The sequence below is a fragment of the Micromonospora sp. DT41 genome, from assembly GCF_049841715.1.
GTDB classification, from domain to species: Bacteria; Actinomycetota; Actinomycetes; order Mycobacteriales; family Micromonosporaceae; genus Micromonospora; species Micromonospora profundi.
Genome location: NZ_JBNCKU010000005.1, coordinates 392,450 through 441,938, shown reverse-complemented (window position 1 = coordinate 441,938; position 49,489 = coordinate 392,450). Strand labels below are relative to the sequence as shown.

General features: G+C 71.1%; 48 protein-coding genes. 23 read left to right on the top strand and 25 right to left on the bottom strand.

The features are described from left to right. Nucleotides 1-145: 145 nt before the first annotated feature. On the bottom strand, nucleotides 146-1,027 hold the full coding sequence (locus tag ACLQ23_RS12890) for a hypothetical protein (RefSeq protein WP_425734938.1): 882 nt from the start codon (nucleotides 1,025-1,027) through the stop codon (nucleotides 146-148). Between the two features lie 162 nt (nucleotides 1,028-1,189). On the opposite strand from ACLQ23_RS12890, the gene ACLQ23_RS12885 reads away from it, so the two are divergent. After that, nucleotides 1,190-1,717, top strand: coding sequence for an SRPBCC family protein (locus ACLQ23_RS12885; protein WP_355587830.1), 528 nt, complete (start codon nucleotides 1,190-1,192; stop codon nucleotides 1,715-1,717). A gap of 64 nt (nucleotides 1,718-1,781) precedes the next feature. Here the strand turns inward: ACLQ23_RS12885 and ACLQ23_RS12880 are convergent, their stop codons facing one another. Beyond that, nucleotides 1,782-2,492 (bottom strand): DUF2786 domain-containing protein, encoded by a 711-nt coding sequence (locus tag ACLQ23_RS12880; protein WP_425734939.1) that lies wholly within the window; start codon nucleotides 2,490-2,492, stop codon nucleotides 1,782-1,784. Nucleotides 2,493-2,619: 127 nt separating this feature from the next. Here ACLQ23_RS12880 and ACLQ23_RS12875 point away from each other — a divergent pair, with 127 nt between their 5' ends. Next, nucleotides 2,620-3,096, top strand: coding sequence for a hypothetical protein (locus tag ACLQ23_RS12875; protein ID WP_355587827.1), 477 nt, complete (start codon nucleotides 2,620-2,622; stop codon nucleotides 3,094-3,096). 51 nt (nucleotides 3,097-3,147) lie between these two features. Here ACLQ23_RS12875 and ACLQ23_RS12870 read toward each other — a convergent pair whose 3' ends face one another. Then, nucleotides 3,148-3,537: a hypothetical protein gene (locus tag ACLQ23_RS12870; protein ID WP_355587825.1), complete on the bottom strand. Its 390-nt coding sequence runs from the start codon at nucleotides 3,535-3,537 to the stop codon at nucleotides 3,148-3,150. Between the two features lie 155 nt (nucleotides 3,538-3,692). Between ACLQ23_RS12870 and ACLQ23_RS12865 the strand changes: the two genes are divergently transcribed. Continuing rightward, nucleotides 3,693-5,036, top strand: coding sequence for an ABC transporter substrate-binding protein (locus ACLQ23_RS12865; protein WP_355587823.1), 1,344 nt, complete (start codon nucleotides 3,693-3,695; stop codon nucleotides 5,034-5,036). A gap of 197 nt (nucleotides 5,037-5,233) precedes the next feature. Here the strand turns inward: ACLQ23_RS12865 and ACLQ23_RS12860 are convergent, their stop codons facing one another. Both ACLQ23_RS12860 and ACLQ23_RS12855 read right to left on the bottom strand, forming a co-directional pair. Further along, nucleotides 5,234-5,977 (bottom strand): enoyl-CoA hydratase/isomerase family protein, encoded by a 744-nt coding sequence (locus tag ACLQ23_RS12860; protein WP_355587822.1) that lies wholly within the window; start codon nucleotides 5,975-5,977, stop codon nucleotides 5,234-5,236. Beyond that, the gene (locus tag ACLQ23_RS12855) at nucleotides 5,974-6,831 is read right to left on the bottom strand and encodes a 3-hydroxyacyl-CoA dehydrogenase family protein (RefSeq protein ID WP_425880680.1); all 858 of its coding nucleotides are present in this window, start codon (nucleotides 6,829-6,831) and stop codon (nucleotides 5,974-5,976) included. Before ACLQ23_RS12855 ends, ACLQ23_RS12860 begins: the two co-directional genes overlap by 4 nt. 177 nt (nucleotides 6,832-7,008) lie before the next feature. Between ACLQ23_RS12855 and ACLQ23_RS12850 the strand changes: the two genes are divergently transcribed. Next, complete coding sequence (locus ACLQ23_RS12850; protein WP_355587818.1) at nucleotides 7,009-7,311, top strand: hypothetical protein; 303 nt, start codon at nucleotides 7,009-7,011, stop codon at nucleotides 7,309-7,311. A gap of 66 nt (nucleotides 7,312-7,377) precedes the next feature. Here the strand turns inward: ACLQ23_RS12850 and ACLQ23_RS12845 are convergent, their stop codons facing one another. Further along, on the bottom strand, nucleotides 7,378-8,157 hold the full coding sequence (locus tag ACLQ23_RS12845) for a class I SAM-dependent methyltransferase (RefSeq protein WP_355587816.1): 780 nt from the start codon (nucleotides 8,155-8,157) through the stop codon (nucleotides 7,378-7,380). A gap of 53 nt (nucleotides 8,158-8,210) precedes the next feature. On the opposite strand from ACLQ23_RS12845, the gene ACLQ23_RS12840 reads away from it, so the two are divergent. Beyond that, nucleotides 8,211-8,597, top strand: coding sequence for a PPOX class F420-dependent oxidoreductase (locus ACLQ23_RS12840; RefSeq protein WP_355587814.1), 387 nt, complete (start codon nucleotides 8,211-8,213; stop codon nucleotides 8,595-8,597). An 86-nt stretch (nucleotides 8,598-8,683) separates the two neighbouring features. On the opposite strand, the gene ACLQ23_RS12835 is transcribed toward ACLQ23_RS12840, so the two are convergent. Further along, complete coding sequence (locus tag ACLQ23_RS12835; RefSeq protein WP_007073996.1) at nucleotides 8,684-8,893, bottom strand: BldC family transcriptional regulator; 210 nt, start codon at nucleotides 8,891-8,893, stop codon at nucleotides 8,684-8,686. A 250-nt stretch (nucleotides 8,894-9,143) separates the two neighbouring features. Continuing rightward, nucleotides 9,144-9,983, bottom strand: coding sequence for a hypothetical protein (locus ACLQ23_RS12830; protein WP_355587812.1), 840 nt, complete (start codon nucleotides 9,981-9,983; stop codon nucleotides 9,144-9,146). 195 nt (nucleotides 9,984-10,178) lie between these two features. On the opposite strand from ACLQ23_RS12830, the gene ACLQ23_RS12825 reads away from it, so the two are divergent. Further along, nucleotides 10,179-11,261: a Leu/Phe/Val dehydrogenase gene (locus tag ACLQ23_RS12825; protein WP_355587810.1), complete on the top strand. Its 1,083-nt coding sequence runs from the start codon at nucleotides 10,179-10,181 to the stop codon at nucleotides 11,259-11,261. A gap of 303 nt (nucleotides 11,262-11,564) precedes the next feature. Beyond that, a complete protein-coding gene (locus tag ACLQ23_RS12820) occupies nucleotides 11,565-11,780 on the top strand; it encodes a DUF3073 domain-containing protein (RefSeq protein ID WP_007454329.1) in 216 nt (71 codons plus the stop codon). Nucleotides 11,781-11,920: 140 nt separating this feature from the next. Here the strand turns inward: ACLQ23_RS12820 and amcA are convergent, their stop codons facing one another. From amcA to ACLQ23_RS12795, 5 genes are all read right to left on the bottom strand, one after another. Further along, nucleotides 11,921-12,157 carry a multiple cyclophane-containing RiPP AmcA gene (gene amcA, locus ACLQ23_RS12815; protein WP_355587808.1) on the bottom strand — a complete coding sequence of 79 codons (237 nt, stop codon included), beginning with the start codon at nucleotides 12,155-12,157 and terminating at the stop codon, nucleotides 11,921-11,923. Then, complete coding sequence (amcB, locus tag ACLQ23_RS12810) at nucleotides 12,126-13,229, bottom strand: cyclophane-forming radical SAM peptide maturase AmcB (protein ID WP_355588476.1); 1,104 nt, start codon at nucleotides 13,227-13,229, stop codon at nucleotides 12,126-12,128. The genes amcA and amcB overlap by 32 nt, the downstream gene beginning before the upstream one ends. Before the next feature lie 126 nt (nucleotides 13,230-13,355). Continuing rightward, nucleotides 13,356-14,507, bottom strand: coding sequence for a phosphoribosylformylglycinamidine cyclo-ligase (purM, locus tag ACLQ23_RS12805; protein ID WP_355587806.1), 1,152 nt, complete (start codon nucleotides 14,505-14,507; stop codon nucleotides 13,356-13,358). Between the two features lie 59 nt (nucleotides 14,508-14,566). Continuing rightward, complete coding sequence (gene purF, locus ACLQ23_RS12800; protein ID WP_053651995.1) at nucleotides 14,567-16,105, bottom strand: amidophosphoribosyltransferase; 1,539 nt, start codon at nucleotides 16,103-16,105, stop codon at nucleotides 14,567-14,569. Between the two features lie 168 nt (nucleotides 16,106-16,273). Then, a complete protein-coding gene (locus tag ACLQ23_RS12795; protein WP_355588474.1) occupies nucleotides 16,274-16,597 on the bottom strand; it encodes a sterol carrier family protein in 324 nt (107 codons plus the stop codon). 191 nt (nucleotides 16,598-16,788) lie between these two features. Between ACLQ23_RS12795 and ACLQ23_RS12790 the strand changes: the two genes are divergently transcribed. Next, nucleotides 16,789-18,879, top strand: a complete 2,091-nt coding sequence (locus ACLQ23_RS12790) for a hypothetical protein (RefSeq protein ID WP_355587803.1) — start codon at nucleotides 16,789-16,791, stop codon at nucleotides 18,877-18,879. Between the two features lie 248 nt (nucleotides 18,880-19,127). Here the strand turns inward: ACLQ23_RS12790 and ACLQ23_RS12785 are convergent, their stop codons facing one another. Genes ACLQ23_RS12785 through purS form a run of 4 tightly spaced genes read right to left on the bottom strand, consistent with a single transcriptional unit; the run spans nucleotide 19,128 to nucleotide 23,676 of the window. Beyond that, nucleotides 19,128-19,883, bottom strand: coding sequence for a 2-phosphosulfolactate phosphatase (locus ACLQ23_RS12785; protein ID WP_355588471.1), 756 nt, complete (start codon nucleotides 19,881-19,883; stop codon nucleotides 19,128-19,130). 4 nt (nucleotides 19,884-19,887) lie between these two features. Further along, entirely contained in the window at nucleotides 19,888-22,686 is a 2,799-nt protein-coding gene (purL, locus tag ACLQ23_RS12780) for a phosphoribosylformylglycinamidine synthase subunit PurL (protein ID WP_425880679.1), read from the bottom strand. Between the two features lie 46 nt (nucleotides 22,687-22,732). Then, nucleotides 22,733-23,416, bottom strand: a complete 684-nt coding sequence (gene purQ / locus ACLQ23_RS12775) for a phosphoribosylformylglycinamidine synthase subunit PurQ (protein WP_355587799.1) — start codon at nucleotides 23,414-23,416, stop codon at nucleotides 22,733-22,735. Continuing rightward, nucleotides 23,413-23,676, bottom strand: a complete 264-nt coding sequence (gene purS / locus ACLQ23_RS12770) for a phosphoribosylformylglycinamidine synthase subunit PurS (RefSeq protein ID WP_053651986.1) — start codon at nucleotides 23,674-23,676, stop codon at nucleotides 23,413-23,415. The genes purQ and purS overlap by 4 nt, the downstream gene beginning before the upstream one ends. 354 nt (nucleotides 23,677-24,030) lie before the next feature. Here purS and ACLQ23_RS12765 point away from each other — a divergent pair, with 354 nt between their 5' ends. After that, nucleotides 24,031-24,714, top strand: a complete 684-nt coding sequence (locus ACLQ23_RS12765; protein WP_355587796.1) for a S1 family peptidase — start codon at nucleotides 24,031-24,033, stop codon at nucleotides 24,712-24,714. 24 nt (nucleotides 24,715-24,738) lie between these two features. Continuing rightward, complete coding sequence (locus ACLQ23_RS12760; protein WP_355587794.1) at nucleotides 24,739-25,302, top strand: YbjQ family protein; 564 nt, start codon at nucleotides 24,739-24,741, stop codon at nucleotides 25,300-25,302. 150 nt (nucleotides 25,303-25,452) lie between these two features. On the opposite strand, the gene purB is transcribed toward ACLQ23_RS12760, so the two are convergent. Both purB and ACLQ23_RS12750 read right to left on the bottom strand, forming a co-directional pair. Continuing rightward, nucleotides 25,453-26,877, bottom strand: coding sequence for an adenylosuccinate lyase (gene purB / locus ACLQ23_RS12755; RefSeq protein WP_355587792.1), 1,425 nt, complete (start codon nucleotides 26,875-26,877; stop codon nucleotides 25,453-25,455). 99 nt (nucleotides 26,878-26,976) lie between these two features. Then, nucleotides 26,977-28,269, bottom strand: a complete 1,293-nt coding sequence (locus ACLQ23_RS12750; RefSeq protein WP_355630593.1) for an acetyl-CoA C-acetyltransferase — start codon at nucleotides 28,267-28,269, stop codon at nucleotides 26,977-26,979. 56 nt (nucleotides 28,270-28,325) lie between these two features. On the opposite strand from ACLQ23_RS12750, the gene ACLQ23_RS12745 reads away from it, so the two are divergent. The 7 genes from ACLQ23_RS12745 to ACLQ23_RS12715 all read left to right on the top strand — a co-directional run bounded on the left by ACLQ23_RS12745 (nucleotide 28,326) and on the right by ACLQ23_RS12715 (nucleotide 35,520). Further along, entirely contained in the window at nucleotides 28,326-29,693 is a 1,368-nt protein-coding gene (locus ACLQ23_RS12745; protein WP_425880678.1) for a 3-oxoacyl-ACP reductase, read from the top strand. Continuing rightward, on the top strand, nucleotides 29,693-30,760 hold the full coding sequence (locus ACLQ23_RS12740; RefSeq protein ID WP_425734944.1) for a MaoC/PaaZ C-terminal domain-containing protein: 1,068 nt from the start codon (nucleotides 29,693-29,695) through the stop codon (nucleotides 30,758-30,760). The genes ACLQ23_RS12745 and ACLQ23_RS12740 overlap by 1 nt, the downstream gene beginning before the upstream one ends. Before the next feature lie 96 nt (nucleotides 30,761-30,856). Then, nucleotides 30,857-31,609, top strand: a complete 753-nt coding sequence (locus tag ACLQ23_RS12735) for an NUDIX hydrolase (protein WP_425734945.1) — start codon at nucleotides 30,857-30,859, stop codon at nucleotides 31,607-31,609. Beyond that, nucleotides 31,606-32,577: a serine/threonine protein kinase gene (locus ACLQ23_RS12730; protein WP_355630600.1), complete on the top strand. Its 972-nt coding sequence runs from the start codon at nucleotides 31,606-31,608 to the stop codon at nucleotides 32,575-32,577. Before ACLQ23_RS12735 ends, ACLQ23_RS12730 begins: the two co-directional genes overlap by 4 nt. Nucleotides 32,578-32,586: 9 nt before the next feature. Then, nucleotides 32,587-33,546, top strand: a complete 960-nt coding sequence (locus ACLQ23_RS12725) for a hypothetical protein (protein ID WP_355630603.1) — start codon at nucleotides 32,587-32,589, stop codon at nucleotides 33,544-33,546. Continuing rightward, entirely contained in the window at nucleotides 33,543-34,805 is a 1,263-nt protein-coding gene (locus ACLQ23_RS12720) for an adenylosuccinate synthetase (RefSeq protein WP_355630606.1), read from the top strand. Before ACLQ23_RS12725 ends, ACLQ23_RS12720 begins: the two co-directional genes overlap by 4 nt. A 94-nt stretch (nucleotides 34,806-34,899) precedes the next feature. Further along, the gene (locus ACLQ23_RS12715; protein WP_355630609.1) at nucleotides 34,900-35,520 is read left to right on the top strand and encodes a DedA family protein; all 621 of its coding nucleotides are present in this window, start codon (nucleotides 34,900-34,902) and stop codon (nucleotides 35,518-35,520) included. 43 nt (nucleotides 35,521-35,563) lie between these two features. Here the strand turns inward: ACLQ23_RS12715 and ACLQ23_RS12710 are convergent, their stop codons facing one another. Beyond that, a complete protein-coding gene (locus tag ACLQ23_RS12710) occupies nucleotides 35,564-36,199 on the bottom strand; it encodes a TetR/AcrR family transcriptional regulator (RefSeq protein WP_355630612.1) in 636 nt (211 codons plus the stop codon). Between the two features lie 68 nt (nucleotides 36,200-36,267). Between ACLQ23_RS12710 and ACLQ23_RS12705 the strand changes: the two genes are divergently transcribed. The 3 genes from ACLQ23_RS12705 (at nucleotide 36,268) to ACLQ23_RS12695 (ending at nucleotide 39,763) form a co-directional block, all read left to right on the top strand. Then, nucleotides 36,268-36,720 carry an SCP2 sterol-binding domain-containing protein gene (locus ACLQ23_RS12705; RefSeq protein ID WP_355630615.1) on the top strand — a complete coding sequence of 151 codons (453 nt, stop codon included), beginning with the start codon at nucleotides 36,268-36,270 and terminating at the stop codon, nucleotides 36,718-36,720. A 1-nt stretch (nucleotide 36,721) separates the two neighbouring features. Next, nucleotides 36,722-37,936, top strand: a complete 1,215-nt coding sequence (locus ACLQ23_RS12700) for an acyl-CoA dehydrogenase family protein (RefSeq protein WP_167946302.1) — start codon at nucleotides 36,722-36,724, stop codon at nucleotides 37,934-37,936. Nucleotides 37,937-38,200: 264 nt separating this feature from the next. Beyond that, nucleotides 38,201-39,763: an AMP-binding protein gene (locus ACLQ23_RS12695; protein WP_425734946.1), complete on the top strand. Its 1,563-nt coding sequence runs from the start codon at nucleotides 38,201-38,203 to the stop codon at nucleotides 39,761-39,763. Between the two features lie 64 nt (nucleotides 39,764-39,827). Here ACLQ23_RS12695 and purD read toward each other — a convergent pair whose 3' ends face one another. Together purD and ACLQ23_RS12685 are read right to left on the bottom strand one after the other, a co-directional pair. After that, complete coding sequence (gene purD, locus ACLQ23_RS12690) at nucleotides 39,828-41,078, bottom strand: phosphoribosylamine--glycine ligase (protein ID WP_425734947.1); 1,251 nt, start codon at nucleotides 41,076-41,078, stop codon at nucleotides 39,828-39,830. Nucleotides 41,079-41,193: 115 nt separating this feature from the next. Next, nucleotides 41,194-42,483: an adenylosuccinate synthase gene (locus ACLQ23_RS12685; RefSeq protein WP_425734948.1), complete on the bottom strand. Its 1,290-nt coding sequence runs from the start codon at nucleotides 42,481-42,483 to the stop codon at nucleotides 41,194-41,196. 122 nt (nucleotides 42,484-42,605) lie between these two features. Here ACLQ23_RS12685 and ACLQ23_RS12680 point away from each other — a divergent pair, with 122 nt between their 5' ends. Further along, nucleotides 42,606-43,709, top strand: a complete 1,104-nt coding sequence (locus tag ACLQ23_RS12680; RefSeq protein WP_425734949.1) for a hypothetical protein — start codon at nucleotides 42,606-42,608, stop codon at nucleotides 43,707-43,709. Nucleotides 43,710-43,780: 71 nt separating this feature from the next. After that, nucleotides 43,781-45,961 (top strand): chromosome partitioning protein, encoded by a 2,181-nt coding sequence (locus ACLQ23_RS12675; RefSeq protein WP_425734950.1) that lies wholly within the window; start codon nucleotides 43,781-43,783, stop codon nucleotides 45,959-45,961. A gap of 42 nt (nucleotides 45,962-46,003) precedes the next feature. Here ACLQ23_RS12675 and ACLQ23_RS12670 read toward each other — a convergent pair whose 3' ends face one another. Next, nucleotides 46,004-46,432, bottom strand: a complete 429-nt coding sequence (locus tag ACLQ23_RS12670) for a DUF3151 domain-containing protein (protein ID WP_425734951.1) — start codon at nucleotides 46,430-46,432, stop codon at nucleotides 46,004-46,006. Nucleotides 46,433-46,679: 247 nt separating this feature from the next. On the opposite strand from ACLQ23_RS12670, the gene ACLQ23_RS12665 reads away from it, so the two are divergent. Continuing rightward, nucleotides 46,680-47,882, top strand: coding sequence for an LOG family protein (locus ACLQ23_RS12665; RefSeq protein ID WP_425734952.1), 1,203 nt, complete (start codon nucleotides 46,680-46,682; stop codon nucleotides 47,880-47,882). Nucleotides 47,883-47,932: 50 nt separating this feature from the next. Here the strand turns inward: ACLQ23_RS12665 and fbaA are convergent, their stop codons facing one another. Together fbaA and ACLQ23_RS12655 are read right to left on the bottom strand one after the other, a co-directional pair. Further along, complete coding sequence (fbaA, locus tag ACLQ23_RS12660; RefSeq protein WP_425734953.1) at nucleotides 47,933-48,958, bottom strand: class II fructose-bisphosphate aldolase; 1,026 nt, start codon at nucleotides 48,956-48,958, stop codon at nucleotides 47,933-47,935. 135 nt (nucleotides 48,959-49,093) lie between these two features. After that, the gene (locus ACLQ23_RS12655) at nucleotides 49,094-49,477 is read right to left on the bottom strand and encodes a phage holin family protein (RefSeq protein ID WP_425734954.1); all 384 of its coding nucleotides are present in this window, start codon (nucleotides 49,475-49,477) and stop codon (nucleotides 49,094-49,096) included. Between the last annotated feature and the right edge of the window lie 12 nt (nucleotides 49,478-49,489).

The following is a 49,489-nucleotide window of genomic DNA, read 5'->3' as shown; positions in this document are numbered from 1 at the left end:
GGAAGGTCGGCGGTTCGACCCCGCCCCTGGCCACATAGCCTTTCGCCGGGCTACAGAGATCCCCACCAGCGGAAACGTAGGTGGGGATCTTGCTTTTGTGCCCGCCGCTGCGGCCTCATTGTCGACTGCGCACCAGGCACCGTCGCTAATCCCGGCGGTCCGGCGGGCGGTGCTGCGCCAGGCCGCCCTGGATCGCCTCCCACACGCTGCGCCCCGCCTGCCGCAGAGTCTCACCCGCCTGCTCGGCGAACTGCGTAGCGCTCTGAGCGGCAGCCTGAGCCCCGCCCGGCCCGCCACCCTGACCGCTGTCACCAGGACCGCCACTGCCACCGGGACCGCCGCTGCCCTGGCCACTGCCACCCTGACCGCTGCCGCCCTGACCGCTGCCGCCCTGCCCGCCGCTGCCACCCTGACCGTTGCCGCTCTGATCCTCGGGCACCCGGTCCGCAGGGCCGCGGCCCGTCGGTCGGCGCTCGCCCGGACGCGATCCCGCTGGCCCGGTAGCCTCCGCTCGGCCCCGGTCTGGCGTACCGGTCCGCTCGGAACCCGGTCGGGTCGGGCGCGCAATGGTTCCCGGCGTTGCTGATCGCCGGCGCAGTTCGTCGCGTACCCCGGAGTGCTGTGCCGAGGCGCTGCCTTCGGCGACCCTGACGGTCACCTGTTCGGTGCCGCGGCTGAGGTCGTCGATCGCGGGGACGGCCGACCGGCCGATGGCTTCGACCACCTGCGGGTTGTTGTCGATCGTGTCGAGCGCCTTGCTCAGCAGCGCCACCAGCTGCTCCAACCGCACGCGCAACTGCGCCTCGGCCTGCACGCCGTCGACGTCCAGTTCGACGCCGCGCAGGTGCACCCGTACGCCGGCGTCGATGTGGAGCAGGTTGGCCAGCCGTGCCCGCAGCGAGAGTTCGGCGTCCAACCCGTCGACGGCCAGCCGCAGCGTGTCGACCGATACCTTCGGAATGTCGAGCAGGACGTCGGGGTCGTCGACGTTCCGGTCCGGCTTCCGCTGCTGCGCGCTCTCGCTCATGCTTCCGCTCCACCCCGTACACCGCCCGGTCGTTCGGACGTCCGGCGCGGTTACCCGCTTTCCGGCGGGGCATCCCATCTGTGACCGCTCGGCAACTCACTGTCTGGAAAAGGCACTGCGCGAAGCTGCACACCCGGGCATCAGCCGGTATGGTCCGGGCCTATGGGACAGGAGATGACTGATCCGGCCGGCATCCGTCAGGACCTGGAGCGTTTCTCCTTGCGGTGCAGCCTCCTCGTCCCAGGGCCGCCGGAGCACGCGTTCGCTGTCTTCACCGACGAGTTGAGCGACTGGTGGGTCACCGAATACACCTGGTCCGGTCCGGAGGCGCTCGCCAAGCTGGGTATGGAGCCGCAGGCCGGCGGCATGCTGTACGAGATCGGGCCGCACGGCTTCCGCGCCGACTGGGGACGGGTGCTCACCTGGGATCCGCCCCGCCGGCTGGTCTTCGCCTGGCAGATCGGCCCGGACCGGGTGCCGGTGCCGGATCCGGCTCGGGCCAGTGAGGTCGAGGTGCTGTTCCTGGCGGACGGGCCCGAGCGCACCCGGGTCGAGCTTGAGCACCGGCACTTCGACAGGCACGGTGAGGCTGCCGAGGGATACCGCAAGGCGCTCACAGCAGGCTGGCACGAGCTGCTCTCCCGCTACCTCGCCACCGTGGCTCGCCGCCACCCCGCCAGCCCCGCCTGAGCCAGCCGCCGCGCCTGGCAGCGCGGCAGCTTCGACGGCCGCCGCCCCCGGCAGCGCAGGGGGATCAGCCGCCGCCGAGCTGTCGAGCGGCGGATGAGCGGGTGTTGAGGTCACGGCCGCCCAGGTTCGCGCGTTGCCCGGCCTCCGCCCCGGAGTCGAAGCCGGTGCCGGCCAGCCGGCGCGGCAGGGCGGTACGCAGTCGCGGGTACTCCTCGGCGAGCCGCCGCTGCACCCGGTCTGAGCGGTCGGCCAGCACCAGCGCCACGGACGGTGTGCCCGGCTCGCTGGCTGCTGCCCTCTCGGCCGCCCAGAGTCGACCTCCGATCACCTCTGCGAAGCCGGCGAGCCAGGACCGGCGGAAGGCGGCCAGGTGCTCGCCCTCGGGCACCGTCGTGGCAGCCAGCCCGTGTGCCGCCTGTACGAGCAGCGAGGTGAAGAGCAGGTCGACCCGTTCCAGGTCGCTGGCGAAGCCGAAGAGGTGCAGCGTGAACCCGTTGCCCCGCGGGCGACGGACACAGCGGCAGCGCAGTGGTTCGGCGACGGCGGCGAGGAGGCCTACCTTGTCGCGGGCGTACGGGGCGACGATGTCCAGCACCCGGTCGCCCACCGGGTCGGTGGTGGGGTCGCGGACGGCGAGCAGCGCCCTGTCGACGCCGTAGCGGGCGATCAACTCGGTCGCCTTGGCGGTGAACGCGGCCGACTCGGCAGGCGTGCAGGCCGGGTCCTCGGCCTGGGCCAGCAGTTTGCGCACCTTGCTGAGCATGGCCTCGGACATGCCTCCAGAGCTATCACACCCGACCGACAGCGACGGGACCACAGGCAGATCAATCGATGAGTATCATCGTCACGATCGGCTCGCCCGTCCGGTACGGACGGTCAGTGAATCGTTTCCGGAGGCCCGCATGTCATCCCCGATTGCTCGCCTGCTCGCCGTCGCCACGGCCGCCACGCTGCTCGCCGTCGGCGCACCCGCTCAGGCCGCCCAGGCCACTTCCGCCGCCCAAGCCACAGAGGTCAACCAGGTCAAACCGGCCGGTCCGGAGGTCTCGGGGCCGAACCTCTACGCCACGCTCGCCACCTGCTACGGCGGTGCGGTCCGGTCGTTCTTCCAGACCGGCGGTTACGGCGGCCAGGCCGGCACCTACCGCACCACGAGCCGGTGCCGTGACATCAACGTGCGCAACGCCAGCGCGTACGGCACGGACGCCTGCGTGATCTTCGTCGACAAGACGGGGAGCTGCAACTACTGGACCTACCTGCCGGCCAACTCCGGCTGGATCACGGTTGCGACCAATGTCCGCGACGGCGTCAACTTCCGGGTCCGCTTCGAGAACCTCCGCTACGAGTACGAGCCACTTGTGGCGTACCACGCGTTCTGAGCGGTCCGGATGGGCGCGGCGCCCGGGTCCCGACGGGCGCCGCGCGAAGCGTCAGCCGGCGCGGCTGCGCAGGGTGGCGATGGTCGAGCCGGCGAGCGTGAGCAGACAGTCGGAGAGCAGCCCGTCGGCAGCGGCCGCACCGAACAGCGCCTCCCCGGTCGGTACGTCCTGGTTGGCGTACGCGCTCACGAACCGCGCCACCCAGCGGGCGTCATAGGCCGCCTGTTCGATTCCGGGGAAGTCCAACGCGCATCCGGTGGTCGATGGCGTGTCACCGACCATCGTCGCGGCAAGGCACCAGGCGACCCCGTACGCGCCGGGCAGGCCGGCACGGTCGACAACCGCGTCGAATGCCCCCACCACCGCGTCTCCATCGCCAGAGAGTGCCGAGCTGAGCACGGCGGCCGCGTCGTCGAACGTCTGCTGTGGTAGGTCGGTCACGCAGCGCACAGTAGGACCGGAGGTCAAGGCCCCGCAGGCTCGTCACTCTGCGTGTTCAACCTGGGTGGCCTGCGCATTACAGCACCTCCACGGTCCCGCTGCCAGGCCCGGCACGCTAATGTGCGCAGCGGACCTTCGCCGGAGGAAGGACGACCATGCTCGTATCACGCCGTTCGCGGGTGGCCACACTGGCCGCCTGCGCGACGATCCTGCTCGCCACAAGCGCTTGCGGGGATGACAAGGCCGAAGAGGGCAGCGCCCAACAGGTGCGCCTCTATGGCACGGATGGCAACATGCTCAACTCCTACCCAGCGGAGTTGAAGGAACGCGCGGATCTCGTCGATGGGATGAAGGGGACCACGCCGCTCACACCTCTGCCCGACGACTTCAAGAGCCGGCTACGGTCCGTCAATCCGGCGCTGACGGACTTCCTCTACTCGGCGGAGACGTACGACGCTGTGGTGATCGCGGCGCTCGCCGCCCAGCTCGCCGGGAGCACCGACCCGGCGGCCATCGCGAAGCAGATAGTCGGCGTCACGAACAACGGTCAGCGCTGCGAGGACCCGGCCACCTGCCTGACCCTGGCCCGTGCCGGACAGGACATCGAGTACCGCAGTGTGTCGCTGACCCGTGCGGGCTTCACCGACAAGGGTGAGCCGGCCACGGCGAGCTACGCCACGCTGACGTTCGACGGCCAGCAGATCAACGACGGCAAGACCGAGTTCGTCGGTGCGGGCGCCGAGTCGGCGGCGAGCACCAAGGCTCCGCCGAAGGCGCGCAAGGCCCGCCCGGGCGACGACGACAAGCAGAAGCCTCTGATCATCGGCGGCCTGCTGCCGAAGACCGGCGACCTGGCGCTCGCGTACCCGCCGATGGCCGCTGGCGCCGCTCTGGCGATCAAGGAGATCAACGCTGCCGGTGGTGCGCTGGGCAAGCCTGTGACGTGGATGGACGGCGACGACGGCACCAGCCCGGCGGTGGCCAAGGCGACAGTGGCCAGGCACGCGGCGGAAGGCGTGAGCGTCATCATCGGCGCCGGCGCCTCGGGCATCTCCCGCGAGGTACTGCCGGACGTGGTGAAGGCCGGCAGGATCCTCTTCTCGCCGTCAAACACCGACGCCAGCCTGACCGATGTCGAGGACAACGGCCTCTACTTCCGTACCGCCCCGCCGGACAGCCTCCAGGGCCGGGCGCTTGCCGACGTCATCCTTCGCGACGGATCGCAGAAGATCGTCATCGTGGCTCGCAAGGACTCCTACGGCGAGGGCCTTCAGGCCACCGTCCGTGGCGAGCTGGAGAAGGCCGGAATCGCCGGTGACCGCCTCAAACTGCTCACCTACGAGCCGCCGCCGGACCCGGATTCGCCTCCGGTGGACTTCACGAGCGGCGCGAAGGAGATCAAGGAATTCGGCGCGGACGCCGTACTGATCATCGGGTTCGGCGAGTCCGCCCAGGTGATCCGTGCGCTCGCCGACTCCGGGGTGCAGATCCGGCACTGAGCATCGACCGCGGACCGCGACGGCCGCACCGGCTTCCCGCCGGTGCGGCCGTTCCGTCTGAGGCGGCGCCCGTGATCAACTCGCTCTCCTGCAGATCGCGGTATCCGAGCGCGTCCGATGCCCCGATTTCAAGGAACCCGAGTCGATCGTGGCCGAGCAGCGCCGCGCGCCGGCAGACGGTGGGTGTTTCACCTGCGTCAGCGGGCGCGACGGCGTTGCAGGAACTCGGTCATCCGGCGGTGCTTCTCCTCGTCCTCGAACAGCACCGCCTGGCTGACCAGATCGAGCTGCGGGTGCGCGGCGGCCGGCGCGTCCACAGCCAGCTTGGTCAGCCGCAACGCCAACGGTGAGCCCTGGGCCATCTCGTCCAGCAGCCCGTGCGCAACTGCCAACAGCTCACCCGGCTCGTCCACCACCCGGTTCACCAGGCCGATCCGCAGCGCCTCGGCGGCATCCACCCGGCGGCCCGTGAACAGCAGCTCCTTGGCGCGGGCCTCGCCGATCAGCGCCGGCAGCCGGTGGGTCGCGCCGGCGCCGGCCAGGATGCCCAACCGCACCTCCGGCTGGCCGAAGACCGCCCGCGCCGTGCACACCCGCAGATCGCAGGCGTACGCCAGCTCCGCGCCGCCGCCCAGCGCAGGGCCGTCGACGGCGGCCACACTCGGCATCGGCAACGCCCTGATCCGTGCGAAGGCCGCCGAGTTGATCGCGGCCAGGGCATCGGTGCGCCCCCGCTCGCGGAGCTGGCCGATGTCGGCGCCGCCGGCGAAGATGCCCTCCGCGCCGCCGGTAAGCAACAGCAGCCGGGGACGCGCCTCCAACTCGGCGCAGACCTGGTGCAGTTCGGCGACGAGGTCGGCGTCGATGGCGTTGCGTTTCTCCGGTCGGTCCAGCGTGACCACGAGCCGGTCCGGCAGCTCCTCGATCCGCAGCCCGCTCACCGCTTCACACCGCCGTCCCACGTGTAGAAGCCCTGCCCCGACTTCTTGCCCAGCCGTCCGGCGGCCACCATCTCCTCTAGCAGCGGCGGCGGCGCGAAGCGGTCCCCGTACGCGGTCTGGAGGGTCCGTGCGATGTCCAGCCGCACGTCAAGGCCGACCAGGTCGGTGAGTTCCAGCGGCCCGATCGGGTGCCGGTAGCCCAACACCATCGCCTTGTCGATGTCGGCAGGGCTGGCCACCTCGTCGGCGACCATGCGGATCGCCTCCAGCCCCAGGGTGACCCCGAGCCGGGAGGTGGCGAAGCCCGGCATGTCGCGTACGACGACGGGGTCCTTGCCCAGCCGACCGGCGAGCGCGACGGCCGCGGCGGTGGTCTCCTCGGCGGTGGCCGGGCCGACCACGATCTCCAGCAGAGCCATCGCCCAGACCGGGTTGAAGAAGTGCAGGCCGACGAAGCGCTCCGGCGCCTGGAGGCCGGCGGCCAACTCACCGATGGCGATGCTTGAGGTGTTGCTGCCCAGCAGGGCCGGGGTCAGAGCGGCGGCGTCGCGCAGCACGGCCCGCTTCAGGTCGAGCCGCTCCGGTACGGCCTCCACGATCACCGCCGGGGCGGGGTCGACAGCGGCGAGCCTCGGGCGCAGCGTGACCCGCTGCCGGTTGGCGGCGGCCTCGTCGGCGGTCAGCTTTCCGCGCTGCACCGCCCGCTCCCACAGGTCGGCGAGCCGGTTCAGCGCTGTCGCGCCCCGCTCCGGGTCCACCTCCACCAACTCCACTGCATGCCCGGAGCCAGCCGCCACGTACGCGATGCCGAGCCCCATCGTGCCCGCACCGACGACCACGAAACGATCGTTCATCACGCCTCCCTGTCCGGCCCGGTGGCGCGCGGGGTCCCCGCCGCGTCGACCCGGGTGCTCCGTCGGATCCGCTCGGTCATGGTGCGACCCTAAACAGCACGACGGCCCGGCCCATGCGTGGGGGAGCGCGGGATCGGGTACGTACGGCCTGTCAACTCAAGGGAAGGACCAGTCGACATGAGCCAGGCACCGGAGAGCGTCACCGACCCGGGCAGCACCGACTCGGAGGTCGTGGAGACCCGGGGCGACGAACGGGTCGACCTGTTGCGCGCTGACACCAACAACGACGGTCGAACCGACGTGTGGGTGGTCGACACCGACGGCGACGGCAAGGCCGATCTGTTCCAGTTCGACACCGACGGTGACGGCAAGGTGGACATCACCATGGTGGATATCGACGAGGACGGCACCCCCGACGAGGTGGTCGACGGCGACGGTGGCCTGCCGCCCGAGCAGCTTCCTCCGACCGTCCAGGTCTGAGGTGTAAGGAAGGGCCCCTTATTAACGCCTGGCGTTAATAAGGGGCCCTTCCTTACACACACAAGGTCATTCGGCGAGACGCAGGGTGGCCAGGTAGTAGGGGGCGTCGCGGTCGTCCACATCGGTAAGCCGCCAGGCGCTGCCGTGCACCAGTTCGGCGAACTCGTCGGGCGAGCAGACCAGGTAGTCGAACCAATCCGTGCCCAGTTCGCGGTAGCGCAGTCGCAGCCTCAACTGGCCGCCGAGCCGACCCCGACTGCGGTTGCGCTCGTGATAGCCGGTGTGCAGTGGATCGCGGGTGCCGTACGGGTTGGTGCCGTGCGCGATGATCTGCGCCCCGGGTCGTGCCAGCGCGGCGAGCGCGGCGAGGAAGCCGGGTGCCCGCTGCCGCCCCTCGATCAGCCCGAGGTTGTTGCCGAGCAGCAGGAACGTGTCGTACCGCCGGCCGTCGGCGACGTGGGTGTCCACGGTGCCGTGCACCAACCTCCGTACGCCCCGACGTCGACTCACGGCCAGCGCGCCCGCGGAGGTGTCCAGCCCGGTGACCGGTACGCCGCGCTCCTGGAGCAGCAGCGCGATCCGGCCGGCGCCGGTGCCGACGTCAAGGGTCTCGCCCCGCGCCCGGTCCACGGCCCGGTGGTCGTAGGGCTGCCAGTCGGCCGGTCCGTCCAGGTAGTGCGCGGCCGGAGCGCCGTTGATCAGCCCGTCGTCCCGCTCGATGATCTCGATGACCGGTCGGGGCAGCCGTCCGCCGACCAACGGCCGGGGTCCCACCCCGGTGGCTACGGCGAGCGCGTCCCGCAGCAGCTCGCCGACCACGTCTCCGATGAGAGGCTCGCCAGTCACAATGTTCACGCTATCTGGCCACTCAGTGGCCGTGCCCGCCGTATCCTTGCGGCGTGACGATGCTGGACCGGCTGGCGGCCGAGAAGTACATCCTGCTCACGACCTTCCGCAAGGACGGCCGAGCGGTGCCGACGCCGGTCTGGGCGGTCCGGGACGGCGACGCGTTGGCGGTCTGGACCCGGGCCGACTCGGGCAAGGTCAAGCGCATCCGCCGCAACGGCGAGGTGACAGTTGCGCCGTGTGACGTGCGGGGTCGACCGCACGGTGCGGAGGTGCCCGCGCACGCGACGATCTACGCCGGCGACATCGGCCGGATCCGTGACCTGCTCAAGCACAAGTACCGGCTGCTCGGCCGGCTGAGCCTGCTCGGCAGCCGGCTGCGCCGGGGCGAGGGCGGCACTGTCGGCATCCGCGTGACGCTTGCCGAGGCACAACACTGACAGTGGACTGTCGACGACCGGTAACGGGCGTGGAAAGGGGCGGCGGATCGAGATCCACCGCCCCTTTCCGGAAAAGCTGATGCTGCTCAGTCGCCCTGCCGCTGCTGCGGGATCTGACCCTGCAGCAGCGCCCTGACCTCCGACTCGCGGTATCGACGGTGGCCACCCAGAGTGCGGATGGCGCTGAGCTTGCCCGCCTTGGCCCACCGGGTCACCGTCTTCGGGTCGACCCGGAACATCGACGCCACCTCGGCCGGTGTGAGTAGCGGCTCTGGTTCGTGCGTTCGCGATGCCATCGGTCACTCCTCCACATGTATAGACATCGGCCGGGGTCCCGCCGGCCGACGCGTCTCCCATGGTCCGGCTAGTCCCCGATGTCCGACATGGGCCGAACGGATGAAGGTCCCTAGACGGACGGATGAACCATGCCCGATTTTTACGACTTTTACACGGCAGAAAGTACCTTATTCGGACTCATGATCACGGTTCGTGATGCGTCAACTACGAGCACTGCTCGACTTGGGAGCGTTCCTCGGGCTATTTGCCCTAGTTGCACCGCTCCAACAGCTGCACCGCACGCCACCGGGCCACGAGCTTGTCGTACGCGGCGGACGCCTCCTCGGCCTCGCCCCGCGACAGCCCGGCAAGGCCGCTGGCGACCAGCTCTGGAGAGTCGTCAGCCTCGAGGGTCTCGTCGGAAAGCAGGTCGACGAGGCCGCCGTAGTCCAGCTCCACCACCGAACGCGGATGGAACTCCTCCAGCCAGCGGGCCGCCTCCTCCACCGCATCGGTGATCGGCGCCTCGCCCACCGACTTGCGCAGCACCGACAGCGCCCGGGACGACCGGCGGCGGGCCTTGGAGATCTCGGTGCGGTAGCGCATCGCGCGCCGGCCAGCCTCGGTCACCAGGTCCCGCTCCGTCGGGTCGAAGAGCACGAACCACCGCAGCGGTACGCCCCAGGTGGCGATCTGCTCGTGCACCCGCGGCACCCCGTGTTCCAGGACCCGGGCACCACTGCGCCAGTCGTCCACCACGGCCCTGGCCTGCCCGGCGAGCACCGGCGGCACGAAGGCGTCGGCGAGCACCGAGGGCACCCCGTCCCGGGCGCTGAGCGCCGCCTCGGCGACACGGATCCGCAGGTTCCAGGGGCAGACCAGCAGGCTGTCGTCCGTCTCCAGGACGTACGCCTCCTCGGGCAGGTCCGGTAGCCGCGTCCAGCCCGCGCCGAGCGCTTCGATCACCGCCGTCCGTTGCCGGCCGGGCCCCTCCATTGGAGCGACCGCGCGCCCTTCGGAGACGTAGCGGCGCCAGTAGCTCTGCCGATCGCGGTCGAATGCGGTCAGCGGCTCGTACACGCGCAGGTATGAAGCGAAGAGCGACGGCACCGCGCGATCCTCCCACGAACCGCACCCGTACGCGGTCAGAGGCCGGACCCACGCGCGCCGCAACGTGGGACGACAGCGGCGCGTCGGGCACCTGCGCGGCGGCCGATACTAGGCTCGAACCCACCGGCAGCATCCCCGCCGGAGGTCCACCAGGTCCGCACCCCACAAGGGCGCACACCATCTCAGGAGCCAGCCATGGGCGTATTCGCGAGCACAGACGACCCGGGATTGACCGGTCACGAACAGGTCGTGTTCTGCCAGGACAAGCAGAGCGGCCTGAAGGCGATCATCGGGATCTACTCCACCGCACTGGGGCCGGCCCTCGGCGGCACCCGCTTCTACCCGTACGCGAGCGAGGAGGACGCGCTCGCCGACGTGCTCGACCTGTCCCGCGGCATGGCGTACAAGAACGCGCTCGCCGGGCTGGATCTGGGTGGCGGCAAGGCGGTGATCTGGGGCGACCCGGAGCAGGTCAAGAGCGAGGCGCTGCTGCGCGCGTACGGCCGCTTCGTGGAGTCGCTCGCCGGCCGCTACTACACGGCGTGCGACGTGGGCACCTACGTGGCGGACATGGACGTGATCGCCCGGGAGACCCGGTACGTGACAGGCCGCAGCGTCGAGCACGGTGGTGCCGGTGACTCCTCGATCCTCACCTCCTGGGGTGTCTTCCAGGGCATGCGGGCCGCCGCCGAGCACGTCTGGGGCACGCCCAGCCTGCGCGGCCGGCGGGTCGGCGTGGCGGGCCTGGGCAAGGTCGGCAGGTACCTGGCCGGGCACCTGTTGGAGGACGGCGCCGAGGTGGTCGCCACCGACGTCAACCCGAAGGCGCTGGCCTGGGCGCGCACCAACCACCCGCAGATCACCCTGGTGGACGACGCCTCCGCGCTCGTCGCCGCGGACATCGACGTGTACGCGCCGTGCGCGCTGGGCGGCGCTCTGAACGACGACACCGTGCCGGTACTGCGCGCCAAGGTGGTGACGGGGGCGGCGAACAACCAGCTCGCCCACCCGGGCATCGAGAAGCTGCTGGCCGACCGGGGCATCCTGTACACCCCTGACTACGTGGTCAACGCCGGCGGCGTGATCCAGGTGGCCGACGAGATCGACGGCTTCAACTTCGATCGGGCGAAGCTCCGGGCAACCCGGATCTACGACACCACCCGCGAGATCCTGCATCTGGCGGACGCCGACGGCGTACCGCCCGCGGTCGCGGCGGACCGGCTGGCCGAGCGGCGGATGGCCGAGGTCGGCCGCCTGCGCACGATCCACCTGCGCTGAGCGTCTCCCCGGGGGCGGATCGACCGGGATCCGCCTCCGGGCCTCGGAGGTCGGTAGTGCTCGGTACGCTGAAGCCGAGTCAGGTTTGTCACGCTTTGACTGGTGTCACGGGCGGTCTCCGCTTCGCTCCTTACCGGGTACACTGGGTGATGGCCGGATCAACGCGACGCGCAGAGCCGGCTGACGGTAACCCGAGGTGCCGAACGATGGCATCCCCATGTACCGTAAGAGCTACGAGAGATGCCTGACGTCATCGGGGCCCGCCTTCGGGCTGCCCCGCATTCTGTGCGAGGGGGTCGAGCCATGGGGCGCGGCCGTGCTAAGGCCAAGCAGACAAAGGTGGCCCGGGAGTTGAAGTACCACTCCCCGAACACCGACCTCACCGCCTTGCAGCGCGAACTGGCGGGTGCTGGTAAGTCTGAGCACCACTTCGACGACGACTCTAAAGAGTTCGTCGACGATGATGATGAGAATCATGCTGACGACGACCCGGATCCCTGGGTACGTCCGACCCGCTGACCTCTCGACGCAACTGAGCACGCGGTAAGCCCCGCGTGCTCACGCATGTGCCCGTCGGGAAGACACCGGTGCCGATGATCAGGGGCCTGCCCCAGCCGGAGAACACCTACCGGCCGACAGGCCCCTGATCGGGGTCGACCTCAGCGCGGGCGGTTGTTCCAGTTGTAGAAGGTCGGGATGTTCTCGAAGTGGTTCCAGGCGCAGACCGCGCTGGCGCCATCCCCGCCCGACACCTCCGCCCGCAGCCGCCGTGCGTCCGCCGCCTCCTGGAGCAGAGCGACAAGCCCGGGGGCAGCCTCCCGCACCCGCTCGGTGACGCTGTCCGGGATGGCATCCGCTTCGTGCTCAGGCCGCCGGTGACTGGTGGTCTCGGGCATGCTCCAACACTCCCTCCAATAGGCGGATCTTGCTGTTGCGGCAGTGCTCGGTCTCCGTACCGTCGAAACGCCCCAGCTCGAAGTAACGGTTGGCGGCATGACCACCGCCACAGAAGCCGAAGTACGGGCAGGCCGCCCTGCACGCCTCCACCCCGGCCAGGAACTCGCCCACCCACGGCGTGGACGCCGCGTCGACGAGGATCTGCGCCAGCGGCGTGGCCAGGACGTTCCCACTGCTGAAGTCGCCGTAGCGGGCGTCGGTGAAGCCCGCCAGCTCCGGCGAGAGCACCGTCACCGAGCCGTCGTGCCCGATCGTCGGGATCGGATCCAGCCGGCGCGGCAGCACAACGTCCGCCGCGTCGTCGAGCACCGCCGCCGTGTACCGCAGCGACCACTCGACCTCCCGCAGGTGGATCCGGGGCTCCCGCCGCCAGGCCGACACCAACTCGGCCCAGAACGCGGTGACAGCCCCCGGGTCGTGACTGTTGTCGCGGGTGTTGACGCCTTCGGTCTCCTCGATGTTGATGCCGAGCACGTCACAGCCCAACCCGAGGAAATAGTCGTACAACTCGGCGGCGAGCCCGGGAACGGGCCGGGACACCACAGCCAGCGCCGAGAACGGCAGGCCGTGCCGACGCAGCGCCGCCACACCCCGCAGGATCCGGTCGTACGCCGGCTGCCCACCCCTGTTGACCCGCTCGCTGTTGCGCTCCCGGGGCCCGTCCACGCTCACGCTCACGCGCATCTCGTGCCGGGCGAAGAAGTCGCACCACTCGTCGTCGATGAGCGTTGCGTTCGTCTGCACATGGTGCTCGACCTCGGGACCGAACGGCGCCATCAGGTCGGCAAGGTGCTCCCGACCCGCGGCCAACGGCTCACCGCCGTGCCACACCACCGAGAACCGAGCGGACGTCGCCCACGGGTTGACCGCCGCCGCCACCGCCTCGGCCACCGGCACCGACATCCGCTGGTCCGCAGCCCGGAACGGCAGATAGCAGTACGCGCAGTCCAGGTTGCACAGGGTCGTGGGCTGCATCACGACGTACGACGGGACGACGGCCAAGCCGCGCATACCGCTGAACGTCTGTCCCCGAGCAGCCATCGCCCTCCTCCGCCGAGCCTGAGCCCTTCAGGCTAGGCGGCATGGGCCACTCGGGTGAAGCCCTCATCAGGTGCTCGTACGATAACCAGAGCGTGATCAACCGCGGGTGTGCTGGCCAACCATCTGCACGTTGCCCGTGCCCTCGATGATCTCGCCAGCCTGCCACGCCTCGATGCCACGGCCGGTAAGCGTGGCGAGCGCCCGGTCGGCGTCCTCCGCCGAGACGATCGCGAACATGCCGACGCCCATGTTGAAGGTCGACTCCATGTCCTGGTCGTCGATCCGCCCCTTCGACTGGATCAGGTCGAAGATCGGCTGCGGCTTCCAGGTGGACCGGTTGACCACGGCGTCGACGTGCTCCGGAAGCACCCGGACCAGGTTGCCGGGAATACCGCCGCCGGTGACGTGGGCGAGGACCCGCACCTCGGCCTCGGCGATCAGCTTCAGGCAGTCCTTCGCGTAGATCTTGGTCGGGGTGAGCAACTCCTCACCCAGGGTCCGCTGCCGACCGAAGTCGTCGATCACGATGTCCAGCCGCATCCGGGCCGCGCCGAGCAGCACGTGCCGGACCAGCGAGTAGCCGTTGGAGTGCAGGCCGGAGGAGCGCATCGCGATTACGACGTCGCCCACCTCGACCCGGTCCGGGCTGAGGATGTCGCTCTCCTCCACCACGCCCACGCCGGTCGCGGAGATGTCGTACTCGTCCGGGCGCAGCACACCCGGGTGCTCGGCGGTCTCCCCGCCCAGCAGCGCGCAGCCCGCGTACCGGCAGCCGTCGGCGATGCCCGCGCCGATGTCGGCCACCTTGTCCGGGACGACCTCGCCGGTGGCGATGTAGTCGAGCAGGAACAGCGGCTCGGCCCCACAGGCCACCAGGTCGTCGACGACCATCGCCACGAGGTCGATGCCCACCGTGTCGTGGATGTCCATCTGCTGGGCGATCACCAGCTTGGTGCCCACACCGTCGGTGGAGGACGCCAGGATCGGGTTCTTGTACTTCGTCGTGTCCAGCCGGAACAGCCCGGCGAAGCCGCCGAGGTCGCCAAGCACCTCGGGGCGGCGGGTCTGCCGCACCTTCGACTTCAGCAACTCCACGGCGCGGTCACCCGCGTCGATGGAGACCCCGGCATCGGCGTACGAGACTGAACGCTTCCGACCCTGACGGCCAGCGCCAGCCGTCCAGGGCTGACGGTCGCCGCCGCCGGTCGGGCTGCTTCCTGCGCCGCTGCGCTCGGACACGTGCGTCACGGTTCTCCCCTTTGGTTCTCGGTGCCGCGCCGGCGGTGGCCGGGCCGCGCCGGTTGGTGCTACGGGCGGTTTGCGGTCACGCCACCCGGAGTGGCGACGAACGAGCCGTTGGTGTGCGGTGCCTCCGGCGCCGAGTTGGCGACCCGTCGGCCCACACCTTCGAGCACGTGCTTGCCGATCAGGTTGCCGGCCGGCAGCTCGATCGGGTACTCCCCATCGAAACATGCCCGACACAGGCGAGTCTTCGGCTGCTCGGTCGCGGCGATCAGGCCAGGAAGTGAAACGTAGCCCAGCGTGTCGGCGCCGATGGAACGCCGGATGCCGTCGTTGTCCAACCCGTTGGCCAACAGCTCCGCCCGGGTGGCGAAGTCGATGCCGTAGAAACACGGCCAGCTGACCGGCGGAGACGAGATCCGGACGTGCACCTCGAGCGCCCCCGCCTCGCGCAGCATCCGCACGATGGCGCGCTGCGTGTTGCCGCGGACGATCGAATCGTCCACCACCACGAGCCGCTTGCCCCGGACGTTCTGCCGCAACGGGTTGAGCTTGAGCCGGATGCCGAGCTGACGCAGGGTCTGCGACGGCTGGATGAACGTACGGCCCACATACGGGTTCTTCATCAGGCCCGCGCCGTAGGTGATGCCGGACGCCTCGGCGTACCCGATAGCGGCCGGCGTGCCCGACTCGGGCACCGGGATCACCAGGTCGGCCTCGACCGGGTGCTCCTTGGCCAACTGTCGGCCGATCTGCACCCGCGCCGCGTGCACGTTGCGCCCGGCGATCGTGGCGTCCGGGCGGGCGATGTAGACGTACTCGAAGAGGCAGCCCTTCGGCTCCGGCGACGCGAACCGGGTGGAGCGCAGCCCCTCCTCGTCGATCGCGATCAGCTCGCCGGGCTCGACCTCGCGCACCACGCTCGCGCCGACGATGTCCAGGGCGGCGGTCTCGCTGGCGACCACCCAGCCGCGCTCCAGTCGACCGAGAACCAGCGGGCGTACGCCGTGCGCGTCGCGGGCCGCGTAGAGCGTGGACTCGTCCATGAAGACGAAGCTGAACGCACCGCGCAGCTGCGGCAGCACCTCCATCGCGGCCGCCTCGACAGACAGGTCCGGGCGGCTGGCCAGCAGCATCGTCACCAGCGACGTGTCGTTTGTCGAACCGTCGGCGACTAGGCCGCGCTCGGCGACCTCCTTCTCCAGCTCGGCGGTGTTCACCAGGTTGCCGTTGTGCGCCAACGCGATTGTCGTGCCGGAGCTGGTCGACCGGATTGTCGGCTGGGCGTTCTCCCAGTTGGAGGCGCCTGTCGTCGAGTATCGGGCGTGCCCGATCGCCAGGTGGCCGCGCAGGCTGGCGAGGGTGGGCTCGTCGAAGACCTGGGCCACCAGGCCGAGATCCTTGTAGACCACGACGCCGGAACCGTCGCTCACCGCGATGCCCGCAGCCTCCTGGCCCCGGTGTTGCAGGGCGTAGAGGCCGAAGTAGGTCAGGTTGGCGACCTCTTCGCCGGGGGCCCAGACACCGAAGACGCCACAGGCATCCTGGGGGCCAGGTCGTTGGGGATCAAGGTCGTGGCTCAGCCGGCCGTCGCCTCGGGGCACTACCGCTCCCTCATGCTGGTCTGGACCGGCCTGGTGGAGATCACGGGGCGGATCCACACTCCTCGGCCGGGACCACTGTCGTCGCCTGACAGTGTACGCGAATCAGTGTCTATACAGATAGTCACGATTTCCCTGCACAGCGTCACCCTCACCTGGGCATTCGGGTAGCTAGAGGGGCAGATACGCCGAGAGGTCCGCCCGGATCCCGCTCACCTGGACGCGACCGCCGGCGACCGCCTCGTCCCACCCGACCCGGCCGCTGGCCAACTCCAACCAGGTCAGCGGGGACATCTCGACCACGTTCGGAGGGTTTCCCCTGGTGTGTCGAGGACCAGTAACGCACTGGATCGCACCGTATGGTGGAACCCGCACCTCCACCGATCGGCCGGGGGCGCGCTCCGCGAGGACGGCCAACAACGACCGGACCGCCTCCCGGAACACCGGCCGTTCGGGCGTACGCCCCTCGTCAAGCGCCGACAAAGCCGCTGCTATGGCGGCGGATTTACTGTGCGGAGAGGACACGACGGGACGATACGACCCGTAGCCGGAGCACCCGACGCTGGCCCTGGGTCGCGCCGATCCACTCAGACAAGGCATAGTGGCCGACGGCGTATTCGTACCGTGATGATCCCCGGCCCGGCGCCCCGCCGGTCAAGGGAAGTTCAGCCCGGAAGGCGGTGGACGTGTCAACACACCGACGTGCCTGGAAGCAGCGGGCCGGTGTGGTCGTAGCGCTGGTTGCCGGCGCTCTGCTCGCCGTCCCCGCCACACCAGCAATGGCCGCTGATGTTGAGGTTTCCCCCAACTCGATCTCCGTAAACGCTGGCAGCGATGCCACACTCACAGTGCGCGTCACAGCTGGCAACGGCGACGACAAGGCCAAGATCAGCCTCTCCGGCCTGCCGTCCGGTGTCAGCTGCGCCAGCGGTTGCGGCGACGTCAATTTCCCCGGCCTGGGCAACCCGACACGGTCGGTGCTGGTCAGGATCGCCGCGAACGAGAACGCCGGCGACGCTACCGCCACCGTCACGGTGGCTGTCGAGGCCGAGTCCGGCCCGGACACCGCCACCGTCGCGTTGACCGTGCGGGGCAGGGCCGCGCCGCCTACGCAGCAGCAGCCACAGACCGTCAAGTCGGTTTCCGGCAAGGTCGTCGTGAAGGCAAACGGCGACGCGGTGCCGAACGCGATCGTGATCCTCCAGGACAGCGCCGGCCACCGTTACGACACGATCGCCGACGGCAGCGGGAACTTCCGGTTCACCGGTAGCAACGACAAGCCGATCGCGCCTGGTCGGATCGACGTGGGCGCGTCGTCAAACAACATCAACGCGGTCAGAAGCTTCAACGCGAACGCAGGACAGTCGATCACCGGGCAGCGCATCAGCCTGGAGATCAAGGTCGAGGTGACACCGAGCGCCACCCCGTCCCCCACCGTCGAGGCCACCCCCACCGACGAGGCGACCGAGGAGGGCACCGAGGAGGAGCCGTCCACGGAGGCCAGCCCCGGTGCTCCCGCGAACGCCGCGAACGAGGATGACGGCGGCGGCTTCGGCTCGTACCTGATCATTCTGCTCGGCGGCCTGCTCGTCGCGGCCGGCGTCGGCACGATCGTGCTGCTCTGGATGAAGCGCAAGGAGAGCGGCGACGACGATGACGAGCCGGCGGCTGCCGGCGCGGCTGGCGCGGTGCCGGCGGCGCGGGGCGGCTTCCGCGGGGCGGACGACCAGACCCGGGTGGTCAACCGGCCCGGCGGTGGGCCCGATCCGACGATGGTCGGCGGGGCTGCGCTGAGCGAGGCGCCGACGATGATGCACCGCCCGGTCGTCGACGACGTGCCACCGGACCCGTACGGCGCGCCTCCGCAGCCGTACGGTGCCGCTGGTCAGCAGGGTTGGGGCGGCGCCGGCTACGGCGACGAGCCCGCGACCGGCGGTTACGGCGCAGGCGGCTACGGCAACGCGCCGTCTTCGGGCGGCGGCTACGGCACGGCGGGTACCCCCGACGGCGGCTACGGCGCGGCGGACGACGGCTACGGTGCCGCGCCCGGATCCGGCGCGGGCTACGGCGGCGCTCAGGGGGCAGGTGGCGGCTACGGCAACGCCCCGGCCTCGGGCGGCGGCTACGGCAGCGCACCCGCCTCGGGTGCCGGCTATGGCAACGCGCCCGCCTCAGGCGGCGGCTACGGCAACGCGCCCGCCTCGGGTGCCGGCTATGGCAACCGCGACTACACCGCCCCGGCCGGTTCCGCCGGTTACCCACCGGCTCCCGCGGGTGGCGAGCGCTTCGACGAGCCGACCGGCCGGTACACGGGCGACAGCACCCAGTACCCGGCCCCGGCCGACCCGTACGCCACAGGCGTCTACCAGCCCGAGCAGGGCCAGGGCTACGGCCAGTCCGACGCTGCCCCGTACGGCGGTGGGCGGTCGACCGAGCCGACCGGTGGCTACGGTCAGCAGGCCGGTGGATACGACCAGGGTGGCTACGGTCAGCAGGCCGGCGGGTACGACCAGGGTGGCTACGGCCAGGAGCCCCCGCAGCAGCGCGGCGGCTACGACGACCGGGGCTACGAGCAGGGCGGCTACGGCCAACCGACGGGCGGGTACGAGCAGGGCGGCGGCTACGGCCAGCAGGCCGGCGGCTACGGCCAGGAGCCCCCGCAACAGCGCGGCGGCTACGACGACCGGGGCTACGACCAGCAGGGCGGCCGCGCCCGGCCGGACAGCCCGCCACCGACCGAGCGGGGCGGCCGTCGCCTCGACTGGCTCGACGACTGACCCGACACCACCGACACACCGCGAACGGCCGTCCGGAACCTCGGGCGGCCGTTCGCGTGTCCGGCTCACCGCTCCGCCGAGCGCGCGATGCGCAAGACCTACTCGGGTTCCTTGAAATCGGGGTATCACCCGCGCCCGGACACCCCGATTTCAAGGAACCCGAGTCGATCATCGCCGGCGCAGACCGCCGGGCGGCCCTCCTGAGCACGGACCGCCGGGGCACCCGGGTCGACGGTTGAGGACTCAGGTCAGGCGGCGGAGAAGACGCCCTGGCGGAGGACCGGGACGACCGTCGACGCGTCGACCTGGACGGCGACCTCCACGTCTTCGGCGAAGCCGCCCTCGGTCAACTCCCGACCGGAGACACTGCCCCGGACCGCGGCCGGCACGTCAGGGGTGCTGGCCAGCGCGGCGAGCGCCACTGCCGCCTCCACGGAGAGGCCGCCCGGTACACCGGACAGGGCGTCGAGCACGCTGGCCGCGCCCAGTTGGTCCTCCACCGACGGACGCAGTGACCCGTCGGGCCACCGCTCCCCCGAGGCGATGACGCCGATCGGGGCGTCCGTGGTGCCGTACCCCTGGCGGCGCAGCCAACGCCCGACGGCGGGTGCGTTACGCAGGCACGCCGCGACCACGGGCAGTCCGGTGGCGCTGGCGGCGGCGCTGATGGCCGAGCCGTTCGGTGATGGCAGCACCAGGTCCGGCACCACGGGTGCGGTGCTCAGCGCGGCCGGCGAGAGGGACCACGGATGGTCGGCAGTCATCCGCCGACGGCCCACTGCGGCCACCGCGCCGACCCGAACCGCGTACTCGGCGGCCTGCTCGCCCCACGGGAACGGGTGCACCCGCATGCCGCGAGCGACAGCCACCTCCACGGCGGTGGTGAACGAGAGTACGTCCACCACCACCAGGGCGGCGCAGACCCGACCGAGTTCGGCCGCGCCGCTCAGGCCCCAGTCGAACCGGGCACCCGATCCGGGCTGGCCGTGGACGACGGCCGCCAACGCCTCAGCGCTCGTCAGGCGACGGGTCGGTGGCACCGGAGTCAGACTCGGACGAACCGGCGGCCTCCGCCGGCCCGGTGGTGCTCGACTGAGCCGACGCGTTCGGCTCCGACACGCCCGACACGCCCGAGTCGCCCAGCTGACCAGACGTGTCCGGCTGACCAGACGTGCCCGGCTGACCGGACGCGCCCGACTCGACCGGCTCGACCGCGCCGGTCTGTGGCACCGGGCCGGCCGACGCGATCGGCTCGGAGACGACAGTCGCCGGGTCCAGGGGCGCGACAGGCGTGCCCTCGGCTACCGGCAGGGGCGCCGCCTCGACAGCGCCCGCCACGCCAGCGGCCGGCGCGGGCACCTCGACGGCGGCGGCACCGCCGAAGAGGCGCGGCAGCGTCTCGGTGTGCGCGGCGCGCAGCTCGTCCAGGCCGATCCGGAACTGGCCGTGCACCTCAAGGGCGCCGCTGCCCGGGTCGGTGACGCCGATCAGCTCGAACGGCACCCCCCGCTCGGCGCAGAGCGCCGCGAACGCCTTGTCGTGGCCACGCGGCACCGACACCAGCGCCCGCGTGGCGGACTCGCTGAACAGGTAGACGAACGGCATCGAGCCACCGGCGAACTGCTCCGGCACCGCGATCCGGGCACCGACGCCCCGCCGCAGGCAGGACTCGACAAGGCTCTGGGCGAGGCCACCGTCGGACAGGTCGTGCGCGGAGCTGAGGTGACCCACCCGGGCAGCCTCGGCCAGCAGGTCGGCAAGCAGCTTCTCCCGGGAGAGGTCGACCTGCGGCGGGATGCCGCCGAGGTGCTCGTGCGTCACCCAGGCCCACTCCGAGCCGGACAGCTCGACGTTTGTCTCGCCCAGCAGGTAGATCTGGTCGTGCTCACCGCTCGGACGCGGGACGAAGCCCATCGGCACCCGGTCGGCCACGTTGTCCAGTACGCCGAGCACACCGACCACGGGGGTCGGGTGGATGGGCGCCGCGCCGGTCTGGTTGTAGAAGCTGACGTTGCCGCCGGTGACCGGGATGCCCAGCTCCAGGCAGCCGTCCGCCAGGCCGCGAACGGCCTCGGCGAACTGCCACATCACGCCCGGGTCCTCCGGGGAGCCGAAGTTGAGGCAGTTGGTCACGGCGATCGGCTTCGCGCCGGTCACCGCCACGTTCCGGTACGCCTCGGCGAGGGCCAGCTTGGTGCCGTTGTACGGGTCGAGCCGGGCGTACCGGCCGTTGCCGTCCACCGACAGCGCCACGCCGAGCCCGGTCCGCTCGTCGATGCGGATCACGCCGCCGTCCTCCGGCTGGGCGAGGATGGTGTTGCCCAGCACGTAGCGGTCGTACTGCTCGGTGACCCAGGTCTTGTCGGCCAGGTTGGGCGACGCGATCATGCGCAGCACGGTCTCCCGCAGCGCCTCCGGGTCGGCCGGTCGGGGCAGCGTCTCGGCCCTGTCGGCCTGGAGCAGGATCAGGTCGGCCGGCTCGCGCATCGGCCGGGCGTACACCGGGCCGTCGTCGACAAGCGAACCCGGAGGTACGTCGACGACAAGGTGGTCCTGCCACGTGATCAGCAGTCGGCCGGGGCGGCCGTCCGGCTCGGGCGCGGTGACCTCGCCGATCGCGGTGGCGAGCACGCCCCACTTCTCGGCGGTCTTGAGCACCGCGTCGAGCTTGTCCGGCTCGACGACAAGCAGCATCCGCTCCTGGGACTCGCTGGCAAGGATCTCGTGCGGGTCCATCGAGGGCTCACGCAGCGGCACGCGCTCCAGCCAGACCCGCATGCCGGTGCCGGCCGCAGCGGCGGTCTCGGTGAGCGCGCAGGTCAGACCGGCGCCGCCGAGGTCCTGGATGCCGACGACCAGCTGGCCGTCGTACAGCTCAAGGCACGCCTCGATCAACAGCTTCTCGGTGAACGGGTCGCCGACCTGCACGGCGGGGCGACGGGCCTCGCTGCCATCGTCGAAGGTGGCGCTCGCCAGCACCGACACGCCGCCGATGCCGTCCCGGCCGGTCTTGGCGCCCATCAGCACGACCACGTTGCCGGGGCCTGCGGCAGCCTTGTTCTGTAGCCGGTCGACCGGCAGCACGCCCAGGCAGAGCGCGTTGAGCAGCGGGTTGCCCTGGTAGGAGGGGTCGAAGACCAACTCGCCACCGATGTTGGGCAGGCCGAGGCAGTTGCCGTAGCCGCCGACGCCGGCGACCACGCCGGTCAGCACCCGTGCGGTGTCCGGGTGGTCCGCCGCACCGAAGCGCAGCGGGTCCATCACGGCGACCGGGCGGGCACCCATGGCGAGGATGTCGCGGACGATGCCGCCGACACCCGTCGCCGCACCCTGGTACGGCTCGACGAAGCTCGGGTGGTTGTGCGACTCGACCTTGAAGGTCACGGCCAGGTCGGCGGAGATCTGCACCACACCGGCGTTCTCACCGATGCCGGCGAGCAGACGGTCGCTGTGCGGGGCCTTCTCACCGAACTGGCGCAGGTGCACCTTGCTCGACTTGTAGGAGCAGTGCTCGCTCCACATGATCGAGTACATCGCCAGCTCGGACTGGGTGGGCCGGCGGCCGAGGATCTGCCGGATCCGGTCGTACTCGTCGTCGCGGAGCCCCAGTTCGGTGTACGGCTGAAGCTCGCCCGGGGTGCCGTTGGCGCGCGGCACGGTGTCCACGCCGTCGGTCCAGTCGGCAGTGGCCGGCTGGGCGGGAGCGGTCGCCGTGTAGGCGGGTTCCGCCGAGCTCGGCTCGGCCGGCTGCGCCGGGGCGGAGTACGCCTCCGGAGTGTCCCGTACCGGGTCCGGATGGGTGGTCATGACCTCTCCTCGCTGCGCTCGTGCCCGCCCGACCGACTCCTCGCGTTCACGCTGGTGCCCCCACCAGGTGCTTGAGGACCGAGGTGAAGAAGCCGAGGCCGTCCAGCGAGGGGCCGGTGAGCGCCTCCACGGCGTGCTCGGGGTGCGGCATGATGCCGACCACGTTGCCGGCGGCGTTGGTGATCGCGGCGATGTCACGCTGCGAACCGTTGGGGTTGCCGCCGACGTAGCGGGCGACCACCCGACCCTCGGCTTCGAGCTGGTCAAGGGTCGCGGTGTCGGCGACGTAGCAGCCCTCGCCGTTCTTCACCGGGATGAGCACTTCCTGGCCGGGCTGGAACGCGTTGGTCCAGGCGGTGCCGGCCGACTCGATACGCAGGATCTGGTCCCGGTTACGGAAGTGCAGGTGCTGGTTGCGGGTGAGCGCGCCGGGCAGCAGGTGCGCCTCGCAGAGGATCTGGAAGCCGTTGCAGATGCCGAGCACCGGCAGGCCACCCTGGGCGGCGTCCACGATCGTCTCCATCACCGGCGCGAACCGGGCGATGGCGCCGCAGCGCAGGTAGTCGCCGTAGGAGAAGCCGCCGGGGAGCACTACCGCGTCCACCCCGTGCAGGCTCGGGTCACCGTGCCAGAGCCGGACCGGCTCGGCGCCGGAGATCCGGACGGCACGGGCCGCGTCCCCGTCGTCGAGTGAGCCGGGGAAGGTGACGACACCGACCCGGGCGGTCACGAGCGGGCGTCCGCGGTCTCGTCGGCCTCGACCAGGCGGACGGTGAAGTCCTCGATGACCGGGTTGGCGAGCAGCTTGTCGGCGATTTCCCGGGCACGGTCCAGGTCGGGTTCACCTGTGAAGTCGATCTCGATCCGCCTGCCGATCCGAACTGAGGCGACGTCGCTGACGCCGAGCCGGGGCAGCGCGTTTGCGACGGCCTGGCCCTGCGGATCGAGGATCTCGGGCTTGAGCATGACGTCGACGACGACGCGAGGCACTGGGCACTCCTGACTGTGTACGCAGTTGGGTGCCGACCCACAACGGGCGAGCGCAGCCAGCCTACCTGGCAGATACCGCCGCGGACGCACCGGCCGGGCGCAGTTCAGGCAGTGATCAACATAACTGATGGCCGAACCCGCCCAGGATCCGGGACACACGCTCCCACCAGGGCGTATACGGCGTTCCGGGTAGCTGAATCGTTACATTGGCGCATCTCTATCAGATTCTTGAAAACAACTCCCGGTCGTCCTACTCTACATCGACGTAGTTCGATGCCAGCGCCGGCGGGGACCTCTGTCGGCGCCCTTCCGCACCCGGCGACCCCGGGTCCGCCCCGTCCAAGGAGTCCCCCGATGCGCATCCGTCCCCTGCTCGCCATGCTCGGCGTCGCGCTCGCCGGCGCCCTCGGCAGCGCCTCCGGCGCGGTCGCCGCCCCGGCCGGCCCCCAACCCATCATCGGCGGCAGCACCGTCTCGTCCGCGCCCTGGGCCGCCGCGGTGCTCAGTAACGGCTCGTTCACCTGCTCCGGCAGCGTGATCGCACCGCAGTGGGTGCTCACCGCCCGACACTGCATCAGCGGCACCATGTCGGTACGGGTCGGCAGCGTCTACCGGGCCTCCGGCGGCGTCACCCGCACTGTCAGCGCTACCTACACCCGCAACGACCTGGCCCTCATGCGGCTCTCCAGCACCGTCAGCACCTCGACGGTGAGCCTCGCCAGCAGCAACCCGCCGATCGGCTCCACCAACTCGATCTACGGCTGGGGCATGACCTGCTACAGCGGCTGCTCCGCGTCCAGCCAGCTCAAGACCGCCACCGTCCGGGTCACCAGCAACAGCGCCACCGACGCGTACGGCGGGCAGGCCATCCGCAGCAGCCGGATCAGCGGCAACGCCTGGCGGGGAGACTCGGGCGGCCCGCAGTTCTACAACGGCCAGCAGGTCGGTGTGGCCTCCACGGCCGACGGCTCCAGCATCCAGAACTACGGAAGTGTCGCGTACAACAGGGCCTGGATCACCTCGACGGCCGGTGTCTGACGGTTAGAGCCCCGCGCGGCGCGGATGGTCGGCAGCGTGCCGGCCGTCCGCGCCGCGTCGTTTTGCAGCATCCGATCAGGTGAACAATGCACACGATCGGGTCGCCCCACTCCTGACAGCATCGGAAACGTGCTGGTCGTGACGACGGAGCAACTGCCCGGCTACGAGATCCGCCAGATTCTCGGTGAGGTGGTGTCATCGATGGCCAGGACGCGCAACCCGTACCGCGAGGGGGTCAAGAACCTGCGCGGGGGCGCGTACGACCCGATGGCGCCCGACAACCTCACCCGCTGGCGTACCGACTCGGTGTCCCGCCTCGGCGAGGAAGCCCTGCGGCTCGGTGCGAACGCGGTGATCGGAATGCGGTTCGACAGCCGTGACTGCGGCGAGATGTGGATGGAGATCTGCGCGTACGGCACGGCGGTGATCGCCGTACCCACGATGGCCGAGGTCATGCCGGCCGACCAGCCGGCGGTCGCCGCGGACACCGCGCACGACCCGGCCTTCGCGGAGTCCCTCGGCGGCATCGCCGAACCAGCGAGCGCCCCCAACCTCCGAACAGCCGCCGAAACCCCCACCCCCGAGTAACGCCCCACTCCCTCCCACCCACCCCCCACCTCACGCGGTGATCATGAGGTTGGCGGGCGATCCGGGCCCGAATCCACCCGTCAACCTCATGATCAACGGCTAGAGCGGGGGGAGCGGGGGCCGGGGGCGGGAGGGTGCGGGCGGGAGGGGTTACAGGATGGGGGGTGGGCTGTAGGTTGCGGCCTCGGGGTGGGTTTCTACCACCTTTGTGATTCGGCGGGTCAGCGCTTGCACCTGGGCGGGGGCGGCGCCCACGAAGGCGGTGCGGTCGGCTACCAAGGTGTCGATGTCGGCGCGGGACAGGCCGAGGCGGCCGTCGGCGGCCAGCCTGTCGAACAGGTCGTTCTCCGGGGCGCCCTTCTCGCGCATGGCCAGCGCCACCGCTACCGCGTGCTCCTTGATCACCTCGTGCGCGACCTCACGGCCGACGCCTCGCCGCACCGCCGCCACCAGGATCTTGGTCGTCGCCAGGAACGGCAGGAACCGTTCCAACTCCCGGTTGATCACCGCCGGGTACGCGCCGAACTCGTCGAGCACCGTGAGGAACGTCTGGAAGAGCCCGTCGGCGGCGAAGAACGCGTCCGGCAGGGCAACCCGGCGGACCACCGAGCAGGACACGTCCCCCTCGTTCCACTGGTCACCGGCCAGCTCGCCGACCATCGACAGGTAACCCCGGATGATCACCGCGAAGCCGTTCACCCGCTCCGACGAACGGGTGTTCATCTTGTGCGGCATCGCGCTGGAGCCGACCTGGCCCGGCTTGAAGCCCTCGGTGACCAGCTCCTGGCCGACCATCAGCCGGATCGTGGTGGCCAGCGACGACGGCGCGGCGGCGGTCTGCGCCAGCGCGGCAAGCACGTCGAAGTCAAGCGAGCGCGGGTAGACCTGCCCGACGCTGTCCAGCACGCGGGAGAAGCCCAGGTGCTCGGCGACCCACCGCTCCAGCTCGGCGACCTTGTCGGCGTCGCCGTCGAAGAGGTCGAGCTGGTCGGCGGCCGTGCCGACCGGCCCCTTGATCCCGCGCAGCGGGTAGCGGGCGATCAGCTCCTCCAGCCGCTCGTACGCGATCAGCAGCTCCTCCGCCACCGACGCGAACCGCTTGCCGAGCGTGGTGGCCTGCGCGGCGACGTTGTGCGAACGGCCGGTCATGACCAGCTCGGAGTGCTCGTGGGCCAGCCACGCCAGCCGGGCGAGGGTTGCCACCACCCGGTCCCGGATCAGCTCCAGCGAGGCGCGCACCTGCAACTGCTCGACGTTCTCGGTGAGATCCCGCGAGGTCATGCCCTTGTGCACGTGCTCATACCCGGCGAGCGCGCTGAACTCCTCGATCCGGGCCTTCACGTCGTGCCGGGTGACCCGCTCCCGCTCTGCGATCGAGGCGAGGTCGACCTGGTCGAGCACCCGCTCGTACGCCTCGACCACGCCGTCGGGCACCGGCACGCCAAGGTCGCGCTGGGCGCGGAGCACGGCGAGCCAGAGCCGCCGCTCCATCCGGACCTTCTCCTCCGGCGACCAGAGGGCGACCAGCTCGGGCGAGGCGTACCGGTTGGCGAGCACGTTCGGGATCGTCGTCACGTACCTCATTGTCCGTCACCCACCCGGACCGCCCAGGACCGGGCCGGGTGGATGTGACGTCCTGTGCGGGCAGGTCAGGGACGATCGCCGCGACCGGACTCAGCGCTCCAGGATCGCCGTCACTCCCTGACCGCCGGCCGCGCAGATGGAGATCAGCCCGCGGCCGCTCCCCTTCTCGGCAAGCAGCTTGGCCAGGGTCGCCACGATCCGGCCGCCGGTGGCGGCGAACGGGTGCCCGGCTGCCAGCGACGAGCCGTTGACGTTGAGCTTCTCCCTGTCGATTGCACCCAGCGGGGCGTCCAGGCCGAGCCGGTCCTTGCAGAACTCCGGCGACTCCCAGGCGGCGAGGGTGGCCAGCACCTGCGAGGCGAACGCCTCGTGGATCTCGTAGTAGTCGAAGTCCTGCAACGTCAGCCCGGCACGGGCCAGCATGCGGGGCACCGCGTACGTGGGGGCCATCAGGAGCCCTTCGTCGCCGTGCACGAAGTCCACGGCCGCTGTCTCCGACCAGCTGAACCAGGCCAGCACCGGCAGGTTGTGCGCGGCAGCCCACTCCTCGCTGGCCAGCAGCACGGTGGACGCGCCGTCGGTGAGTGGCGACGAGTTGCCGGCGGTCATCGTGGCGTGCTCTGCGTCCGGGCCACGGGTGCCGAAGACGGGCTTGAGCGAGCCCAGCTTCTCCACGCTCGTGTCCGGGCGGAGGTTCGCATCGCGGGTGAGCCCCAGGTACGGCGTCATCAGGTCGTCGAAGAAGCCCCGCTCGTACGCGGCGGCCAGCCGCTGGTGCGAGCGCAGCGCCAGCTCGTCCTGGGCTCGCCTGTCGATCTGCCAGCGCAGGGCGGTCTGAGCGGCGTGGTCCCCCATCGACAGGCCGGTACGTGGTTCGGCGTTGCGCGGGATCTCCGGCTTGAACGGCTGGAGCGGGCGCAGCTTCGCGGCGATCTTCATCCGTTCGCCGAGGGTGCGGGCGGAGTTGAGCTTGAGCAGGGTGCGACGCATGTCCTCGTTGACGGCGAGCGGCGCGTCGGATGTGGTGTCGACACCGCCGGCGATGCCAACGTCGAGCTGACCGAGGGCGATCTTGTTGGCGACCAGGATCGCGGCCTCCAGGCCGGTGCCGCATGCCTGCTGGATGTCGTACGCGGGGGTGTGCGGGTCGAGCCGCGAGCCGAGCACCACCTCACGGGTGAGGTTGAAGTCACGGGAGTGCTTGAGCACCGCGCCGGCCACCACCTCGCCGACCCGCTGCCCGGCCAGCCCGTACCGGGCGATCAGGCCGTCCAGCGCCGCGCCGAGCATGTCCGCGTTCGACGCCTGCGCATAGCGGGAGTTGGAGCGGGCAAAGGGGATGCGGTTGCCGCCGATGACCGCTACCCGTCGGATGCTCTGCACGATCCGCCTCCTTCAAGATGTGTTGCACCAACCCTACTCGCCAGTAGGCTACGCCCATGAGCGACAGGTACGCGAGCTTCGTCCAATCAGCCGCCGGCCGCGCGCTGGTCAAGCGTCTCGGGCTGCCCGACCCGCCGCGACTGCGCCGACACCACCCCGGCGATCCGCTGCTGCCCGGGCCGTTGCTGCTCGGCGCGGCCACCGGCGGACGGCTCGCCGAGCCGATCGCCAAGATCCTGACCGCCGCCGGTGTCGAGCTGGCCGACCAGGCCACCGCCACCTCCGACGACACCCCGCAGCGGTACGGGGCGCTGGTCTTCGACGCCACCGGGATCACCGACTCGACCGACCTTCGCCAGCTGTACGACTTCTTCCACCCGCAGGCCCGGGCCGTGCTGCCCAGCGGTCGGGTGATCGTGCTCGGCACCCCGCCATCGGAGTGCCCGACGCCGCGCGAGGCCACTGCCCAACGCGCTCTGGAGGGTTTGGTCCGCAGCATCGGCAAGGAGTTCGGCAGGGGCACCACCGCACAGCTCGTCTACGTGACAGGCGACGCCAGCGCCGCCGGGATCCGTACCAGCCTCGAATCGACACTGCGGTTCCTGTTGTCCGGCCGCTCCGCGTACGTCTCGGGGCAGGTCATCCGGGTTGGCGACGGCACGGCGAGCGCCCCGGCGGACTGGGATCGTCCCCTGGACGGGCAGGTCGTGCTCGTGACCGGCGCGGCCCGGGGCATCGGCGCGGCGCTGGCCCGGGTCCTGGCCCGCGACGGCGCGCAGGTGGTGGCGCTGGACATCCCGGCCGCCGGTGACGCGCTGGCCGCCGTGGCGAACGACATCGGCGGTACGGCAGTACAGCTCGACCTGACCGCGCCGGACGCCCCTACCCGGCTCGCCGACCACCTGGCCAGCCGCCACGGCCGGGTCGACGTGGTGGTGCACAACGCGGGGATCACCCGGGACAAGACGCTCGGCCGGATGGACGCCGACCGGTGGGACCAGGTGATCGACGTCAACCTCTCCAGCCAGGAGCGGATCAACGACGTCCTGCTGGAACGCGAGCTGATCCCGGCCGGCGGGCGGATCGTGTCGGTCTCCTCGATCGCCGGGATCGCCGGCAACCGGGGGCAGACCAACTACGCCACAAGCAAGGCCGGCGTGATCGGGCTTGTCGACTCCCTCGCCCCGGCCCTGCACGAGCGGGGGATCAGCGTGAACGCGGTGGCCCCCGGCTTCATCGAGACCCGCCTGACGGCGCGCATCCCGCTTGTGGTCCGTGAGGCGGGTCGACGGATGAACAGCCTGGCGCAGGGCGGGCTGCCGGTGGACGTGGCGGAGACGATCGGCTGGTTGGCGTGGCCGGCGTCCGGCGCGGTCAGCGGAAACGTCGTACGCGTCTGCGGCCAGAGCCTGCTGGGGGCGTGATGGCGAGAAGAGGACAGCCCAGCGAGGAGCCGGACGACCTGTCGGTTCACGAACTGATCGACGGCCCCACCGAGATCCTGTCGCGGGAGAGCCTGAACGCGATCCGCCGTCCGGGGCCCGCCGGCAACGACCTGAGCGTCGAGCGGACACACGACCTGAGCGCCGCCGCGACCGAGGTGACCCGCGACCTCTCCAGCGCCGGCCCGGCCCGCCGCAGCCGGAAGCGCGTCGAGTTGCCTCGGATGCCGGCGGCCGGGCCGCTGTACCGGCGGGCGCTGCTCGGTGCGCTGCCGGGCCTCGGCGGTAGGCGGCGCGGGAACGCCCTGCCGGCGGTCGAGCTGGCAGTGGGCGGCGTGAGCGTCGACCGGACGCACCTGGCCGACTACGACCGGGTCTGCGGGTTCCGGCTCACCGACCGACTGCCTGCGACGTTTCCGCACGTCATGGGCTTTCCGCTGAGCCTGCGGCTGATGACCGCGCCGGACTTTCCCCTCCCGCTGACCGGCCTGGTGCACATCGACAACCGGATCACAGTGCACCGCCCGATCACCGCCGACGAGACCCTCGACTTCACGACGTACGCCCAGGATCTGCGCCCGCACGACCGGGGGCGGCAACTGGACGTGGTGCTTGTCGGCTCGGTGGACGGGGAGGAGGTCTGGCGCGGCGTCTCCACGTACCTGGGTCGGGAGCGCACGGCCGGCGGCGGTGAGCGGCGCGACCGGAGCGGGCGCACCGAGGCGCCGGCCGGTACGGCCCGCTGGCGGGTCGAACCCCGGGTGGGCACCGAGTACGCGCGGGTCTCCGGGGACCACAACCCGATCCACACGTCAGTGCTCGGGGCGCGGTTGTTCGGCTTCCGCCGGCCGATCGCGCATGGCATGTGGAGCAAGGCGCGGTGCCTCGCGGCGCTGGAGAACCGGCTGCAGGACGCCTACACCGTCGAGGTCGCGTTCAAGCTGCCGGTGCCGTTGCCGAGCACTGTGAGCTTCGCGCTTCTGCCGGACGGCGGGTTCACACTGCACGACTCGCGCGGCCGACCGCACCTGGTGGGCCTCCTGCGCTGACACGCCAGTGCCGATCCCGGATCCGGGCTTGGCACTGGCGTTCTCGTGCGCTAAGTTGTTCTCACAGCGAGATGTTCTCAAAGTGAGGTTGACGCGATGAACGAGCAGGAGTTCCTGGAGGCGTACGACCCCCGGGCCTACCCGTCGGTCGCCGTGACCGTCGACGTGGTGGCGCTGACCATCCGCGACGGCGCGCTGCACCTCCTGCTGATCCAGCGGGGCCAGCCACCCTTCGAGGGGCACTGGGCGCTGCCCGGCGGCTTCGTCCAACCCGACGAGGACCTCGCCGCCGGCGCCCGGCGGGAGTTGGCCGAGGAGACCGGGCTCGGCGGCGAGGGACTGCGCCGCGTACACCTTGAGCAGTTGGGCAGCTACGGCGCTCCCGACCGCGACCCGCGGATGCGCGTCGTCTCGGTCGCCCACCTCGCGTTCGCCCCCGACCTGCCCGACCCGGCCGCAGGCAGCGACGCCGACGCGGCGACCTGGCTGCCGGTGACCGTGCTGACCAGCAGGCAGCTCGCCTTCGACCACGGCCGGATCATCGACGACGCGCTTGAGCGCGCCCGCTCCAAGCTGGAATACACCCCACTGGCCACGCGCTTCCTCGCCGCCGAGTTCACCATCAGCGAGCTACGCGCCGTCTACGAGACGGTCTGGGGTCACCCCCTGCACGCTGGCAACTTCCACCGCAAGGTGCTGTCCGTGCCGGGCTTCGTGGAGAGCACCGGCGCCAGCACCGAGCGCGGCGGCTCGCGGGGTGGCCCCCGCGCCCGGCTCTACCGGGCCGGCGACGCCCGGCTGCTGCATCCCGCGCTGCTGCGTCCCGCCCGCGAGGAGACGGTGCGATGAGGACCGCGGAGGCCATCGGCCTGGTCACTGCGGCCCGCACCGACACCGACCTGTTCGGCACGGACCAGCCGGCCAGGCGCTACCGCGAGCTGGTCGCGGCCCTGCACCCCGACCGCCTGTCGGCCGACCCGGCGGTACGCGCCGAAGCCCTCGACGCGTTCATCCAGGTCACCACCCGGTGGCAGGCCCGGCAGGTGACAGTCCTCGGCGACTACCGCCTCGGCGCGCTTGCCCACTCCGGCGACCTTGCCGACCTCTACGACGTCGGAGACGACAGGCTGCTCAAGCTGCCCCGACGGCCCACCGACAACGACCTCATGGCCCGCGAGGCACACGCCCTGCACACAATCGCCGAGCGCGGCGACCCGCGCTACCTGCCGTACGTGCCCCGGCTCGTCGACGAGTTCCGGCACTCCGACGCCGCGACCGGTGCCGAACGGCGGATCAACGTGCTCGCCACCGCGCCCGGCCTGCACGACCTCGACGCGGTGCAGCGCGCGTACCCCGACGGGTTGGACGCCCGCGACGTGGCCTGGATGTGGCGGCGGCTGCTCGTGGCGCTCGGCCTGGCCCACCGGGCCGGCATCGTGCACGGCGCGGTCCTGCCGCAGCACGTGCTGATCGAACCGGACGCCCACGGCGTGGTGCTCGTCGACTGGTGCTTCTCGGCCCCCGTCGGCAGCACGATCCCGGCCATGGTGCCCGACCACCAGGACGGGTATCCGCCCGAGGTCTTCCAGAAGCGGGCCTGCGGGCCGGGCACCGACATCTGGATGGCAACCCGCTGCATGACCTCGCTGCTGAACCGCCACGCGCCGCGCGAGCTACTCACCTTCGCCCAGGGCTGCCGGCAACGGTTCCTCAAGGACCGGCCCGACGACGCCTGGCGCCTGCTACGCGAATTCGACCAGGTGCTGGACCGGCTCTACGGGCCACGCACCTTCCGCCCCTTCACCCTCACCCCCTAAGGAGCTGTCATGGGCAGTGGAATCTGGTCCACCGACGTGTACGACGCCGCCGACCGCTACCGCCGGTCGACAGGCAAGAGCGCCTTCTCCTACAGCGACAGCGGGGCCCGCACCGTGCACCCCGCACTCGACCCCCGCGACGCGGCCCGCGAGAGCCGCGACTCCGACGAGCACCCCCGGTCGACGCCCGTCGCGGTGCTCTTCGACGTGACCGGCTCGATGCTCAAGGTGCCCCGCGTCCTCCAGACCAAGCTGCCGCAGCTGCTCGGGCTGCTGCAACGACAGGGCTACGCGAGCGACCCGCAGATCATGTTCGGTGCGATCGGGGACGCCACCTGCGACCGGGTGCCGTTGCAGGTCGGCCAGTTCGAGTCGGACAACCGGATGGACGACGACCTCGGCCGGATCGTCCTCGAAGGCGGTGGCGGCGGGCAGATGACCGAGTCGTACGAGCTGGCCATGTACTTCATGGCCCGGCACACCGCCACCGACAACTGGGACAAGCGCGGCCGGCGCGGCTACCTGTTCATCATCGGCGACGAGCTTGCGTACCCGACGGTGAAGGCGCGGGAGGCGGCCCGCGTGATCGGTGACAACCTGACCGAGGACGTGCCGCTGCGGCACATCGTCGACGAGGTGACGAGCCGCTGGGACACCTACTATCTGCTCCCCGCAGGCAGCCACTACGCCGGCAACGCCAAGGTGCTCGACTTCTGGCGGGACCTGCTCGGGCAGAACGCGGTGGTCCTCGACGACCTCGACGCGGTCTGCGAGACCATCGCGCTCACCATCGGCCTCGGTGAGCAGGCCATCGACCTTGACGAGGGCCTGCGTCACCTGGACCGCGCCGGCTCCACCGCCACCGGCACCGTGTCGAAGGCGCTGGCCCGCCTCAACCGGGGGCGGCGCGCCGAGGTGTCCACGCTGCCGGCCTTCCGCGACACCACAGGCGGGGTGACCCGACTGTGAGGCACGTGGCGGTGGTCGACCTCGGCTATGGCGATGCCGGCAAGGGCACTGTCGTGGACTGGCTCTGCGCGACCCGACCCGTGCACACGGTCGTCCGCTTCAACGGGGGCGCGCAGGCGGCACACAACGTCGTGCTGCGCGACGGGCGGCACCACACGTTCGCACAGTTCGGCGCCGGCACCTTCCACCCGGGCGTGCGTACGCACCTGTCGCGGCACGTGGTGGTGGACCCGCTGGCCCTGGCCGCCGAGGCCGACCATCTCGCCACGGTCGGGGTACCCGACGCGCTGGACAGGTTGACAGTGGACGGGGCGGCTCTGCTCGCCACCCCGTACCACCGGGCCGCCAACCGGGCCCGCGAGATCGCCCGGGGAGCCGACCGGCACGGCTCCTGCGGGCTGGGGGTGGGCGAGGCCGTCGCGTACGGTCTCGCCCACCCCGACGACGCGCCACGGGTCGATGACTGCCGCCGCCCCGAGGAGCTGCGCCGCCGGCTCACCGCCCTGCGGGACCGGCTGACCGCCGAGCTCGGCCCGCTGGACGCGCCACCGGTGGACGACTGCCTGCCCGCGTTCACCGGGTTCGCCGACCGGGTGGCGATCGTCGACGGCAGCTGGCTCACCGGGGCGCTGCGCTCCGGGACCTGCGTCTTCGAAGGCGCGCAGGGGGTCCTGCTGGACGAGTGGCACGGCTTCCACCCGTACACGACGTGGAGCACCACCACGTTCACGAACGTCGACGGCCTGCTCGCCGAGGCGGGCCTGCCCGGCGAGGTGACCCGACTCGGGGTGCTGCGGATCGTCACCACCCGGCACGGGGCCGGCCCTCTGGTGACCGAGGACCAGGCGCTGCCGTTCACCGACCGGCACAACGCCACGAACCCGTGGCAGGGCCGGTTCCGGTTCGGCCACTTCGACGCTGTCGCCCACCGGTACGCCGTCGCCGCAGCCGGCGGCGTCGACGGCCTGGCGCTCACCCACCTCGACCTCGCCGGCCCCGACCTGCGGATCTGCCGCCGCTACGACACCACCGACCGGATCACCCCCGGCCCGCCCGGCAACCTGGACCGGCAGGCCGCGCTCACCGCCCGCCTGCTGCGCTCCCGCCCGGTGTACGACGCCCCGCCGTCGGACTGGCCGGAGGCGGTACGCGCCGAGCTGGGCGCGCCTGTGGTGCTGACCTCGCACGGCCCCACCGCCGGGGACAAGACAGCGCACGGGCCGCTGCTCGCGGCACCGGCCCTGGCCCGGTCGGTCTGATGTTCCTGACCCGGTCGGCCTGACGTGCGGACCGAATGCGGATGATCCGCCCGACTCGGCCTCCGGGGGGATCGCACCCGGCGAGCATGGGGGCATGGAAGCCCTGCTCGACCTTCTCCGTGGGACCGTCACGTCACCGTGGGTGTACCTGGTGATCTTCGGCCTCACCGCGGTCGACGCGTTCTTCCCGGCGGTACCCGGTGAGGCAGCGGTGATCACCGCAGCGGTGCTCGCCGCCGACGGCGGGCACCCCGATCTGACTCTGGTGATCGTCAGCGCCGCCCTCGGCGCGCTGATCGGCGACCACATCTCGTACGCCATCGGGCGGGGCGGCGGCGCGACCCGGCTGGCCCGCCTACCCGACGGCAGTCGCCGGCAGGCCGGCTCCGAGTGGGCGCGCCGCGCCGTGGACCGGCGCGGCGGGATAATCCTGACCACAAGCCGGTACGTGCCCGGCGGCCGGACCGCCGTCACCCTCACCATGGGCGCGGTGCGCTATCCCCGCCGGGCATTTCTGCTGTACGACAGCATCGCGGCGGTCACCTGGGCGCTGTACTGCGGGCTGCTCGGCTACTTCGGCGGGCTGGCCTTCGAGCGCGACCCGGTGAAGGGCGTCCTGGCCGGCATCGGACTCTCGTTGATCGTCACCTTCGGTCTGGAAGGTGTGCGATGGCTGCGCCGTCGGGCGCACCGCCGCGCCGCCGCCGGCCGCTGAAACCGCTGCTGCATGTCCGGTCCGGTCGCCTACACGGTATTTCTCACTCCGGCGGGCGCCAGGTGACGCCGTGCAGGAGTTGGGCGGCACCGAGCCAGGCCACGTTCATCATCCGCGTTGCGGTCTTCTCCGGGTCGGCCTCCGGACGGTCGGCGAGCCAGTCGGCAAGCGACTCGGTGGCCCCCACCAGCGCGTACGCGACGACCTCCAGGTCGACGGCGCCGACCTCGTGACCCTCGGCGCGCAGCGCGTGGTCGAGCATCCCGGCGACCACCTCGACGAGCCGGGCCCGCATGGTGGCCAACTCGCCGGCGAACGGCTGCTCGCCCCGGGCCTGCCGGTAGAGCACCGCCCAGCCGTCGCGGTGCGCGCCCACGAAGCCGAAGAACGCCCGCAGGCCGCGCCAGAGCCGGACGTCCGCAGGCAGGTCGGGGGCGGCGGCACCGGCGATGGCCTGCATCATCCGGGTGCCTTCACGGTGCAGACAGGCGACGAACAGCTCTTCCTTCGTCCCGAGGTACGCGTAGACCATCGGTTTGGAGATGCCTGCGTACTCCGCGATCTCGTCCATGCTGGCGTGGTGGAAGCCTCGCCGGGAAAAGACCTTCACTGCCGCGTCGAGCATCTGCTGCTCGCGGACGGCACGCGGCAGGCGCTTGAAGGCGGGAGCTGAGGACACCTTGCGAGCATACCTACTGGTGCGTAGGGTTACGCACCAGTAGGCAATCTCCCCGGAAGGCACATCTCATGACTGACTTCGACCCGGCCAGCTTCGCCAACGTCGGCCCCAAGGAGTTCGCCCAGCTGGTCAAGTCCACCCCGGACGACAAGATCGCTCAGGTGATGTCCGGTGACATGCGTGGGAAGATCCTCGGCGAGGTGTTCAACCGGATGCCGTCGCTGTTCCGCGCCGACCGGGCCGGCTCCACCAACGCCGTCATCCACTGGATCGTCACCGGTCGCCCGGACGGCGGCAACGACACCTACGAGGTCGTCATCGCCGACGGCAAGTGCCACGTGAACGAGACCCCGCAGCACGACCCGAAGCTGGCCCTCACCATGGGCCCGGTGGAGTTCCTGAAGATCGTCTCCGGTGGCGCCAACCCGGTCATGATGTTCATGACCGGCAAGCTGAAGGCGAAGGGCGACCTCGGCCTCGCCGCCAACATCGCCAACCTGTTCGACATCCCCAAGGCCTGACATGGCCGAGTTCTCGCTCGACCTGAACGAGGAACAGCGGGACCTGCGGGACTGGGTGCACGGCTTCGCCGCCGAGGTCGTGCGCCCGGCCGCCGCCGAGTGGGACGAGCGCGAGGAAACCCCGTGGCCGGTGATCCAGGAAGCCGCAAAGGTCGGCCTCTACGGCTTCGAGTTCCTCGCCACCTGCTGGGCCGATCCGACCGGACTCTCCCTGCCCATCGCCAGCGAGGAACTCTTCTGGGGTGACGCCGGCATCGGGCTGAGCATCTTCGGTACCTCGCTCGCCGTCGCCGCCATCTACGGCGCAGGCACCCCCGACCAACTTGTCGAATGGGTGCCGCAGTGCTTCGGCGACGTCGACTCGCCGGCCGTCGCCGCGTTCTGCACGAGCGAACCGGAGGCCGGCTCCGACGTCGGCGCCATGCGCACCCGGGCCGTCTACGACGAGGCCACCGACGAGTGGGTCCTGTCCGGGCAGAAGGCGTACGCCACGAACGGCGGCATCGCCGGAGTGCACGTCGTCACCGCCTCGGTCGACCCCACGCTCGGCTCCCGCGGCCAGGCCGCGTTCGTCGTACCGCCCGGCACCCCCGGCCTGACCGCAACCCGCAAGCTGCGCAAACTCGGCCTCCGCGCCTCGCACACCGCCGACGTCTTCCTCGACGACGTACGGGTGCCCGGCCGCTGCCTGCTCGGCGGTCGGGACGCGCTGCTGCAACGACTCGACCGGGCACGCTCCGGACAGCGGTCCACCGGGCAGGCAGCGATGCGCACCTTCGAGCTGTCCCGACCGACGGTGGGCGCGCAGGCGCTCGGCGTGGCCCGGGCCGCCTACGAGTACGCGCTGGACTACGCCAAGGACCGCGTCCAGTTCGGCAGGCCGATCATCGAGAACCAGGCGGTGGCGTTCGCGCTGGCCGACATGCGGATGGAGATCGACGCGGCACGGCTGCTGGTCTGGCGGGCCTCCTGGATGGGCCGCAACAACCGCCCGTTCACCGCCGGCGAGGGCTCGATGTCCAAGCTCAAGGCCGGCGAGGTCGCGGTCTCGGTCACCGAGAAGGCCGTACAGTTGCTCGGCGGGGCCGGTTTCCTGCGCGACCATCCGGTGGAGCGCTGGTACCGGGACGCGAAGATCTACACCATCTTCGAGGGCACCTCCGAGATCCAGCGACTGGTAATCTCCCGCGCGATCTCCGGGATGCAGATCCGCTGACCGACGACGCCCGGGCCTGCGCCGTGACCCAGGCCGCGTCTCGAACCCGTCGGTTTCCTGGCCCGGCTCGCCTTGGCAGGGGCCGGGCCAGGAGACCGGCGCCACCACCCCACCTCCCCAGCCCCACGATGCGTGCCGCCTTCGTCACCCTACGTTGACGCCAGCTGAGCCCGTCGCCGCGCCCGGATGCATGATCAAGGAAGAAGCCCGCCGGACAGGAGGCCAGCGCCCCGTCCGCGTACCAACCCCAAGGAGGTCTGCGGCATGGACCTGCCGTTCGTCGTTGCCACGCTGACCCGTCGCGGCCTGCTCACCCCCGGCCGGCCCATCCGGATCGTCTCGCAGCTCAACGCGTTACGCACCTGGGGGTGGAGCCTCGCCGGTGAACTCCGCCAGGCAGCCGCCCGAGACCCCGACCGTCCGGCGATCATCGACGAGGACGGCATCGAGCTGACCTACCGGGACCTCCTCGAACGGGCCGAGCGAACGGCCCGTTCGATGCGCGCCAGGCACGGACTGCAGCCCGGCGACCGGATCGGTGTGCTCTGCCGCAACCACCACGGGCTCATCGAGACGATCGTGGCGGCCACCCTGCTCGGCGTCGACGCCGTCCTTGTCAACACCGGGCTCTCCCCAGCCCAACTGGGTACGGTCGCCGAGGAACAGCAGCTGCGGTTGCTGGTGCACGACGACGAATTCGCCGAGCGGGTCCTCACACTCCCCGCCGAACTGCCCCGCCTCGACGAACGCGCCCGCGAGGAACTGGTCGCCGGGGCGCTGCCAGGCGAACTGCGGCCACCGGAGCGCGACGGCCGGATCATCGTGCTCACCTCCGGCACCACAGGCACACCCAAGGGCGCCCGCCGGCCCACCCCGCACGGCTTCGGTCCCCTCGTGTCCATCATCGACCGCATCCCGCTGCACGTACGGGACCGCGTCATGATCGCCGCACCGATCTTCCACACCTGGGGATTCGCCGCCCTCCAGGTCTGCTTCGCGCTGCGGGCGACAATCGTGCTGCACCGCCGCTTCGACCCGGCCGCCACGCTCGACGCCCTGGTGGCGCACCAGTGTGACGCCCTGTTCGCCGTACCCGTGATGGTCCAACGGCTGATGGAGGTGCCCGCGCCGGACCCGCGCCCATCCCTCAAGGCCGTAGCGGTGAGCGGATCGGCACTGCCGGGTGGGCTCGCGCCGAAGTTCATGGACGTCTACGGCGATGTCCTCTACAACCTGTACGGCTCCACCGAGGTCTCCTGGGCGTCCATCGCCGGCCCGGACGAGCTGCGCCGGGCCCCCACCACCGCGGGCCGGCCACCGCACGGCACCCGCGTGCAGATCCTCGACGACGACGGTCGGCCCGTACCGCAGGGGCGAGTCGGTCGGATCTTCGTCGGCAACGAGATGCTCTTCGAGGGCTACACCTCCGGCGCCAGCCGGGAGAGCCGCGACGGTCTGCTCGACACCGGTGACCTCGGCCGGCTCAACGCCGACGGGCTGCTCTTCGTCGACGGCCGGGCCGACGACATGATCGTCTCCGGCGGCGAGAACGTCTTCCCGTCCGAGGTGGAGGACCTGCTCGCCGGGCTCCCGCAGGTACGCGAGGCAGCAGTGATCGGCGTGCCCGACCCCGAGTACGGCCAACGGCTCGCCGCGTTCCTCGCCCTGCACCCCGGCGAGACACTCGACTCCGACGCGGTCCGCGAGTACGTCCGGCGCTACCTGGCCCGATTCTCCGTACCCAGGGACGTGGTCTACGTGAAGTACCTGCCCCGCAACGCCACCGGCAAGGTGCTCACCCGGGAACTACGCCGCTACGTCAGCTGAAACGGTCCCGGCCGGACCGGCCGACCGCCGCACTGCCGGACCGCCCACGGTCCGGCAGCCGGATTCAGCTGGGGATCGTGATCCGGTTGTCGACGGCTGCGACGGCGATGTCGGTGCGGTGCTGCGAGCCGGCCAACTCCACCCCGTCCACGAGCGCGTACGCCGCGTCCCGGGCGGCGGCCAGGTCGGAGCCGGTGGCCGTACCGCAGAGGACCCGGCCACCGGCGGACAGCAACGCGCCGTCGCTGGCCCGGCGGGTGGTCCCCGCGTGGATGATGCCCGGACGGTCCGCGCCGGTGATCACGTCACCCGTGCGCGGCGCCGCCGGATAGCCCTGCGCGGCGACCACAACAGTGACGGCGGCGCCGTCGCGCCAACGCAGCGGCGGATGCGCGGCAAGCGTGCCGGTTGCCGCAGCGTGCAGCAGCGCGCCCAACGGGGACTCCAGCAGCGCGAGCACCACCTGGGTCTCCGGGTCGCCGAAGCGGGCGTTGAACTCGATCACACGAGGGCCCGCGGCGGTGATCGCCAGCCCGACGTAGAGCAGACCGGCGAACGGCGTGCCCCGACGGCGCATCTCGGCCAGGGTCGGGTGGACCACGTCGCGCATGACCTCGTCGACAAGGCCGGGCGGTGCCCACGGCAGCGGTGCGTACGCACCCATGCCGCCGGTGTTCGGGCCGGTGTCGCCGTCGCCGATGCGCTTGAAGTCCTGTGCCGGCAGCAGCGGCAGCGCAGCCTCGCCGTCGGTGACCACGAAGAGGCTGACCTCCGGGCCGTCGAGGAACTCCTCGACCACGACACGGCCGCACTCCTGGGCGTGCGCCAGGGCGGCGGCCCGATCGTCGGTCACCACCACGCCCTTGCCGGCGGCGAGCCCGTCGTTCTTCACCACGTACGGTGCGCCGAACTCGTCAAGCGCGCGGCCGGTGCTCTCCGGGTCGGCGCACGTGTAGGCCCGCGCGGTGGGCACACCGGCGGCCGTCATCACGTCCTTGGCGAAGGTCTTGGAGCCCTCCAACTGGGCGGCCTCGCCCGAGGGGCCGAAAGCGGCGATGCCCTTGGCGCGTACCGCGTCGGCGACACCGGCGACCAGCGGCGCCTCCGGCCCGATCACCACCAGGTCAGCAGCGGTCTCCACGGCGAGCGCGGCCACTGCGGCCGGGTCAGTCGCGGTCACCTCCCGCAGCTCGGCCACCTCAGCGATACCGGGGTTACCCGGTGCCGCGATCAGCCCGGAAACAGCCGGATCGGAAGCCAACCCGAGCGCGAGCGCATGCTCCCGCCCACCACCACCCACCAAAAGAACGCGCACGCCCGAGATCCTACTGCCCCCACCTTCTCGCCCATGTTGATCATGAGGTTGACGGGTCCCAGGGTGATTCACTGGCCCGCCAACCTCATGATCAATGCAGACGATCTGTGCGGGATCAGGGGAGGAGGGGGTGGAGGAGGACGTTTTCTTCTCGGCCTGGGCCTACACCTACGACGCTGACCCTGGTGTTGCAGAGTTCCTCTACCCGGGCGATGTAGCGGCGGGCGTTCTCCGGCAGGTCGTCGACGGTGCGAGCCTTCGTGATGTCCTCCCACCACCCGTCGAGTTCCTCGTACACCGGCTTGGCGTGGTGGAAGTCCGTCTGGCTCATCGGCATGTCATCGACCCGGACGCCGTTGATCTCGTAGCCGACGCAGATCGGCACCTTGGGCAGCCCGGTGAGCACGTCCAGCTTGGTGATGACAAGGTCGGTGACACCGTTGAGGCGGCAGGCGTACCGGGCCACGACCGCGTCGAACCACCCGCAGCGGCGCTCCCGCCCGGTGGTCGTTCCGTACTCGCCACCGACCTTGAGCAGGTGCTGGCCGTTCTCGTCGAAGATCTCGGTCGGGAACGGTCCGGAGCCGACCCGCGTGGTGTACGCCTTGCTCACGGCGATCACCTTGTTGATCGCGGTGGGCGGGATGCCGGCGCCAACGCAGGCGCCGCCGGCGGTCGGGTTGGACGACGTCACGAAGGGGTACGTGCCGTGGTCCATGTCCAGCATGGTGGCCTGGGCGCCTTCCAGCAGCACAGTCTCGCCCCGGTCCAGGGCGTCCCAGAGCATGGCCCGGGTCTCGGCGATGTACGGCTTGAGCCGCTCCGCGTACTCCAGGTACTCCTCGACTGTGGCTTCCAGGTCGATCGCCTTGCGGTTGTAGACCTTGAACAGCATCTGGTTCTTCTCGCGCAGTGCGAGTTCCAGCTTCTTGCGCAGGATCCCCGGGTCAAGCAGGTCCTGGAGTCGGATGCCCATCCGGGCGACCTTGTCGCCGTACGCCGGGCCGATGCCTCGCCCGGTGGTGCCGATGCGGGACGAGCCGAGGTAGCGCTCTACCACCCGGTCCAGCGCCCGGTGGTGCGGCATGATGAGGTGCGCGTCACCCGAGATCCGCAGTCGGGACACGTCGACGCCGCGCTCGGCCAGGCCGTCGATCTCGGCGAGCAGCACCTTCGGGTCGACCACCACACCGTTGCCGATGACGATCATCGCGCTCGGCGAGAGCGCACCGGACGGCATCAGGTGCAGCGCGTACTTCTGGCCGTCCGGGGTGATCACCGTGTGGCCGGCGTTGTTGCCGCCGGAGTAGCGCACGACGTAGTCGACCCGCTCACCGAGCAGGTCGGTAACCTTGCCCTTGCCCTCGTCGCCCCACTGAGCGCCGAGGAGCACGATCGCTGGCATCTTTTCCGCCTCCAGAAGGCTCGGGTGCCAGGTGGCGACCGGTTGGCGAGCCCGGGGTGTCAGGTTAACAAGTAGTGACGGCGCGGCCGGCAGGGGTCGCGGCGAGAGTCAGGAGGCCCTCCGTGTACGACGTGGTGCTGCTCACCCTCGGTTCGGAGCGGGACGCTCCCGGGGGCTGCGGCAGCGGCGGAGCCTGCTGCGGTGGCACAACCGAAACCGACACAAAATCACCAGCCGAAACCGAGGCCGGCACGCCGATCGAAGGCGGCACACCGACCGGGGCCGGCACCGACCAGCCGGCTGGGGCCGGTGACGGCGCGGGCGGGCAGGGCACCGCCGACGGATGCTCCACCGATCGGCCGCGGGTGCCGGTTCTCGCCTGCGCGGACGCGCTGACCGCCCGGGGCGCCCGGGTGCAGACCGTCACCGCCCGCTCGGACGCCGAGATCGACGCGGTGCTGGCACAACTCGACGGCCCGGTCCGCCCGGACGGCCTGACCTGGCCCGATTCGGACGGCAAGACCCGGCTGGTCGTCGCCACGGCGAGCGACGCGCAGTTGCGCGCCGTGCTGCGCCGGATGGTCCGCCGGTACGCGCCACCGCCGAGCCGCCGCCCGGCGGACCTGCCCGGCGACCGGACGCTGCCCGACCTGCCGCCGGTTGCCGTACTCCCGCTCGACCCGGCGCGCGGTGGCACCCACCGCGACCTGGCCGCGCAGCTCGGGTTGCCCCGCGACCCGGCTGCCGTGGCCGCCGCCGTGCTGGACGGCACGCCCCGCCGGCTGGACCTGCTGCGCAACGACGGCGGCTCGGTGACCCTGGACGGCGCTCTGCTCGGCGCCGCCGACGACCAGGGCCGTCCGCTGCATTGGCGGGCCCGGGTGGAGGTGGACGACGCCATCCTCACCAATGGCGAGGAGCCGCTGCTGGCGTGCGCGATCGGCAACGCCGGCGGGTACGCGTCGCTCGACGACGTGACGTTGCTTCCCGCGCCGGACCCGGCCGACGGTCAGGTCGAGGTCGCGGTGGCCGTCCCGGTGGTCGTCCGCTCGACGTTCGGTCGCAAGCGGGTACGCCTGGAGGTGCGGCGCGCTCGCGGCCGGGCCGTGTCGGTGGTGCCCCGGGAGGGCAAGGTTCCCTACCTGGACGACGGTGTCGAGGGCGAGTTGACCCGCAAGCGTTCCTGGTGGATCGAGCCGGGCGCCTGGGCGGTCTGGGTGGGCTGACCCCGGCTGCGCCACGCGGCCGACGTCTGTCGATGGGCCTATCCTCGCAGGAGGACTGGGGAGGAACCGTAATGGACGAGAACGCCGACCGGGATCAGGTGCCCGGCCAGCAGCCGGTGCCGGAGCGGGACATCGAACCACTCTGGCCCCCGGATCCCGCCGGCCGGGGCACGGATGTGGTGCCACCGTGGGCGGCGGTCGCCGAGAAGCGAGGCGAGCCGTCGACCGCGCCGCCGTCGGCTGTCACACCGCCGGTGGCCGCGCCACCGATCGGCCGCCCACCGGTCCCGGGGCAGCCCGGGGCCACACCTCTGCCGCCGCCGTCGCCGTCGGACTACCCGTCGCTGAGTGGTGCGGTGCCGCCGCCGACCGGCTGGGGAGCCGCCGGTCCGTCCGGTGCGGGGTCGGGCTGGGCGCCGGCGCAGCCGAGTTGGCCACCGGCGGAGCCGCCGACGCCACCGGTGTCGTCGACGCCGTCGTCGGGTTCACCGACGTCCGCCGACACGCCGGTGGGACCCGCGGCCACACATGTCGGCCCGCCGAACGGGACGGCAGCCAACCCGACCGAAGCCGGCACCGCCACGCCGGGTGCGACCGACGCGGCGGGCACCACGTTCGGGGCGACGCAGCCTGGCGGCAGGGCCTCCGTTCCCGCCCCGCCGGTCACGCCGGGCGGCGTCGACCTGGACCAGCCGTTCTCCCTGGACCGTCCCCCGGTGGCCCCCACCGTTGCACCGGAAGCAACGACCGGACCCGCCGTCGCCGGGCCGACAACACCCGCGACAGGCGAACCAGCAGCGAACGGTTCGGCACCTGACGGCGAGCCGGCACCGCAAGTCGGATCAGCATCCGGGAGCGGCGGTGGTGGGAACGGCACCGCCGTCGGGACGGCGCGGCCGGCCACCGAGTCGCCGTGGGCGTACCCGCCGCAGCGGCCTGCCAACTCGACCCCGTCGGCGCACGACGAGGCCACCACCGCGATACCTCCGATTCCTGCCCCGCCCGTCCCGCAGACACCACAGGCCGGTGGTCCGGCCGCCGGAGCTGGGCAGACGTACGCCGGTCAGACCTACTCCGGTCAGGCGTACCCGATTCCCGGCCAGGTCGGCCCGGCACCGGTCCCGCCGCCACCCGACCCGCAGCAGGCGGGCGCTGCGGCTGCTCCTCCGGGCCCGTTCCCGCCGTCACCGGGCTGGTATCCGCCGCCCTGGCAGCAGGGCACGGCCGCGGCTCCACCGCCACCGCAGGCGTACCAGGAGACCGATCCGGTGGCCCGGGTCCCGGCCGCCGGCTACCAGGACGCCACCTGGACGCCGGAGACCACGGCGGCACCGACCGCCGAGGATTTCGCCAGGCGGCGGCAGGTCCGGCCCGCCGACCCGGTGGCCACAATGGGTGTACGAGCGGTGGTCAACAAGATCGGTCTGGTCCGGCTCTCGCCGGGGCGGCACGAGCAGGAGCTCAAGCGGGACATCGAGATGGTGCGCCGCAACTTCGGCGGGTTGCGGCAGGTGACAGTCGTCAACCCGAAGGGCGGCGCCGGTAAGACGGTGGCCATCCTGCTGCTCGCCATGACGTTCGGTCAGAAGCGCGGCGGGTACGTGCTGGCCTGGGACAACAACGAGACCCAAGGCACCCTCGGGATGCGGGCCCAGCAGGATTTCCACTCCCGCACGGTGCGCGACATGCTGCGCGATCTCGGGCAGTTCCAGGGCGCGCACGGGCGGGTTGGTGACCTGTCGCAGTACGTCCGTTCGCAGGGCGAGGGGATGTTCGACGTGCTCGCGTCGGACGAGTCGGCGACCGGTGGCGAGATGCTCACGGCGGCGGCGTTCGCCGAGATCCGCGAGGTGGTCAGCCGGTTCTACAAGTTGATCTTCGTGGACACCGGAAACAACGTCCGGGCGCAGAACTGGCAGGCCTCGATGGATGCCACCGACCAACTCGTGGTCACCATGTCCGCCCGTAACGACTCGGCCGAGACCGCCGCCCGGATGCTCGACCACCTGGAGCAGAGCGGCCGGCAGCGGCTGGTTCGGCAGGCGGTGACTGTCGTGTCGATGCCGCCGTCGCGCAAGGAGATCGACCTGCCGGCCATCCAGGAGCACTTCGCGGCGCGGACCCGGGCGGTGCTGCTCGCCCCGTACGAGCGGCTCATCGACAGCGGTGAGCCGATCCGGTACGGCGGGTTGTCCTCGGCCACCCGGGACGCCTGGCTGAAGATCGCCGCCGCGGTCGCCGAAGGGCTGTAGCCACCGGAGGCCGGCCCGGTGTCGGGCCGGCCTCCGGACCTGTCAGTGGCTTGCCAGCGCGTCGGCTGCCGCCGGGTCACAGTCGCGCAGGAACTGGGCACAGCGGGCCGCCTCGTCGGCCTCGCCGATCTCGTTGGCGGCCCGGGACAGCACGTACAGGCAACGGAGGAAGCCCCGGTTGGGCTCGTGCGACCACGGCACGGGGCCGTGACCCTTCCAGCCGCTGCGGCGCAGTTGGTCCAGGCCCCGGTGGTAGCCGGTGCGGGCGTACGCGTACGCCGTCACCACCTGGCCGGTCGCGAACGCCCGCGCACCCAGCTCGGCCCAGGCCGCGCTGTAGGTCGGGAATCGGGCTGCCACCTGGGCGAACGCCTCGTCGGTGCCGGCCTCCTCGGCGCCGGCCAGGGCGGCGTCGGCCTCGCCGTCCGCAGGTAGGAGGGTGGCCGGTGGCTCTGGCAAAAGGTTCTGCATCGCCCCATTCAACCCGCTGGACAGGGCGACACGCGAGCGGGTCGGCCCACGTGTTCCGCTGAACGGCTGAGGAGTTGGTCACGCCTGAGGCCCATGCCGAAGACGGATATTTTCCGCTACAACTATTAGTCCGGAGCCTCCCCAGGAACCGGTTACGCAGGAGCCCGGTGGCCACCACCACCGGGCTCCTGTCGATTCCACCCCGCCCGAGGTTTGGCCCGCACCTGGCTGAGGGCAGGATGGCCCGGTGCCGACTCCACCTCCAGCGGACGTCATCGAGCCGCACCTGCACGCCAACGAGATCCAGACCCGGGACGAGTTCGACAGGCAACTGAGCACCGGCCGCCTCGGCGGGTTCACAGTGCAGGGGCTGCGCCTCGACCTCGCCCCGGCACCCGACCTGACCGGCGTCGAGGTCACCGGCGCCCTCTTCGTGGGTTGCCGGTTCGCCTCAAGGGACGTCGGCGCCGACCTGGTCCGGCGTGGCGCGAACGTGGTCCCGCCGTTCTCCGGGTTGCCGTATCCGACCCAACCGACGCACCTGTACACGCCGGAGGAGCTGGCCGCCGGGTTCGCCGAGGCCGGCTTCGCCGGGATGTACGACACCCGGGTGTACGAGCACTACCGCGCACACGGCGGCGCGCTGCCGGACGTGAAGGAGGCGCTCGGTCAGCGGCTGCACGACCACGGCGTCGACAACGCGCTCGCCGACGCCACCCGGGCCTGGCTGGCAGGGCACGGGCCGCAGTCGGTGGTCGGCATCATGGGCGGGCACGCGGTGCGGCGCGGCAGTCCCGCGTACCGGATGGCGGCCGTGCTGGGTTGGGAGCTGGCCCGGGCCGACCGGCTGGTGGTGACCGGCGGCGGTCCCGGCGTGATGGAGGCGGCGAACCTCGGCGCCTACCTGGCGGACCGGCCGGCGACGGATCTGACGGCGGCCATCGACCTGCTGGCGACCGCCCCGGACTTCACCGACCACCAGCGGTACACGGCGGTGGCGTTGACGGTGCGGCAGCGGTACGCGTGCCTGCCACGGCAGCGTGCCGACGGCACCGACGACGCCGGCTGGGCGCGGGCCGGCGGGCTGGCGATCCCCACCTGGTTGTACGGGCACGAGCCGGCGAACCTGTTCGCCGGACGGATCGCCAAGTACTTCTCCAACGCGATCCGGGAGGACACCATCCTGCGGCTCGCCCGAGGGGGCATCGTCTTCGCCCCGGGGCGGGCCGGCACTGTGCAGGAGGTGTTCCAGGCGGCCACCAAGACCTACTACGGCACCGACGGGGCCAGTGGCGCCTACGTCTTCCTGGACCGCGACTACTGGACCCGCGAGCTGCCCGTGGAGGCGTTGTTGCGTCCGCTGCTGGCCGCGTCCCCGTTCGGCGACCTGTCGTCGACGATCCACCTCACCGACGACGTACGTGAGGCCGTACGGCTGCTGACCACCTGACGGCGACGGCCGGCTCCCCGAGGGAGAGCCGGCCATCGGTCGGTACGTCGTTACTTGGCCATCGTGGTGCCGGTGGAGCGCAGGTGCTCGCACGCCTCGACGACACGGGCCGCCAGGCCGGCCTCGGCGGCCTTGCCCCAGGTACGCGGGTCGTACTGCTTCTTGTTGCCGACCTCGCCGTCGATCTTCAGTACGCCGTCGTAGTTGCGGAGCATGTGGTCCGCGACGGGCCGGGTGAAGGCGTACTGGGTGTCGGTGTCGATGTTCATCTTCACCACGCCGTAGTCGAGCGCCTCACGGATCTCGCTCAGCAGGGAGCCGGAGCCGCCGTGGAAGACCAGGCTGAGCGGCTTGTCCTTGCCGTACTTGGCGCCGACCGCCTCCTGGATCTGGTTGAGGATCTCCGGGCGGAGCTTGACGTTGCCCGGCTTGTAGACGCCGTGCACGTTGCCGAAGGTCAGCGCCGCCATGTAGCGGCCCTTCTCGCCGAGGCCGAGCGCCTCGACCATGGCCAGACCGTCCTCGACAGTGGTGTAGAGCTTGTCGTTGATGGCGTTCTCGACGCCGTCCTCCTCGCCACCGACGACGCCGACCTCGATCTCAAGGACGATCTTGCCCTTGGCGGCCTCGTCGAGGAGCTGGGAGGCGATCTGCAGGTTCTCGGCGACCGGCACTGCCGAGCCGTCCCACATGTGCGACTGGAACAGCGGCTCCTCGCCGCGCTTCACCCGCTCCTGCGAGATGCCCATCAGCGGCCGGACGAACCCGTCCAGCTTGTCCTTCGGGCAGTGGTCGGTGTGCAGCGCGATGTTCACCGGGTACTTCTTCGCCACCTCGTGCGCGTACGCGGCGAACGCCACCGCGCCGGTGACCATGTCCTTGATCGAGGGGCCGGAGAGGTATTCGGCGCCACCGGTGGAGACCTGGATGATGCCGTCGCTCTCCGCGTCGGCGAAGCCCTTGAGCGCCGCGTTCAGCGTCTGGGAGGAGGTCACGTTGATCGCGGGGTACGCGTACCGGCCAGCCTTGGCGCGGTCCAGCATGTCCGCGTAAGCCTCGGGGGAAGCGATGGGCATGTGATGTGCTCCTTACTTACCACTCTCGGCCGTGCTGGCCGCTGTTGTTCACGTGTGCGCCGGACCGCGCTGTCCTCCACCCGGAAGTATCCCGTAGGCGGGGTGCGCAGGGCCAATCGACCCGGTTCCAGCCGTTCACCGCTCACCAAGACTGTCCGGAACGACGACGCTGATCAGCCAGGTCACCACTGTCATCACGATCGCTCCCCAGAACGCCGCCCAGAAACCGTCCACGTGGAACGGCAGGTCGAGCCCTCGGGCGATCCGGTCGGTGAGCAGGAAGAGCAGGGCGTTGACCACAAGCGCGAACAGGCCCAGGGTCAGCAGGTAGAACACGCAGCCGACGACCTTGATCACCGGCTTGAGCACCGCGTTGATCACACCGAAGATGAGCGCCACCACGATCAGTGTCAGCGCCGTGTTGCTTCCCGAGCGGCCATGCACGTCGACCCCGGGCACGATGAGCGTCGTCACCCACAGCGCGACAGCGGTGATCACCAGCCGGATGAGGAAGCCCACGGCCCCATCCTG

What these genes read in the sequence shown, in the direction of transcription:
- ACLQ23_RS12890 (WP_425734938.1), bottom strand. Translation starts at nt 1,027, where the DNA reads ATGAGCGAGAGCGCGCAGCAGCGGAAGCCGGACCGGAACGTCGACGAC.
- ACLQ23_RS12885 (WP_355587830.1), top strand. Translation starts at nt 1,190, where the DNA reads ATGGGACAGGAGATGACTGATCCGGCCGGCATCCGTCAGGACCTGGAG.
- ACLQ23_RS12880 (WP_425734939.1), bottom strand. Translation starts at nt 2,492, where the DNA reads ATGTCCGAGGCCATGCTCAGCAAGGTGCGCAAACTGCTGGCCCAGGCC.
- ACLQ23_RS12875 (WP_355587827.1), top strand. Translation starts at nt 2,620, where the DNA reads ATGTCATCCCCGATTGCTCGCCTGCTCGCCGTCGCCACGGCCGCCACG.
- ACLQ23_RS12865 (WP_355587823.1), top strand. Translation starts at nt 3,693, where the DNA reads ATGCTCGTATCACGCCGTTCGCGGGTGGCCACACTGGCCGCCTGCGCG.
- ACLQ23_RS12855 (WP_425880680.1), bottom strand. Translation starts at nt 6,831, where the DNA reads ATGAACGATCGTTTCGTGGTCGTCGGTGCGGGCACGATGGGGCTCGGC.
- ACLQ23_RS12850 (WP_355587818.1), top strand. Translation starts at nt 7,009, where the DNA reads ATGAGCCAGGCACCGGAGAGCGTCACCGACCCGGGCAGCACCGACTCG.
- ACLQ23_RS12835 (WP_007073996.1), bottom strand. Translation starts at nt 8,893, where the DNA reads ATGGCATCGCGAACGCACGAACCAGAGCCGCTACTCACACCGGCCGAG.
- ACLQ23_RS12825 (WP_355587810.1), top strand. Translation starts at nt 10,179, where the DNA reads ATGGGCGTATTCGCGAGCACAGACGACCCGGGATTGACCGGTCACGAA.
- ACLQ23_RS12820 (WP_007454329.1), top strand. Translation starts at nt 11,565, where the DNA reads ATGGGGCGCGGCCGTGCTAAGGCCAAGCAGACAAAGGTGGCCCGGGAG.
- amcA (WP_355587808.1), bottom strand. Translation starts at nt 12,157, where the DNA reads ATGCCCGAGACCACCAGTCACCGGCGGCCTGAGCACGAAGCGGATGCC.
- amcB (WP_355588476.1), bottom strand. Translation starts at nt 13,229, where the DNA reads ATGCGCGGCTTGGCCGTCGTCCCGTCGTACGTCGTGATGCAGCCCACG.
- purL (WP_425880679.1), bottom strand. Translation starts at nt 22,686, where the DNA reads ATGACCACCCATCCGGACCCGGTACGGGACACTCCGGAGGCGTACTCC.
- ACLQ23_RS12765 (WP_355587796.1), top strand. Translation starts at nt 24,031, where the DNA reads ATGCGCATCCGTCCCCTGCTCGCCATGCTCGGCGTCGCGCTCGCCGGC.
- ACLQ23_RS12760 (WP_355587794.1), top strand. Translation starts at nt 24,739, where the DNA reads ATGGTCGGCAGCGTGCCGGCCGTCCGCGCCGCGTCGTTTTGCAGCATC.
- ACLQ23_RS12745 (WP_425880678.1), top strand. Translation starts at nt 28,326, where the DNA reads ATGAGCGACAGGTACGCGAGCTTCGTCCAATCAGCCGCCGGCCGCGCG.
- ACLQ23_RS12740 (WP_425734944.1), top strand. Translation starts at nt 29,693, where the DNA reads ATGGCGAGAAGAGGACAGCCCAGCGAGGAGCCGGACGACCTGTCGGTT.
- ACLQ23_RS12735 (WP_425734945.1), top strand. Translation starts at nt 30,857, where the DNA reads ATGAACGAGCAGGAGTTCCTGGAGGCGTACGACCCCCGGGCCTACCCG.
- ACLQ23_RS12730 (WP_355630600.1), top strand. Translation starts at nt 31,606, where the DNA reads ATGAGGACCGCGGAGGCCATCGGCCTGGTCACTGCGGCCCGCACCGAC.
- ACLQ23_RS12725 (WP_355630603.1), top strand. Translation starts at nt 32,587, where the DNA reads ATGGGCAGTGGAATCTGGTCCACCGACGTGTACGACGCCGCCGACCGC.
- ACLQ23_RS12715 (WP_355630609.1), top strand. Translation starts at nt 34,900, where the DNA reads ATGGAAGCCCTGCTCGACCTTCTCCGTGGGACCGTCACGTCACCGTGG.
- ACLQ23_RS12705 (WP_355630615.1), top strand. Translation starts at nt 36,268, where the DNA reads ATGACTGACTTCGACCCGGCCAGCTTCGCCAACGTCGGCCCCAAGGAG.
- ACLQ23_RS12700 (WP_167946302.1), top strand. Translation starts at nt 36,722, where the DNA reads ATGGCCGAGTTCTCGCTCGACCTGAACGAGGAACAGCGGGACCTGCGG.
- ACLQ23_RS12695 (WP_425734946.1), top strand. Translation starts at nt 38,201, where the DNA reads ATGGACCTGCCGTTCGTCGTTGCCACGCTGACCCGTCGCGGCCTGCTC.
- ACLQ23_RS12685 (WP_425734948.1), bottom strand. Translation starts at nt 42,483, where the DNA reads ATGCCAGCGATCGTGCTCCTCGGCGCTCAGTGGGGCGACGAGGGCAAG.
- ACLQ23_RS12675 (WP_425734950.1), top strand. Translation starts at nt 43,781, where the DNA reads ATGGACGAGAACGCCGACCGGGATCAGGTGCCCGGCCAGCAGCCGGTG.
- ACLQ23_RS12670 (WP_425734951.1), bottom strand. Translation starts at nt 46,432, where the DNA reads ATGCAGAACCTTTTGCCAGAGCCACCGGCCACCCTCCTACCTGCGGAC.
- fbaA (WP_425734953.1), bottom strand. Translation starts at nt 48,958, where the DNA reads ATGCCCATCGCTTCCCCCGAGGCTTACGCGGACATGCTGGACCGCGCC.